Source organism: Rhizobacter sp. P3_C12, assembly GCF_056402735.1.
In genome coordinates, this window is sequence record NZ_JBFUGW010000017.1 from 1 (window position 1) to 43837 (window position 43837).

Here is a 43837-nt window from a genome sequence, read left to right on the forward strand (position 1 = left end):
AAGCCGATCTCCGGGCGCGAACTGCTGGCCCGCGTGCGCGCCAGCCTGCGCCGCTCGACCGAACTGTCGCAGCCGGCCGCCCGCCCCGACGACCCGGTGCACGAGCGCTACCGCTTCGGCGACTGGGTGCTCGACCGCACCGCCCGCACGCTGGCGCGCAGCAGCGGCGAGCCTTGCGAGGTGACGCGCGGCGAGTTCGCGCTGCTCGCCGCGATGGTCACGCAGGCCGGCCGCGTGTGGGCGCGCGACGAGCTGCTGTCGCAGTTCCGTGGCACCGAGACCGAGGCCTACGACCGCAGCGTCGACGTGCTGGTGCTGCGCCTGCGCCGCAAGATCGAGCCGAACCCGCGCCAGCCGGCCTACATCCGCACCGAGCGCGGCCAGGGCTACGTGTTCGGCGTGCCGGTGACGCGCGGCTGACCCGTGAACGACGCCGTCGCGAGGGCCGTGCCGCCGGCACCCGGCGAGATCCCCGCCCGCTTCGCGATCCGCACCCGCCTGCTCGCCACCTTCCTCGCGCTGCTGCTGCTCACCATCGTGCTGGCCGTCACCGGCATCGCCGGCATGCGCCACAACCAGCGCGCGCTCGACGACTTCGAGGCCGGCGTGATGCCCGAGATCGCGCGCGTGCTGGAGCTGGCCGAGAAGGTGTCGCAGCTCGCCGCCGTCGCGCCCAGCATCGCCGACAGCGACCTGCAATCGCCCAGCCGCAACGACAGCCAGCTGGTGCGCGTGCTGCTCGGCGAGATCCGCCGCCTGTCGGGCGACCTGCCGACGCAGGCCGATTCGCGGCTGGAGGCCACCGCGATGCTCGACGGCATCGACCGCGACCTGACCAGCCTGCTCGCGCTGTCGAGCGAACGCCGCCGCCAGCAGGCCCAGCTGCGCAGCCAGCGCGACACGCTCGACGCGCTGGGCGACCAGCTGTTCCGCAATCGCGTGCGCGTGCAGCGCGATGGCCCGAGCCTGCAGTCGATCTGGAGCACGCTGGTCGCCGCCGAGCTGGCCGACGAGTACACGACCCTCGGCCGCAGCGAGGCCGATGTCGAGGCGCTGTGGGTGTTCGCGCAGCAGGCCGGCGAGGACCGCCGGCTGCCGGCGCTCGCCGCCGCGCTGCAGGCGCTGTGCTTCGGCGACGACGGCGCGTTCCAGCTGCGCCGCCGGCAGCTGCGCACCGAGCGCCAGCTCAGCACCGTGGTGCAGCTGATGCGCAGCCATTCGACGCAGCTCGGCGCGCGCGCCAGCGCCTACGTGGCCGAGCTGCGCAAGGTGTCGACCGAGCGGCGCGACACGGTGCGCCGCACGGTGGCCTCGGGCGCGTCGGCGCTGGTGCTGGTGAGCGCGCTGTCGGTGCTGACGGCGCTGGCCGGCGCGCTGTACGTGCAACGCGTGCTGCGCGACCTGCAGGCGATGACGCGCACGATGACGCGGCTGGCCGGCGGCGACGTGGCGCAGCCGAGCGCGGCGATCTCGCGCCCGGACGAGATCGGCGAGCTGGCGCGCGCCTTCCAGGTGTTCCGCGACCACCTGCTCGAGAAACAGCGGCTCACGCAGGGCCTGCATGCGCAGGGCCGGCTGCTGGAGAGCGTGTTCCACGGCATGAACGACGGCCTGTCGGTGTACGACGCGGGCGGCGCACTGGTGGTGTGGAACCAGAAGTTCGAGAGCCTGCTGCCGTTCGCGCCCGGCGTGCTGCGCCGCGGCGTGCCGATCGGCGAACTGAACGCGGCGCTGCCGGCCGGTGCCACCTGGCGCGCGGTCGCGGCCGAGACTGCGGCGCGCCTCGGCCGGCACCGCATCGCGGCATCGGCCGAGCTGCACCTGCCGGGCAGTCGCGTGCTGGAGATGCTGAGCCACCCGATGCCCGACGGCGGCTGGGTCGCCGTCTGCCGCGACCTGAGCGCCCGCCGCGCGATGGAGGCGCAGCTGCGGCAGGCCCAGCGCATGGAGGTGCTGGGGCAGCTGACCGGCGGCATCGCGCACGACTTCAACAACTTCCTGAGCGCGATCCTCGGCAACCTGGAGCTGCTGCGCCATCGGCTGCTTGGTGACGAACGGGTCGCCGCGCTGGCCACGCGCGCACACAAGGCGGCCGAGTCGGCGGCCGGCCTGTCGCGGCGGCTGCTGGTGTTCGCGCGGCGCCAGCCGCTGGAGGTGGAGTCGGTGCGCGTGGACGACATGCTGGCCGAGATGCAGGACCTGGTCGAGTATTCGGTCGGGCCGGCGATCGAGGTGCGGATCGACGCAAGCAGCGCCGACACCGCGCTGTCGGTGCTGGCCGACCGCGGCCAGCTGGAGAACGCGCTGCTGAACCTCGCGCTGAACAGCGCCGCCGCGATGCCGGGCGGCGGCACGCTGACGCTGTCGGTCGCGCACGTCGCGCACAGTGCCTGCGTGGCCCCGGCCGGCGAGGCGGTCGTGGTCCGCGTGCACGACACCGGCCACGGCATGCCGGCCGAGGTGCAGGCACGCGTGGCCGAACCGTTCTTCACGACCAAGGCACCGGGCCAGGGCAGCGGGCTGGGCCTCGCGATCGTCGACGGCTTCATGCGCCAGTGCGGTGGCAGCCTGGTGCTGCACAGCGCCGAGGGCCGCGGCACGACGGCGGAGCTGTGGCTGCCGGCTTCGCGTGCTGGCGTGCCGGCCCCGCTGCCGCGCGCGGCGGTGCATGCGCGCGGTGCGGCGGCCCGCGTGCTGCTGGTGGAAGACGACGACAGCGTGCGAGCCACTGCTGCCGCGCTGCTCGACGACCTGGGCGCCACCGTCACCGCGGTGGCATCGGAGCACGACGCGCTCGCCTGCATGGTGGCGCACGGCCCGTTCGACCTGCTGCTGTCGGACGTGATGCTCGGCCCGGGCGGCGACGGCATCGCGCTGTGGCACCGCATTGCGCACGACTGGCCGCAGCAGCGCATCGTGCTGAGCTCCGGCCTGCCGCCGGAGGTGCATGCGCAGCGTGCCGACTGGCCGGCCGCGGCCGCCTTCCTGCCGAAGCCGTTCACGCGCAAGAGCCTGGAGGCGCTGATCGCATGAACCTGCACCGCCTCGACCTCGTCTCGCTGCAGCTGTCCAGCCTGGTCGCGCGCAGCGCGACTAGCGTGGCGCCGGCCCGCACACGTGGCGGTCCAGCAGCGCGGTGATGAAATCGAAACTCTGCGGGTGCATGCCGCGCTGGTCGTAGTGGGTGCGTGTCACCACGGCGACCGCGTCGAGCGTGGGCAGCACCAGCACGTGGTTGCCGCCGTTGCCCGACATCATCCAGGCGCTCACGCGACCGCAGCGCAGGTCGTAGTCACGCCGCCAGAAAAGCTCGCCGTACGCCATCCCGAAGGGCGTCGACCGCCGCACGCTCAGCAGTGCGGCCACCTGGTCGGACGCCAGCAGTGCGCCGTCCGGCCCGGCGCCTTGCCGAAGCAGCAGCTGCGCCAGCGCGGCCCAGTCGCGCGTGCGCAGCCGCAGACCGCCGCCGGTCATCGTCTCGCCGCTGGGCGAGTGCGACCATTGCCATGCGGTGATGCCCAGCGGCGCGAAAAGCCGCCGTTGCGCGCGCCAAGAACGAAGCAGAAGCGGTGAGGCAGGTTCATGCCGCGCATGTCCGCAGGCCTCGCCGAGCGGCGTCCAGAACGTCTTGAACCCGGCCCGCTATCCGGGCTGCGGCCTCATGTCGATCGGAGCCCGGCTGATTCGTCGTGAAGATGAATGCATCGAGAATCCGGTGCCGTTCACCTCAACCCACCTCCAGGAGAATTCCCCATGCGCCTTGCCCTTGTCGCCGCCGCCGGCCTGCTGATCGCCGCCACCGCCCACGCCGCCCCGGTCACCTACAAGATCGACCCCGACCACACCTTCCCGAGCTTCGAAGCCGACCACATGGGCATCTCGGTGTGGCGCGGCAAGTTCAACAAGAGCAGCGGCACGGTGCACTACGACAAGGCCACCGGCACCGGCGACCTGGAGATCACCGTGCTGCCCGGCAGTGCCGATTTCGGCCAGGACGCGCTGAACAAGGTGGCCCAGGGCAAGGAGCTGTTCGACGTCAAGAAATTCCCCAAGGCCACCTACAAGGGCCGATTCGACAAGGTGGTCGACGGCGTGCCGACCGAAGTGGCCGGCGAGCTGACGCTGCACGGCGTGACCAAGCCGGTCACGCTGAAGCTGAACTGGCTCAAGTGCGTCCCGCACCCGATGCTCAAGCGCGACATGTGCGGCGCCGACGCGATCACGACGATCCAGCGCGACCAGTTCGGCATCGACGCCGGCAAGGACTGGCACTTCAACATGGACGTGACGCTGCGCATCCAGGTCGAAGCGGTCGCCGCTCAATAGTCCGGTCAGGGCTTCGCGGGCTGCAGTGCTCGCGCCATCTCCAGGTGGTGCTGAAGCCCCGGCAAGGTCTTCTGCGCGAAGGCCTTCACGTCGGCGTCCTTGGCTTCCTTCGCGGCCTGCTCGAACAGCTTGACAGCATCCTCGTGCGCCTTCACGCCGAAGGCCTTCACGTAGCGCTCGTCGAACTTCGCATCGGCGCCGGCGTCGATCAGCTTCAGCTCGCCCTTCTGCGTGATCGACGGGCCGGTCGGCAGGTCGACCTTCTTGCTCGCGGCGAGCGCCTTCAGTTCGTCGGCCACCTTCGTGTGGTCGTCGATCATCGTCTGCGCGAAGGTCTTCACGTCGGTGCGCTGCGCCTTGGTCTGCGCCAGCTTGCTGGCCTCGATCTCGGCGCTGCCGGCCTGTGCGGCTTCCTTCATGAACGACTCGTCGGAGCGGGCATGGGCAGCGGTGGCGACCAGGCCGCAGGCGGCAGCGGCGATCAGCAGGGTGGTCCGTACAGGCAGTCTCATCGTGGATTCCTCATCAAGGTCAAGTGAGGCACCCAGTCTGGAAGCCGCCTCTCGCCCTGGCTGTCGGTCACGTCCGAGTTCGCCGTAGGAGAATGTCGATCATGGTCGACACCCCTGCCTTCGGCATCCACGTCATCGACACCGGCTTCCACCGCCCGGCCTTCGATGCCTGCTACCTGGTGGTCGAGAACGGCCGCGGCGCGTTCATCGACACCGGCACCACGCACTCGCTGCCGCGGCTGCTGGCAGCGGTCGACGCGGCCGGGCTGCAGCGCAGCGATGTCGACTGGGTGATCGTCACCCACGTGCACCTCGACCATGCCGGCGGCGCCGGCGCGCTGATGCAGGCGCTGCCCGGCGCGAAGCTGCTGGCCCACCCGCGCGGCGCGCGCCACATGATCGAGCCGCTCGCGCTGCTGAACGGCGCCCGCGCGGTGTACGGCGCGCAGGAGGTGACGCGGGCCTACGGCGAGGTGGTGCCGGTGCCGGCCGCGCGCGTCGTCGAAAGCCATGACGGCATGGTCGTCGCCCTCGCCGGCCGGCCGCTGGTGCTGATCGACACGCCGGGGCATGCCCGCCACCACCACTGCATCTGGGACGAGCGCAGCCGCGGCTTCTTCACCGGTGACACCTTCGGCCTGAGCTACCGCGAGTTCGACACCGCGCAAGGCCCGTGGCTGCTGCCGACCACGACGCCGGTGCAGTTCGAGCCCGAGGCGCTGAAGCAGTCGGTGCAGCGCATGCTCGGCTTCCACCCCGAGCGGCTGTACCTCACGCACTATGGCTGTGTCGAGGGGGTGCCGCGGCTCGGCGAGATGATGCTGGCGCAGGTCGACGAGATCGTCGCGCTCGGCGAGCGGCTGCGCCCGCTGCCGGCGCCAGAACGCCACGCCGCGCTGATGGCCGGCCTCGCGGCGCTCTACACGGCGCGGCTGCAGCGCCTGGGCAGCAGCGTGCCGCGCGACGACGCGCTGGCGCTGCTCGCGATGGACCTGGAGCTGAACGCGCAGGGCATCGGCATCTGGCTCGACCGCGCGCGCTGATATCCTCGGCGCCTCTCGGATTCGCGCGGCCGAGCCGCGCCGCGCACCATGATCGTCGGCATCGACCTCGGCACGACCAACAGCCTGATCGGCATCTTCCAGGGCGGGCGGCCGCAGCTGGTACGCAACGTGCACGGCGACTTCTCCACGCCCTCGGCGGTCAGCCTCGATGACGAAGGCCGCACGCTGGTCGGCCTGGCCGCCCGCGAGCGCGCCAGCACCCACCCCGACCGCACCGCGCAGGGCTTCAAGCGCTGGATGGGCAGCGACCGCAAGCTGCGCCTGGGCACGCGCGACTTCCGCCCCGAGGAGCTGTCGGCGCTGGTGCTGCAATCGCTGAAGGCCGATGCCGAGGCGCTGCTCGGCGAGCCGGTGACCGAGGCGGTGATCACCGTGCCGGCGTACTTCAACGAGGCGCAGCGCCGCGCCACCCGCACCGCCGGCGAACTGGCCGGGCTGACGGTGGAGCGGCTGCTCAACGAGCCGACCGCCGCCGGGCTGGCCTACGGCCTGCAGGAGCGCATCGACCACAGCAGCTTCCTGATCTTCGACCTGGGCGGCGGCACCTTCGATGTCTCGGTGCTCGAGTACTTCGACGGCGTCGTCGAGGTGCGGGCGAGCGCCGGCGACACGCGGCTCGGCGGCGAGGATTTCGTGCAGGCGCTGGGCCGGTTGTTCGTCGAGCGCTGCGACGGCCTGAAGCCCGCCGAGCGCGAGGCGCTGATGCAGGGCGGCGCCTGGTGGCGTGCCGCCGAGCAGGCCAAGCGCAACCTGAGCGATGCCGACAGCGCCGTGATGTCGCTGGTGCACCAGGGCCGGCGCCTCGAGTGCGCGATCACGCGGGCCGATTTCGAATCCGCGAGCGCCGAGCTGCTGCAGCGCCTGCGCCGCCCGATCGAGCGCGCGCTGTACGACGCGAAGATCGATGCCGCCGCGCTCGACGAGGTGGTGCTGGTCGGCGGCGCGACGCGCATGCCGATGATCCGCCAGCTGACGACGCGGCTGTTCCAGCGCCTGCCGTTGCGCACCATCGATCCCGACCTCGCGATCGCGCAGGGCGCCGCGGTGCAGGCCGGGCTGAAGGCGCGCGACGCCGCGCTCGCCGAGGTGGTGCTGACCGACGTGATGCCGTACTCGCTGGGCATCGTCGCGTCGCAGCAGGTCGGCGACACGATGGTGGCCGACCGCTTCTCGCCGATCATCGAGCGCAACACGCCGGTGCCGGTGTCGCGCGTCGGCGTCTACTCGACGGTGGTCGACCACCAGAAGAGCATCCGCGTCGACATCCGCCAGGGCGAATCGCCGGTCGGCTCCGAGAACCTGGCGCTGGGCGTGCTCGATGTCGACGTGCCGCCYCGCCCGGCCGGCGCGGCGACGCTGGAGGTGCGCTTCACCTACGACGCGAACGGCCTGCTCGACGTCGACGCCCGCGAGACCGCCAGCGGCCGCATCACCAACACGCTGATCCACAACACCTCGACGCAGATGGACGCCGCGGCGGTCGCGGCGGCACTCGAACGGCTGAAGCTGCTGAAGCGCCACCCGCGCGACGAGGACGAGAACCGCTACCTGCTGGAGCGCGCGAAGCGCCTGTACGAAGACCGGCTGGGCGAGGAGCGCAACGCGCTGCAGGCCTGGATGGCGCAGTTCGAAGCGGCACTCGACACGCAGGACGCGCGCACGGTGCGCAACGCGCGCCAGCAGTTCCGGCAGGCGCTGGACAGCATCGACGGCGGCTTCCGCTTCTGACCGGCGGGGCCACGATGCACGATTGGCAGGTGCTGGGGCTGGCGGAGCCCACCGACGACCTCGCGCTGATCAAGCGCAGCTATGCCGCGAAGCTGAAGGTGACGCGGCCCGACGACGACGCGCTCGCCTACCAGGCGCTGCGCGAGGCCTATGACCGGATGGTCGCGTGGGCACGGCATCGGCAGGCGCTGCGGGCCGAAGCGCTGGTGACCGCGACCGCCCCCGACCCGGCACCCGTTGTGTCCGTGATACCCGTTGAACCGTCGACCGAGCCGGCCGTCATTTCGGTACCGGCCGAGATGCCGACCGCGCAATCCCTGTCCCCCGAAGCCCTGTGCGAGCTCGTCACCCGCACCGTGCCGCAAGGCCCGGCCGCGCTCGAGGCGCTGGTGCCGGTGTTGCGCCGGCAGCTGAACGACCTGCCGCTGGGCCAGGAGGCCGAGGCCTCGGCACGCTTCGCCGACCTGGTGCTGCGCACCCCGCTGCTGCCGTCCGCGCTGCTGCTGATGCTGCAGGCCCACTTCGACTGGCTGGACGATTTCCGCACCGTGCGCCTGATCGGTGCGTGGCGGGCACAGGCGCTGCACGACGCGCTGGCCGGGCTGAAGCGGCCGCTGACCGATGAGCAGCTGTTGCGCAAGCATGCGGACCTGGTCGCGATGCAGGCCTTGCTGGAGCGCGGCCGCTCGATGCGCTCGCTGCTGCTGGCCACGCTGATGGGCCTGTCGCTGCCACGGCAGATCGCGGCGGCGGGACCGACCCTGATGACGCGCATCGGCTTCGATGCCGGGCTGCTGGCAGACCTCGTCCGCACGCTGAAGATCGGCGAGTGGATGCGCACGCTGGCCGTGGCGCTCGCCATCTTCACGCTGGGCGCGATCATCACGCTCGATCCGGGCGAGGCGGCGACCGGCACCTGGCGCGCGCTGGGGGTCACCGTCGGCGCCGTCATCCCGCTGCTGCTGGCGTTCGGGCTGCTCTACGGCATGCGGCGCCGCGGCAACGTGCTGCCGGCCGCGTGGATAGCGCACTGGCGGCGCAGGGCACCCTGGTACGGCGTGGCGATGATTCTCGGCGCCGCGCTGGTCTGGCAGTACGGGCCGGACGGCTACGCGCCGGCGGTGCCGCTGGCGGCCATCATCCTGCTGCTGGCGGGCCTGATGCTGAGCGCACCGCAGGAGCCGGGAGACCTGCTGCTGGCCGCCACGCTGGGCGGCTACCTCATCTTCTCGCTGCAACTGCAGGGTTTCCCGGCTGGCGCCCTCGCGATCGCCTGGGTGCTGGCCGGTGTGCATGTCCATCTGCAGCGCCGATGGACTCCGGGCGAGCGCCTGTACGCCGACACCCGGGGACGGGTCGCCATGCTGCTGCTGGCCACGGTGCTGCTGCCGACCTTCTTCGCGTGGATGGGCGGCCGCTGGGGCACGCGGCTGATGCTGGCGGCGCTGCTGCTGGCATTGACGCCGGCGCTGGTCCTGCACCCGGTGGAGCCGGTCTTCGCACTGCCGGCGGCCCTGGCCGCGGTGCTCGGCATGAGCGCGGCCCAGCGGCAATCGCAGCGCTTCGCGCGCTGGCTGGCGGCCCGGTCATAAACTCGCTCCCTTTGGGGAGCCTCCATGAAACCGGTCCAGTTCAACCTGCACGGGCAGGTCATCGTGATCACCGGCGCCTCGCAAGGCATCGGCGCCGCCTGCGCGCAGCGGCTCTCGCGCGACGGCGCGGCGGTGGCGCTGTGGGATGTCGACGACACGCGCGGCGCGGCGCTCGCGGCCAGCCTGGCGGCCGAGGGCCAGCGCGCTCACTACCTGCATTGCGACGTGTCGAAGAAGACCGAGGTCGATGCCGCAGTCGCCGGCACGCTGGCCGCCTTCGGCCGCATCGACGGGCTGGTCAACAACGCCGGCATCTTCAAGGCCGCCGATTTCCTCGAGATCACCGAAGCCGACTGGGATGCGGTGATCGACATCAACCTGAAGGGCTCGTTCCTGGTCGGCCAGGCGGTGGCGCGCGAGATGGTGAAGACCGGCGGCGGCGCGATCGTCAACATGAGCTCGGTCAACAGCGTGATGGCGATCCCGAGCATCGCGAGCTACAACGCGAGCAAGGGCGGCATCAACCAGCTGACGCGCGTGATGGCGCTCTCGCTGGCCGACCGCGGCATCCGCGTGAATGCGGTGGCGCCGGGCACGATCGCGACCGAGCTCGCGAAGAACGCGGTACTGGGCAGCGAGGAAGCACGCGCCCGCATCATGAGCCGCACGCCGATGAAGCGGCTCGGCGAGCCGGGCGAGATCGCCGACGTCGCCGCCTTCCTGCTGAGCAGCGCGGCGAGCTACATGACCGGCGAGATCGTCTACGTGGACGGCGGGCGGCTCACGCTGAACTACACGGTGGCGACATGAGCGCGGCGGCAGGCACGGCCAACGCGGCGCTCGAAGGCGGCTGCCTGTGCGGCCGCATCCGCTACCGCGCATCGCCCGAGCAGCGCGAGGGCTACTACTGCCACTGCCGCATGTGCCAGCTGGCCTTCGGCAACACGCGCGTGCCGTTCCTGAACCTGCGGCGCGACCAGGTCGAGTGGCTGACCGAGCCGCCGAAGACCTACGCGTCGTCGAAGTTCGCGCTGCGCGGCTTCTGCGGGAACTGCGGCACGCCGCTGAGCTTCGCGTACGAGGGCTCGCAGCACATGGACCTCTCGGTCGGCAGCCTGGACGACCCGTCGGCGATCACGCCGGTGTCTCATTTCGCGATCGAATCGAAGGTGGCGAACTGGGAGGTCGACGACGGGCTGCCGGGGACGCGGCTGGATGAGCACCTGAAGCTGACCGAGCGCTGGAAGGCGGCCTACGGCGATGACGTGCAGCCGGGCGCGGAGGTCGCACGCCAGGCGCGCTGAGCCCGCGCGAGCCCGGACCCGTCAGGACGCCGAGCCAGCCTCGGTCTCGTTCATCACCGCGAGGCATTCCTCGATCAGCGCGTGCAGCCGGATCACGCGCTCGTCGCCGAGCCGCTCGTTGAACGCCACCTGCGCCCGCTTCCACTCGCGTCGCGCCTCATCGCGCTTGACGCGGCCGGCCGCGGTGGCCTCGACGACGCGGCTGCGCCCGTCTTCGCCCGGCCCCACCGTGACCCAGCCCTGTGCCACCAGCGGCTGCAGGTTGCGCGTCAGCGTGGACGCATCCATCTCCATGTGAGACGCCAGCACGCCGGGCTTCACCGGCCCGAGCGACACCACCTGGGACAGCAGCGAGTACTGCGTCGTCTTCAGGTCGGCATCGGCGACGATGCGGTCGAAGTGCTGGCTGACGCGGCGTGACAGCTGGCGCACCTTCAGGCTGGTGCAGCCGTGGGGGCTGATCACTTTCGAATCGTTCTTCGTCGGAGCGCTTGGCATGATCAAACAATTGTAGCTACAATCGTTGCAATTGCAACTTTAAGCCCGCCGGGCGACCGCTATGGACACACCCGTCGTCGATGCCGCCGCCGTGCAGGCCCAGTGGGAAGCCGAGGCCGCCGCCCACCGCGCCCGCCTGCTGCCGCCGGGCGTGGCCCGCCCCGAACAGGTCGCGGGCCTGAGCGGACTGCAGTTCTTCCAGGCCATCTTCGACGGCGAGCTGCCCCCGCCGCCGATCGGCGAGACGATGGACTTCCTGCCGATCGAGATGGCACCTGGCCGCGCGGTGTTCCAGGGCACGCCGCTGCTGCGCCACTACAACCCGCTCGGCACGGTGCACGGCGGCTGGATCGCGACGCTGCTCGACTCATGCGTCGGCTGCGCGGTGCACACCACGCTCGCCGCCGGCAAGGCCTACACCACGGCCGAACTCAAGATCAACTACGTGCGCGCCGTCACTCACCGCGTGCCCGTGTTGCGCGCCATCGGCAGCGTGATCCACGTCGGCGGCCGCATGGCCACCGCCGAAGGGCGCCTGCTCGGCCCCGACGGCAAGTTGTACGCCCACGCCTCCACCACCTGCTTCATCTTCGACGCTTCCTGAACGGACCCAACGGAACATCCACCATGCGACTCCTCCACACCATGCTGCGCGTCGGCGACCTGCAGCGCTCGATCGACTTCTACACCCACATCATGGGCATGACGCTGTTGCGCCAGTCCGAGAACCCGTCGCAGCACTACTCGCTCGCCTTCCTCGGCTACGGCCCGAACCCGGAGCATGCCGAGCTGGAACTCACCTACAACCACGGCGTCAGCTCGTACGAGCTCGGCACCGCCTACGGCCACATCGCGATCGCGGTGCCCGACGCGGCCGCGGCCTGCGAGCGCATTCGCGCCGGCGGCGGCAACGTCACGCGCGAGGCCGGCCCGGTCAAGGGCGGCAACACCGTGATCGCCTTCATCACCGATCCGGACGGCTACAAGGTCGAACTGATCGAGCGCCGCTTCGACTGAGCCCGCGCCGAGGAAACCCGCCATGCTGTCCGAACGCATTTCCGTCTCGCTCGGCCGCCGCGGCATCCACTACGCGTGGGTGATCGCCGCGGTCACCTTCTTCGCGATGCTGACCACCTCGGCCGCGCTCGGCCTGCCGGGCGCGATGCTGCAGCCGCTGTCGAAGGAGTTCGGCTGGACCACCGACCAGCTGTCGTCCGTCTTCGCGGTGCGCTTCGCGCTGTTCGGCCTGCTCGGGCCGTTCGCCGCGATCTTCATCGCGCGCTTCGGGCTGCCGCGCATCATGGTGGCCGCCGCCAGCTTCATCGCGGTCGCGATGGTGCTGGCAACCGGCATCACGCAGCTGTGGCAGCTGTTCCTGCTGTGGGGGCTGGTGCTGGGCTGCGGCACCGGGCTCACCGCGCTGGTGCTGGGCGCGATGGTCGCGAGCCGCTGGTTCACCGCGCACCGCGGGCTGGTGGTCGGCCTGTTCGCCGCGAGCACCGCCACCGGGCAGCTGATCTTCCTGCCGCTCGCGGCCTGGATCATCGAGCACCACGGCTGGCGCTATGCGGTGATCCCGATCTTCATCGCCTGCGTGATCGTGGTGGCGCTCGTCACCTTCTTCATGCGCAACCACCCGAGCGAGCTGAAGCTGCTGTCGCTCGGCGAGCCCGCGGGCACGCCGCTGCCGCCGGTGCCGGCCGCGGCGCCGCTGAACTTCCTCGGCCCGTTCAAGGTGCTGCGCGAGGCGATGCACAACCGCACGTTCTGGATCCTCGCACTGAGCTTCTTCATCTGCGGGCTCAGCACCAACGGCCTGCTGCAGACGCACTTCATCTCGCTGTGCAGCGACAACGGCCTGTCGGCGGTGCCGGCGGCCTCGGTGCTGTCGATGATGGGCGCGTTCGACCTGGTGGGCACCACGCTGTCGGGCTACCTGTCCGACCGCTACGACAACCGCAAGCTGCTGTTCTGGTACTACGGGCTGCGCGGGCTGTCGCTGTTCTGGCTGCCGTATTCCACGTTCACGCTGTACGGCCTCGCGACCTTCGCGATGTTCTACGGCCTCGACTGGATCGCGACCGTGCCGCCCACCGTGAAGCTGGCCGCGCAGGAGTTCGGCAAGGAGCGCGCCGGGATGATCTTCGGCTGGGTGTTCGCCTCGCACCAGCTGGGCGCCGCGGTCGCGGCCTACGGCGCGGGGCTCACGCGCACGCTGCTGCTGACTTACAACCCGGCGCTGTTCGCGGCCGGCGCGGCCTGCCTGGTGGCGGCGGTGTCGGTGCTGCTGATCCGCCGGCAGGCGAGCGCAGCAGCTGCCTTGAAGACCGCGTAGAAGCTTCGTGCCCTTGATCAGGCGCGCAGCGCGCTGGCCTCCTTGGCCAGCGCGGTGATGCGCCCCCAGTCCTTCGCCTTCACCGCATCGGCCGGCGTCAGCCACGAGCCGCCGCACACCTTGACGTTCGGCAGCGCGAGGAACTGCGGCGCGGTTTCCAGCGTGATGCCACCGGTCGGGCAGAACACCACGTCGGTGAACGGCCCGGCCAGCGCCTTCAGCATCGGGATGCCGCCGGCCTGCATCGCCGGGAAGAACTTCAGGAAGAAATAGCCGTCGGCATTGGCCTGCATCACCTCGCTGCCGGTCGCGGTGCCGGGCAGAAGCGGCAGGCCCATCTCGCGGCAGGCGCGGCCGATCTCGTTGGTGTAGCCCGGGCTCACCGCGAACTTGCAGCCGGCGTCCAGCGCGGCCTTCGCATCGGCCACGCTGCGCACCGTGCCGGCGCCGAGGATCGCCTCGGGCACCTCTCTCGCGATCGCCTCCATGCACTGCAGCGCCACCGGCGTGCGCAGCGTCACTTCGAGCACCTTGACGCCGCCCTCGACCAGCGCGCGCGCCATCGGCACCGCGTCTTCCAGCTGGTTGATGACGATCACCGGGATCACCGGGCCATGGCCGGCCAGTTCGAGCGTGTTCATGCGGGGTTCTCTGTGGGAATGTGAAAGGTTCAAAGCCAGGTGACGGCGCCCTGCTCGGCGCTCAGCACGTTGCGGCGCATGCCGCCGAACAGCTCGCGGCCCAGGTCGTGGCCGTTGTTCTCCTGCTGCTGCGCGTCGATCTGCGCGACCTCGCGGGCCGCCCATTCTGCCTCCGGCACCAGCGCCTGCAGCGTGCCGGCCACCGCGTCGAGCCGGATGATGTCGCCGTTGCGCACCTTGCCGAGCGGCCCGTTCGCGAGCACCTCGGGGCTCACGTGGATCGCCGCCGGCACCTTGCCCGACGCACCGCTCATGCGCCCGTCGGTGACCAGCGCCACCTTGAAGCCCTTGCCCTGTGCCACCGCGAGCGGCGGCGTCAGCTTGTGCAGTTCGGGCATGCCGTTCGCACGCGGCCCCTGGAAGCGCACGACGGCGATGAAATCGCGCTCCAGCTCGCCGGCCTTGAAGGCGGCCAGCAGTTCTTCCTGCGCGTTGAAGACCAGCGCCGGCGCCTCGACGATGTGCCGGTCTTCCGGCACCGCCGAGATCTTGATCACCGCGCGGCCGAGGTTGCCGGTCAACAGCTTCAGGCCGCCCGACGGGCTGAACGGCGCGGCCGCGGTGCGCACCACGCTGTCGTCGTTGCTCTGCGCCGGCAGCGCCGACCAGGTCAGGCGCTCGCCATCGCCCTGCGGCTGCGTGCCATAGGCCGCGATGCCGCCTTCGGCCACCGCGGCCACGTCGGCATGCATGTAACCCGCATCGAGCAGCTCGCGGATCACGAAGCCCGGCCCGCCGGCCGACTGGAACTGGTTCACGTCGGCGCTGCCGTTCGGGTACACGCGCGCCAGCAGCGGCGTCGCATGCGAGAGGTCCGAGAAATCGGTCCAGTCGATCAGGATGCCGGCCGCGCGCGCCACCGCCACCCAGTGGATCAGGTGGTTGGTCGAGCCGCCGGTGGCCAGCAGCGCGACCATCGCGTTGACGATCACCCGCTCGTCGACCAACCGGCCGATCGGCGTGTAGCGGCCGCCGCCGTGCGTGATCGCGAGCGCGGCGCGCACCGCCTCGCGCGTCAGCGCCTCGCGCAGCTGCGCATGCGGGTGCACGAAGGCGGCGCCCGGCACGTGCAGGCCCATCGCCTCGAGCAGCATCTGGTTGCTGTTGGCGGTGCCATAGAAGGTGCAGGTGCCGGCGCCGTGGTACGCGGCCGATTCGGCCGCGAGCAGCTGGTCGCGGCCGACCAGGCCTTGCGCGTATTTCTCGCGCACCTTCGATTTCTCGGTGTTCGACAGCCCGGTGCCCATCGGCCCGGCCGGCACGAACACGCACGGCAGGTGGCCGAAGTGCAGCGCGCCGATCAGCAGGCCCGGCACGATCTTGTCGCACACGCCGAGCAGCAGCGCGGCATCGAACACATCGTGCGTCAGCGCCACCGCGGTGCCCATCGCGATGGTGTCGCGCGAGAACAGGCTCAGCTCCATGCCGGGCAGGCCCTGCGTCACGCCGTCGCACATCGCCGGCACGCCGCCGGCCACCTGCACCGTCGCGCCGTGGCGGTGCGCCTCATTGCGGATGATGTCGGGGAAGCGCTCGTAGGGCTGGTGCGCCGACAGCATGTCGTTGTACGAGGTGACGATGCCCAGGTGCGGCGAGCGCTGTGCCACCACCTTGAACTTGTCGTTGGCCGGCAGCGCGGCAAAGGCGTGCGCGACATTGGCGCAGCCCATGCGGTCGGAGCCGCGCTGGCGCATCGCCAGCTTGTCGATGCGCGCCAGGTAGGCGGTGCGCGTCGGCGTGCTGCGCTCGCGGATGCGGTGGGTGACTTCCTGCAGGGCTTGTTTCATGGGCGGCACCTCGCGGCCGGGGTCGTAACCAGGCTTTCGAGTATCGCGTAACCAAGTTACAGCGTCAATTCAAGATGAACTCGCGATCGGCTCAGCCGCCGCCCGGCGCCGCGTGTTGCCGGGCGCGTTCCAGCAAGGCGTTGCACCCCTCGCCCGACGGCTGCCGCTCGCCCACGTCGACCAGCGGGATCAGCGCCGCCAGCGGATTCAACAGCCCGAGCAGCACGCTGGTGCCCACCTTGCGCGCGAGCGGCGCCTTCTCGAGCGAGATCTTCGGGTCGCTGAAGCTGCCCTGCACGCGCAGCGGCGTGCGCAGCGCGAGCGGGCTGAAGTCCTTCGGCGTGACGACGGCGCGCAGGTCCATGTTCTCTTCGGCGAGCGACAAGGTGCCGTCGGCCCAGATCGTCGAGTCCCGGGTGTCGACCACCATCGCGCGCGGCCGCAGCACGCCCTGCTTCGCCTGCAGGTCGACGAGCGCGCAGTCGATCGTCAGCAGCTCGTCGCCCTTGACCATCACGCCCAGCGCCTGCGCCAGGTCCAGCCCGGCCCCTTCGACGGCCAGGTGCGACACCTTGCCCTCGACGATGCGCGTGACCACGGTGCCGTCGAGGCTGCCGAGGATCTCGGCGGTCGAGCGGCCCTGTCCCTTCAACTTGGCCTGGCCGATCAGCCGCCCGGTGACGTACGGCGGCTTGTCGGCGGGCCGGCCCTGGTTCAGCCAGCGCTCCAGCCGCACGCCGCTCCAGCGCAGGTCGCTGTCCCACAGCGCGAGCTTCGGCTTGCCGTCGAGCGACACCGCGCCCGCCAGGCTGCCATCGGCGGTGCGCGCCACCAGGTCGGTGATCGCGAGCTTGCCGTCGGCCAGCGTCAGGTGCGCGCGCAGCGGCTCCAGCGGCAGCGCGAAGATGCGGCCCAGCTCGGCGCGCTCGAAGGCCAGCACCACGTCCGCGTCCATCGCGCTCAGCGACGGCAGGTCGAACGCGCGGTTCGGCAGCACGCGATCGCCGGGGCGCTTCGGCGGCTTCTGCTCGGGCGCGACCGCCGGTGCCGGCGCGGGCCCGACGCCGATGCTGGGCAGCAGGTCGGCCAGCAACAGGCGCGGCCCGGCGACCCGGCCCGACAGCCGTGGCACCTTGGGTCGCAAGTCGTAGGTCAACGCCGCATTCAACCGGCTGTTGCCGACGGTCGCGTCGTCGACCAGCACGTTCCACACCTCGCCGCGCTTCGCGACACGGCCGTCGATCTCGAACGGCCCGGTGGTCGGCAGCGTGACGCCCAGCGGATCGCCGACCGCCGACAGCGACGGGCCGTTGACGCGCACGCGGCCGGTCATGCCCTCGAGCTTCAGCACGTCGGTCACCGTGCCCTGGAAACGGAATCCAGCCCGGCCGGTATCGATGCGCAATGCCACCGGCACCGGCGGCGCGTCGTCGTCGCTGACCAGCAGCGGCATCACGCCGATCGAGCGCAGGCGGCCTTCGACCGGGAAGCCGCCGTAGGTGCCCTTCGCACGCACGACGAGGCCGGTGAGCGAGCGAGGGGCCGAGGCCGCATCGGCCGGCAACGGGGCTGCGGTGTCCTGGTCGGCCAAGCGCACTTCGGCATGGATGTCGGCCTTCAACGGGGCGTCGACGACGGTCAGCTGGCCGTCAGCCACCGACAGCGAGCGCACGCGCGGCAGCCGCGTGCCTTTCTCCTGCTGAGCCTTCGGCTCGCCGAACTGCCATGACGCCATGCCGTCGGCGCGGCGCTCGGCGTGCACGACCAGGCGGTCGGCATGCAGGCGCTTGATGTCCAGCGCATCGCCACGGTGGGCGCGCCACAGCGCCGAGTACGAGACGCGCAGCTGCGCGTTCTCGGCATGCAGGAAGTACGGATCCTTGCTCCACGCGGCGCTGCCGATCTCCAGCATCGGGATGTCGATGCGCAAGCCGCCGAGCAGGCGGATGCGGCCGTGGTCGGGCGCGTCGGCGAGGCGGACATCGCGCTTCAGCGTGTCGGCCAGCAGCCGCTGCGCCGGGCCGACGAGGAACGGCCAGCCCAGGGCTTCGCAGGCGACGAACGCCACCAGCACGGCGGCAGCGAGGCCGAGCAGGCTCCACGACCACGCACGACGCCGCGACACGGGATCAATCGCCGATGAGCGAGCGCTGGTGCGAGACCGGCGGGCGCGACGGGTTGCTGACGACCTCGTGCTCGCCCAGGCCGATCGGCCGGCCGGCGACGGCCGAGGCGGCCATCGCGAGCAGGCGGATCATCCGGCTGCTGTTCGCGTCCCAGTACTCGGCGATGTCGGTGTCGACGCGCAGCAGCACCAGGTCCGGGTCGTCCTTGCCCTGCGGGAACCACGGCTTCGCGGCGGCGGTCCAGAGTTCGTCGATGCGGGCGCGGTCGTTGACGATCGCGGCATGGCCGCTGATCGACACGTAGGTCGCGTCGTCTTCATCGGTGAACGCGAGGTTCACACGGTCGAGCTGGTGCACCTTGGCCGAGCGCTCGCTGGTGAAGAACCAGAAGCTGCCGTCGCGGTCGACCTCGAGCGCGGCCATCGGGCGGCCGAGCAGCCGGCCATCGGCCGACTGGGTGGTCAGCATCGCGATGTCGATGCCCTCCACCAGGTCGACGATCTTCTTCAGGTTCTCGTGACGTTGCGGATGGATCTTCATGCTGCAGCCCCTGCTTGAACGGATTCGTTCGAGCTTAGGCTGCCGCAGTGGCAGCCCCTATCGGCGAGGGCCGCCACGGCATGTGCGCGATGTCCTACCCGGGCATCGCGAGGGCTGCTATTGCAGGCGCAGTTCGACGCGCCGCGCCGCCTTCGGGTCGCCGTCGCCGGTGGTCACGGCCGGCTTGCTGAGCTGCAGGTGGTCGGCGGTGACGCCGTTCGCCTCCAGCGCATGCTGCACGCGTTGCGCGCGGCGTTTCGCCAGATCGGCGTTCGCGGCGGCGTCGCCGCTCGCATCGTGGAAGCCGGAGATCAGCACGGTGCCACCGCTCGAGCGGGCCGCCTCGGCGACGCGGTTCAGCACGTCGATGGCATCGGCCGGCAGGCTGTCCTGGCCGACCTCGAAGTAGATGCGCTCGGCCGCGGAGGTCTCGGCCCCCGCTGGGGCCGTGGCCGTGGCGGAGGGGCCGGCAGCCTTCGGCGCATGCAGCACGCGCGACGCGGCCAGCCCGATGACCCCGGCCACCACCAGCGCCACCACGAAGGCCACTGCGCCCAGCGCGTACTTCTGCACGTCATCGTCTTGGTCACTCATCGCAAGCTCCCGGCTGAAGAAAATTCATTCTAGAGTGTCGTCCATGCTCGATTCAGTGATCGATACCGGCCTGGCGCCCGTGCGCGACCCCGCGAAACTGCTGGCCGACGTGCATTCCCGCTGGGGCGGCCGCGACGACCTGTGGATCTTCGGCTACGCGTCGCTGATCTGGCGCCCCGAGTTCGAAGCCGCCGAGCAGCGGCCGGCCCAGGTGCACGGCTGGCACCGCGCGCTCGAGATGCGCTCGCGCATCAACCGCGGCACGCCCGAATGCCCGGGCCTGGTGTTCGCGCTGGTGGCCGGCGGCTCGTGCCGCGGCATGGTCTACCGCATCGAGCGCGAGCGCGTCGACGACGAGCTGCCGAGGCTGTGGGCGCGCGAGATGCCGACCGGCGTCTACGATGCCCGCTGGCTGCCGTGCCGCACGCCGCAAGGGCCGGTGAGCGCGCTCGGCTTCACGCTCAGCCGCAGCAGCCCGAACTACACCGGCACGCTGAGCGACGAGCACCTGCTCGGCGTGCTGCGCAGCGCCTGCGGGCGCTACGGCACGACGCTCGACTACCTGATGGAAACGGCGCGCTCGCTGCGCCAGTGCGGCATCCGGGACCGCGGCATCGAGCGGCTGGTGGCGCTGGTCGAGCGGCACGCGTTGACGACAACCGGCTAGCGGGAGTCGCCGAACAAGGCTGGGCTGTAGGCGGCCCGCACGCGATCGAGATCGCCCTCGTTGTCGACATCCATCAGCACGCCGGAATCGTCGACATCGACCGCCTGCGCCGGATAGCGCGCCACCAGCCGGCGCGCGCCTTCGTCGCCGGTCAGCATCACCAGCTCGGTGTAGAGTTCGGCCGCAAAACCCACCGGATGTCCGCGCCGGCCCCGGTACTGCGCATAGCTCACGGCATGGTGGTCGAGCTGCTGCGCCACCGCGAGCAGCGTCGCCGGCTGCACCATCGGCATGTCGCCCGGCAGCACCAGCCAGCCGGAGGCATCGGAGCAGGCCGCGACGCCCGACGCGATCGAGAAACCCATGCCCAGGCGCTGCGCGCTGACCGGCGAGCCCGATCCGACCGACGGCAGCATCACGATGTCGCGCGTCGCGACATGCGAGGCCGCTTCCTCGGCCAGCACCTCGGTGGCGACGACGATCACCGCCAGGTGCGTCGCGAGCGCATGCCGAAGCGTCGTCCCGAGAACGCTCGATGCACCGAGGCTCTGCGTGAGCTTGTGTTGCGTGCCGCCGAAACGGGAACCCAGTCCCGCGGCGAGCACGACGATCGCCGGCCGCGCCTTCATGAGGCCATCCCTTTCATTGTTGTTCGTCATGGCAGCCGGCGCATCACCGCACGCAAGCCCTTGGTTGCAAGAATGGAATCGTTTGCTTTCGGCGCCTAGTGGGGCGTTCACTTAAGGCATTCCCCGCAGGTATTTTGTTCCCTGCGGGATACTTCGGACATGACCGACATCGCCGACCTCCGCAAAAGCTACGAACGCGCCGAACTCGACGAGAACGCCTCGCGCAGCGACCCGCTGGAGCAGTTCGGCCTGTGGTTCCAGCAGGCCCTCGATGCGAAGCTGCCCGAGCCGAACGCGATGACCCTCGCGACGGTCGGTGCCGACCAGCGCCCGTCGACGCGCATCGTGCTGATCAAGGGCTTCGATGCGCGCGGCCTCGTCTGGTACACCAACTACGACAGCCGCAAGGGCCGCGAACTGGCGGGCCATGCGTGGGCCGCGCTGCAGTTCCACTGGGTCGAGCTGGAGCGCGTGGTGCGCATCGAAGGCCGCGTCGAACGCACCAGCGAGGCCGAGTCGGATGCGTACTTCCAGTCGCGCCCGCTCGATTCGCGGCTGGGCGCCTGGGCGTCGCCGCAGAGCGAGGTGATCGGCTCGCGCGCGGTGCTGGTGGCCAATGCCGCGAAGGCCGCCGCGCGCTACGCGTTGAACCCGCCGCGCCCGCCGCACTGGGGCGGCTTCCGCCTCGTGCCGGACAGCTGGGAGTTCTGGCAGGGCCGCAAGTCGCGCTTGCACGATCGCCTGCGCTACCGGCTGGCCGAAGGCAACTGGCTGCGCGAGCGCCTTGCGCCCTGATCGGCACCCGGCCGGCGCGCCTGCGCCAGCCGGTGCAGCGCGGCGAGGAAGGCCTTGAAGTCGATCGGCTTGGTCCAGTAGTCGTCGAAGCCCGCCTCGCGCGCCCGCGAGACGTCTTCCGGCATCGCATTGGCCGACAGCGCGACGATCGTCAGGCCGGCCAGCTCGGGATCGGCCCGCAGGCGGCGCAGCACCTCGGTGCCGTCGATGTCGGGCAGCTGCATGTCGACCAGCACCACGTCGGGCCGCGCATGTTGCGCGAGCCGCACGCCCGACACGCCGTCCACCGCCACGGCGAGCTCCACGTGCGCATGGTTCGCGAGCAGCTCCTGCACCAGCAGCACGTTGACCGGGTTGTCCTCGATGTAGAGCAGGCGCAGCGGCGCGGCCGCTGTCGCTGTCGTGGAGACCGGGGCGGCCTCAGCCGACGCGGGAACGGCCTGCTGCGCAGGCTCCGCCGCGGTACCGGCGGCCGCCCGCAGCACGATGCGGAACACGCTGCCGCGGCCGGGCTCGCTCTCGACACCGATCTCGCCGCGCATCAGCTTGACCAGGTGGTGCACGATGGCCAGCCCGATGCCGGTGCCCTGGATCGCCTCGCGCTCCGCGCCCAGGCGGTTGAACGGCTCGAACAGGTGGCGCCGCTGCGCGGCCGACATGCCCCGGCCGTCGTCGCGCACCGTGATCGCCCAGGCCGGACCACCCTGCCAGGCCCCGCGCTCGACCGCCAGCCACACATGGCCGCCGGCACGGTTGTACTTGATGGCATTGCTCATCAGGTTGGCGATCACCTGGCGCACCCGCCGCGGGTCGCCCAGCACCTGGGCCGTCGTCGCCTCGGCCTGCACGCTGACGCCGGCCGCGTCGGCCTGCAGCCGGGTCCATTGCAGCACGTCGTGCAGCGCGGCCTGCAGCGGCACGGCCTCGTGGGCGAGCGGCATGCCGCTCGACTCGATCGACGCGAGGTCGAGCACGTCGTCGATCAGCGCCAGCAGGTGCTGGCCGGCCGAGCGGATGCGCTCCACCCGCTCGGCCTGCGGCGGGCTCAGCGGATCGCCGGCGTCGGCCGACAGCAGTTGCGCGAAGCCGAGCACCGCGTTGAGCGGCGTGCGCAGCTCATGGCTCATGCGGGCCAGGAACTCGCTCTTGGCGCGGCTGGCCTGCTCGGCGGCGGCCTTGTCGCGCAGCGCCTGCTCGGCGCGCTTGCGCTCGGTGATGTCCCAGTTCACGCCGAGGAAGCGTTCGGGCCGGCCCTGCGCGTCGTGCTGCACATGGCCGCGCGTGGCCAGCCAGCGCACCGAGCCGTCGGGCCAGACCACGCGGAACTCGTGCTCGAGCTCGCCGCCCTCGCGCACCGCCTCGTCCATCTTGCGCTGCAGCTCGGCCACGTCGTCGGGGTGGCGCGAGCCGTCGCGCAGCTCGTTCGCGCCGAGCGGTCCGTCGGGGCGGTGGCCGCGCAGCCGGAACATCTGCGCATCCCATTGCGAGGCTTGCGAGCGCAGGTCGCGCTCCCAGGTGCCGATGCCGGCCGATTCGGCGGCGAGCATCGTGCGCTCCTGCACGCGCCGCAGCTGCGCCCGGGTGCTGTGCAGCTCGGTGATGTCGATGTTGACGCCGAAGGCCATCAGCCGGCCGTTGACGCGCTCGCGCCGCGACCAGGCGGACACCCAGCGCACCTCGCCGTCGTCGGCCCGGCGGATGCGGAACTCCGACTGCAACCCCTGCTGCGAGCCGCGCTCGGCGATCTCGTCGTGCGACTGCATCGCCGCGCGGTCGTCCGGGTGCACCAGCTCCTGCATCCAGCGCTCCTCGCTGGGCACGCCGTCCTGCGGGCGCACGCCATAGATGCGGAACATCTGTTCGTTCCACTCGCCCTGCCCCGCCTCGATGTCGACCGTCCAGATACCGACCCCCGCGGCGTTGGTGACCATGTCGATGCGGCGCGCGAAGGCCTGCGCCTGCTCGCGCTCGGCGATCTGCGCACTGCGGTCGAGCGAGACGCCGGACAGCGCGATCGCACGCCCCTGCTCGTCGCGCTCGGCGACGCGGCGCGTCAGCAGGTGGCGATAGCTGCCATCGCCGTTCAGGTAGCGCGCCTCGACATCGACGACGCGGTGCGTCGCGATCGCCTCGTCGGCAGCGCGCAGCACGGCGGCGCGGTCGTCGGGGTGGATGGTCGAGCGCATGTACTCCAGCGTCAGGCCGTCGGGCGGGCGCGGGATGCCCATCACCTGGTAGCCCCAGTCGTTGAAGTAGATGCGCTGCGTCGCCAGGTCGATGCGCCACACCGACACCGAGGCCAGCGTGACCGCGCGGTTCAGCTTGGCGCTGAGCGCCTCGATCTCGCGCAGGCGCGTCGTGCCCTCGGTGTCGTCGAGCAGGATGCCGGTCATGCGCACCGGCCGGCCCTGCGGGCCGGGATGCACTTCGCAGAGCGAGTGGAACTCCTTGACCTGGCCGTCCGGCAGCACGAGGCGGAACCAGGTCTCGTAGCGGCCCGGCGCTTCGCCGAAGCGCCGGTGCTCGCGGCGGAAGCGGTCGCGGTCGTCCGGGTGGACGCGCTCGCTCGCCTGGTCGAAGTTCGGCACGCCGCCGGCCGGGTCGAAGCCGCACAGGCGGAACATGTGGGTGTCCCAGCGGCCCTCGCCGGTGCGCAGGTCGCGCTCCCAGGCGCCGGTGCGTCCGAACTGCTCGATCAGCGCGAGCCGCGCCGCATCGGCCGACGGCAGCACCAGCCAGGCGAGCCAGCCGCTGTCGAGCCAGACGGAGTTCCAGTCGATCTCGAGCGACGAGCCCGGGAACGCAACCCGCCCGCGCCCGCTGGGCTCGGGGTGGCGCAGCGTGGCCACCAGTTCGCGGGCCAGCGCCTGCCAGCCTGCGTCGGCGATGCCGTGGTCGGACGCCCACCGCGCCGCGGCGGCATTGACCTTCCACCGCCCGTCGGCCCACAGCCGCAAGGCCGGGGCCGGCGAAGAAAGCCACAGGGTGTCCATGGGGGGGCAAGTGTACTGACTGCCCCCTCGCTCGACCCGCTACTCGGGCCGCACCTTGCTGGCGAAGGTCTTGCGGAACTTCTCGACCTTCGGCGCGACGACGAACGCGCAGTAGCCCTGCCCCGGGTGCTGCGCGAAGTAATGCTGGTGGTAGTCCTCCGCGCGCGAGTAGTCGGCCAGCGGCAGCACCTCGGTGACGATCGGGCTCTTGCAGGTGCCGCTCGCCACCATCTCGGCGATCACCTCGCGGGCCACGCGCTCATGCTCCGGCGACTCGACATAGATGCCCGAGCGGTACTGCGTGCCGACGTCGTTGCCCTGGCGGTTCAGCGTCGTCGGGTCGTGCACGACGAAGAAGATCTCCAGCACCTCGCGCAGCGTGATCTGCGCCGGGTCGAAGCTGACCCGCACCACCTCCACCGCACCGGTGTCGCCGCTGCACACCTGCTCGTAGCTCGGATTGCGCACCCGGCCGTTGCTGTAGCCGGACTCGACGCCGGTGACGCCCAGCACCCGCTCGTACACCGCCTCGACGCACCAGAAGCAGCCGCCGCCCAGCGTGATGGTTTGGATGGAAGTCGTGTTCATGAGATCTCCTTGGACAGCCCAGATGACTGCGAGCGCGCAGTTTGCAAGGCAGGCGGACTCGGTCGTGCCGCAGCGTGCATCCTGACAACGGCGACTGGCAACGGTGCCAGGGCGGGCCGGGGAGTGTGAACGATTCACGCCTGTGAGCGCTGACTCGCCGGCACAATCCAGCCGCCATGCCGGCGCTGCCTGCCCGGCCTTCGTCCACCTTTCCCCCCGGAACCAGCGCATGAACAGCCTGCTGACCCTGCTCGGCATCGAATCCTGGAAGCCCATCCTGAGCGCACTCGTGCTGCCGCCGGTGCCGCTGCTGCTGCTGGTGCTGATCGGCGCCCGGCTGATCCTGCCGCGCCGCGGCCTCGGCTGGCTGGTGATCCTGCTGGCCACGCTGGGGCTGTGGTTCAGCGCCTGCAGCGGCACCGCGCAGTTCCTCACCCAGGTCGCGCTGAAGGTACCGCCGGCGCTGACCCGCGAACAGATCGCCGAGCTGAAGGCGGCGGCGCAGGCGAAGCAGCCGATCGCGATCGTCGTGCTCGGCGGCGGGCAGGAGGCGCTGGCGCCGGAGTACGGCGTGGCCAACCTCAATTCCTTTTCGCTGGAGCGCCTGCGCTACGGCCTGTGGCTCGGCCGCGAAACCGGCCTGCCGGTCGCCTTCAGCGGCGGGCTCGGCTGGTCGCAGCCCGATGGCCAGCCGGAGGCGCAGACGGCGGCGCGCATCGCGGCCCAGGATTTCAACCACCCGCTGAAATGGGTCGAGGACCAGTCGAAGGACACCCGCGAGAACGCCGCCCGCAGCGTCGCGTTGCTGAAGCCGGCCGGCATCACGCAGATCGTGCTGGTGACGCACGGCTGGCACATGCCGCGCTCGGTGGCGATGTTCGAGGACGCAGCACGCGGCAGCATGAAGATCCAGCCGGCGCCGATGGGCCTGGCGGCCCGGGTCGACACCAAGTCGCTCGAATGGGTGCCGACGGCGCGCGGCTTCATGAACGTGCGCAACGCGCTGCACGAGTGGCTGGGCAGCCTGGTGCGCGCTTGAGCCACTCTCGTTGAACGCGCGGGCCGAGCGCCGGGCCGCTCCCAAGCCGGCCCGCTGCCCCCTCGGGGGGCGATTCCCGTACCCGGGATCGGGGGCCTCATAACGCGAAACCCCTCCCGACCTTGCGGTGGGAGGGGCGGGCAACTGACGTTGCCAAATCGGGGCTCCGGAGGAAGTGGGTCCAGGGCTCCTGGTGCGCAGGGACTGCGCCGGTGAGGTTGCCTGCATGCAGGCCCACCAAACTTAGACGACGCTCGGCGGTGATTCAAGGCCGCATTCGAGGAATCGGCGTCGAATTGGTAACTGTCAGCGCGCCGCCATCACGCCGGCGACGATCTGCGCCACCTTCTGCTCCACCTCGGCGTCCATGCGGATGCTGCGCCCCCATTCACGCACCGTCTCGCCCGGCCACTTGTTGGTGGCATCCAGCCCCATCTTGCCGCCCAGCCCGCTGACCGGCGACGCGAAATCGAGGTAGTCGATCGGCGTGTTCTCGACCAGCGTCGTGTCGCGCACCGGGTCCATGCGGGTCGTGATCGCCCAGATCACCTCCTGCCAGTTGCGGATGTCGACATCGTCGTCGGTCACGACGATGAACTTCGTGTACATGAAYTGGCGCAGGAAGCTCCAGATGCCGAACATCAGCCGCTTCGCATGGCCGGGATAGCTCTTGCGGATGCTGACGATGGCCATCCGGTAGCTGCAGCCTTCGGGCGGCAGGTAGAAGTCGACGATCTCCGGAAACTGCTTCTGCAGGATCGGCACGAACACCTCGTTCAGCGCCACGCCCAGCACCGCCGGCTCGTCGGGCGGCTTGCCGGTGTAGGTGGAGTGGTAGATCGGATCGCGCCGGCGCGTCAGCCGGTCGATGCGGAACACCGGGAACCAGTCCTGCTCGTTGTAATAGCCGGTGTGGTCGCCGAACGGCCCTTCGAGCGCATGCAGGTAGCCGCCGACCTCCTTCAGCGGCACGCCGTGCTCGCTGGTGCCGGTGAAGCCGGCCGGCACGACCGGGATGTGGCCTTCCAGCACGATCTCGGCGCCGGCCGGCGCCTGCAGCATCCAGCCCGGCTCGCCGACCGCGGTGTCGACCACCTCGGTGCGGCTGCCGCGCAACAGCCCGGCGAACTGGTATTCGGACAGGCTGTCCGGCACCGGCGTCACGGCGCCGAGGATGGTCGCCGGATCGGCGCCGAGCGCCACCGCGATCGGGAACGGCCGGCCCGGGTTGGCGAGCGCGAAATCGCGGAAGTCCAGCGCCCCGCCGCGGTGGGCCAGCCAGCGCATGATGACTTCGTTGCGGCCGATCACCTGCTGGCGGTAGATGCCCAGGTTCTGGCGGCGGCGAGCCGTCGGCGAAGCCTGCGGGCCGCGTGTGATCACCAGACCCCACGTGATCAGGGGCCCCGCATCCAGGGGCCAGCAGGTCTGCACCGGCAACTCGCCCAGATCGACCTCGCTGCCTTGCAGGATCTCCTGCTGGCACGGCGCCGAGCGGACCGCAGCCGGCTTCATGTCCCACAGCGCCTTGACCATTTGTAACAAGCGGCCGGTATCCTTCAGGCCCTTCGGCGGCTCGGGCTCCTTCAGGCTGGCCAGCACCCGACCCACGTCGCGCAGCTCGCTCACCTCGGTGGCGCCCATGCCCTGGGCGACCCGCCGAGGCGTTCCGAACAGGTTCGTCAAGGCCGAAATTTTGTAACCGGCGGGGCGTTCGAACCACAGCGCCGGACCGCCGGCACGCAGCACGGAGTCGCTGATCGCTGTCATTTCGAGCCGCGCGGAGACTGGTTCGGCGATGCGTTTGAGCTCGCCGGCCCGCTCCAGGCCCGCCATGAAGTCCCTCAGGTCACGGTATTTCATGCAATTTAGTTATTAAGAACAGCATCCTTATCCTTGACTGGTTATGAATCCAGTTCCTAGAATTCGCGACACCTTGAGAACTGATCAGGGTAAACCCGCAGAGCACACGAGGTGCTCGCGGGGACCACGCTGCCGACGAGCAAGCCGACGGAGCGGTTCCGGAGACTCCCGGAGTCGATCCGCGGTCGATTATCACCGTCACCTCTCGCACCCCCCGGGCCCCGTGCCGCGGCGGGTGGAGGCGCCAGACGGACTGACAAGGAGTGACATGACGACAGCGCTTCAACAATGGATCGCGGGATTTCAGGACGCCCGCCACACCGCCGCTCGGTCGAGCGCGGTCTTTCTGCGTGACGTGGGTCACGGCCTGCTGGAAGTGAGCCACAACGGCCTGGCCCTGCTGGGGCTCGCCATCGTCGCGATCGTGCTGTTCATGGGCAGCCGCGCCGACCTGCGCCATGTCGCCGAGAGCCGCGCGCTCGACTGGCTGCGGGCGCGCCACGATGCCCGCGTCGAGGGCACCGCCCAGGCGCTGACCGACCTGGTCGAGCCCGATGCCGTGAGCCGTGCCACCGCGACCGACCCCCGGGACCTGACCAAGCAGCAGGCCGCCGTCGCGCTGTGGATCTCGCGCCGCTACCGCGTCGCCCCCGAGCCCGTCAGCCGGCTCGTGAAGGAAGCCTGGGCCGTCGGCAGCAAGTCCGGGCTCGACCCGACGCTGATCCTCGCGATCATGGCGATCGAGTCCAGCTTCAACCCCTTCGCCCAGAGCTCGGTCGGCGCGCAGGGCCTGATGCAGGTCATGACCCGCGTGCACGACGACAAGTACGAAGCCTTCGGCGGCAACCATGCGGCCTTCGACCCGGTGACGAACCTGCGGGTCGGCGCGCTGGTGCTGAAGGAATGCATCACGCGCGCCGGCGGTGTCGAGGCCGGGCTGCGCTTCTACGTGGGTGCCGCCAACCTGAACGACGACGGCGGCTACGCCGGCAAGGTGCTGGCCGAGCGCGAGCACCTGCGCATGGTGGCCGACGGCAAATCGGTGCCGGTGTTCGCACCGCTGGTGGTGCCGACGCCGGTCGCGCTGCCGAGCACGCCGCTGCAGGCCGAGCCGGCCGTCGTCGAGCCGACACCGGTCTCGGCGGCTCCCATCGCCTCCCAAGCCCAGACGACGCACCAGGTGGCCTCGCTGCGCTGAGCCGGCAGGGCCCGCGGTACACTCCGCGGGCTGCGCAACTGGCGATGGGGCCCGGGATGTCACGATCAGCGTGACGCCCGCCGGCCTGAGGTGGTGAACCACCGGGAAGCGCAGCCGGTTCCGGGTTTCCGGCACCGGTTCAGCCGTTCGCCTGGGCAGCCCCGTGGCCATGTGAGTCCGCCTCGCATGATCCGCCCCGGGGTCTTCTGTTGAAGAGGACTGCCAGCCATGTTCGACCGCACCCACTCCACCGTCGCCCAGGTGGACCCCGAGCTCTTCGCCGCGATCCAGAGCGAGAACCAGCGCCAGGAAGATCACATCGAGCTGATCGCCTCGGAGAACTACGCCTCGCCGGCCGTGATGGCCGCTCAGGGCAGCCAGCTGACCAACAAGTACGCCGAGGGCTACCCCGGCAAGCGCTATTACGGCGGCTGCGAGTACGTCGACATCGTCGAGCAGCTCGCGATCGACCGCATCAAGCAGATCTACGGCGCGGCCTACGCCAACGTGCAGCCCAACTCCGGCTCGCAGGCCAACCAGGCGGTGTTCTTCGGCCTGCTGCAGCCGGGCGACACCATCATGGGCATGAGCCTCGCCGAAGGCGGCCACCTGACCCATGGCATGGCGCTGAACATGAGCGGCAAGTGGTTCAAGGTCGTCAGCTACGGCCTGAACGCGAAGGAAGAGATCGACTACGACGCGATGGAGCGGCTCGCCCACGAGCACAAGCCCAAGCTGATCATCGCGGGCGCCTCGGCCTACAGCCTTCGCATCGATTTCGAGCGCTTCGCCAAGGTCGCGAAGGCGGTCGGCGCGTACTTCATGGTCGACATGGCGCACTACGCCGGCCTGATCGCCGCGGGCGTCTACCCGAACCCGGTGCCGCACGCCGACGTCGTCACCTCGACCACCCACAAGAGCCTGCGCGGCCCGCGCGGCGGCATCATCGTGATGAACGACGAAGCCATCGCGAAGAAGATCAACAGCGCGATCTTCCCCGGCATCCAGGGCGGCCCGCTGATGCACGTGATCGCCGCCAAGGCGGTGGCCTTCAAGGAAGCGCTGGCGCCCGAATTCAAGGTCTACCAGCAGCAGGTCGCGAAGAACGCGGTGGTGCTGGCCGAGACGCTGATCGAGCGCGGCCTGCGCATCGTCAGCGGCCGCACCGAGAGCCACGTGATGCTGGTCGACCTGCGCCCGAAGAACCTGACCGGCAAGGAAGCCGAGGCGCTGCTGGGCCGTGCCCACATGACCTGCAACAAGAACGGCATCCCGAACGACCCGCAGAAGCCGATGGTCACCAGCGGCATCCGCCTGGGCAGCCCGGCCTTCACGACGCGCGGCTTCAAGGAGGAGCAGGCGCGCGCCACCGCCCACCTGATCGCCGACGTGCTGGACAAGCCGAACGACGAGTCGGTGATCGAAGCGGTGAAGGCCAAGGTGGCCGCGCTGACGCGCGACTTCCCGGTGTACCGCGGATGATCGGCCTGCCGGTCACCGGCCGCTGAGCCGTGCGCTGCCCGTTCTGCAGTCACGAGGAAACGCAGGTCGTCGAGACGCGCGAGTCCGATGAAGGCGACGTCGTGCGCCGGCGCCGCCGCTGCCAGAGCTGCGACAAGCGCTTCACCACCTACGAGCGTGCCGAGATCGCGCTGCCGTCCGTCGTCAAGAAGGACGGCACGCGCGCCGATTTCGATGCCTCGAAGATCCGCGCCTCGATGACGCTGGCGCTGCGCAAGCGGCCGGTCAGCGTCGAGCAGATCGACGCGGCGATGGAGCGCATCCAGGACAAGCTGCTCAACAGCGGCTCCAAGGAAGTGCCCTCGACACGCCTGGGCGAACTGGTGATGCGCGAGCTCAAGCGCATCGACAAGGTCGCCTACGTGCGCTTCGCCTCGGTCTACCGCAGCTTCGAAGACGTCGATGAGTTCCGGCAGCTGATTCGGGACATCTGAACCCGTACATAGCACCCTAAACCTCGCGAAATCCCCCCAGACCCCCTCACGTACCGGTACATCCGAGGGTGGTCTTTGCCGCTTCTCCCCCCCTTGGGGGAGTGGCCGGCAGCGCGGCACTTCCTAAAGTCCGCGTCCGTTCATCAGGGGGAGCCCACATGCTTCAGCTTGCCAGGCCGCGATCGGCCGAGGGTTTCACGCTCGTCGAGTTGATGGTGTGCGTGGCGGTGTGCGCCGTGCTCGCGCTGATCGCAGCACCGAACCTGCAGCGCTGGATGGAACTGCGGCGGCTCGAAGGCGTCGCGAACGACCTCGCGGCCGACCTGCGGCTGGCCCGCAGCGAGGCCATCGACCGCAACCAGACCGTGCGCATCGGCTTTCGCGGCGTGACGACAGCGTCGAACTGTTACGTCGTCTATGTCGGAGCGATCGATGCGTGCCGTTGCACGTCACACGACGAGGCGGCCTGCGACGCCGGCGGTCACGCGATCCGCCACGTCGCGCTRCAGGCCGTGCAGCAGCTCAGCCTGCAGGCCAATGTCCCGACGATGAGCTTCGACGCGCAGCACGGCACCAGCACGCCGGCTGCCACGCTGCGGTTGGCCAGCGCGTCGGGCCTCGCGATCCAGCATGTCGTCAACCTGCTCGGCCGCGTGCGCAGTTGCTCGCCGCAGGGCGCGGTGGCGGGCTACCGTGTCTGCTGAAGGGGTGACGATGGCCTCCACCTCATCCTTGCCGCAGCAGCGCGGCTTCACGCTCGTCGAGTTGATGGCGGGCCTGGCGATCGGCCTGGCGGTCGTCGCGCTGGCGCTGGGCCTGCTGGCGTTCCAGTTGCAGGACACCCGCCGCCAACTGGCCGACCTGCGCCTCACGCACGACCTGCAGACGATCGCCGAGGTGATCTCGCGCGACCTGGCCCGCGCCGGCCATCGGGTGCCGGCCGGTGCCGCAGCCGTGGCCGGCTCGGCCGACCCCGCCATCGCACTCGCCGAGGGTGGTGACGGCCTGAGCATCGACTACGCCGCCACGCCGGCCGCCGGCACCACCCCGAGCCGCTTCGGCTACCGGCTGCGCAGCGGCGTCGTCGAGATGGCGTTCGGTGGCGGGCGCTGGCAGGCCCTCAGCGACGCGACATCGATGCGGGTCACGCGGCTGGAGTTCACGCCCGACATCCGACGCATCGACCTGCGGGATTTCTGCAGCCGCTCCTGCGATGCCGGTACCTGCCCCTACCAGCTGCAACGCCAGGTCCGCATCCGCTTGCAGGCCCTGGCCACCGATCAAGCTCCCGCGGCCGGCGGCGCGATGCGCGAGGCCCTGGTCGAAGCCCGCGTGCGCAATGACGCCGTGGTCGGCGGGTGTCCGGGATGAGCCCGCCGGACCGCTCCAAGGGCGAATACCGGAGTGCGCAGCACGAAGGTACTCCAGTGATCCGCCGATTGCGCGGCCGCGGCGCGGCTTCGGGTCAATCCGGTGCGGTGGCGCTGATCCTGGTGCTGGTGGTCGGCGTGGCCCTCACGCTGGCCGCGACATATGCCCTCCGCGTGGCATGGCAGGAGCTGAAAGCCTCCGGCAACCGCATGCGCGCCGCCCAGGCCGCGGAAGCGGCGGAGTCGGGGCTCGCRTGGGCATTGGCCCGGCTCAACGACGAACGCCCCGTCGACGCCACCTGCCGCCCCGCTGCCGAGGGAACGGCCTTCCGCGAGCGCTACCAGGGGACGCCCGCCATGCCGTCCTGCTCGTCCATCGAGGGGGCCTGGTCATGCCGCTGCCCACCGGCCGACGGCAGCAGCGCCGACATCGAAGCCGATGCCGCCCGCCAGGTCTTCGCGCTGCGGCTGAGCAGCGCCGCCTCGGGTGTCACCACGGTCGAGTCGATCGGCTGCAGTGGCGCCGCCGCCGCCTGCCTGGCACCTGCGGGCGCGGGTGCCCCCCCGGCGGCCCACGTCACGCGGACCTGGGCCGACGTGGCCCGCATCCCGGCCATCGACGTCCGGCCGGTCGCGGCCGTCACGGCGCGAGGCTCCGTGCAGCTGCGTGGCGAGCCGACCGTCGTGCACCACGGGATCGCGAGCGGCGGCCTCACGCTGCACGCCGGCGCCGAAGCCGACCCGGGCGACGCCAGGCTGATCGGCCCACCCGGTGCACCAGCGCTGTCGACCATCGCCGGCGCCGATGCGGTGCTCGCCTCGCTCGACGCGGCGCAGTTCTTCGCCAGCGTCTTCCGGATGAACCGCACGACATGGCAGGCCCAGCCCGTGGCGCGCTTCGTGACCTGCACGACGCCCTGCGACGCCGAGGTCTCCCGACAGCTCGCGCCGCCCGGGTCGGCAACCCTGCTCTGGCTCGACGGCGGCCTGCGGCTGGACGGCGCCACCGAGCTCGGCTCGCCCACGCGACCGGTGCTGCTGATCGTCGACGGCGCCGTGCACCTGCGCGGGCCGGCGCGCATCCACGGCGTGCTGTACCTGCGCAGCGCCGAATGGCGCGACGAAGCCGGGGCCACGCTGCACGGTGCCCTGCTGGCCGAGAACGATCTGCGGCTGTCCGGGCCGACCCGCATCGAGCACGACGGCGCCGTCATCGAACACCTGCAGATGTGCTGCGGCACCTGGGCCCGCGTGCCCGGCAGCTGGCGCGACTTCTGATGCACAGCACCTTCAGGGCGCCACCCGCCGCCCGGGTGGCCGCCGGCGCCGCCCTGCTCGAAGCGCTGCTTGCGTTGCTGCTGGTGTCGCTGCTGTCGGCGGCGTTGCTGCACCAGCAGGACGCACTGCGCCATGCCCGCACCGCGGCCCGGCAGCGGATCGATGCACTTCAGCTCGCACGGCGGGAGTTCGATCGCCTGCGCGGCCCGGCCGCATCGTCACCGGCCGCCACGACGCCGGTGCCGTTCGAGCTCAGCCACAGCGAGCAATCCGCGGCGCCCGAAGCATCCGAGGCGCCCGCCCTGCGCGACCTCAGCGTCGTCGTGAGCTGGCGCCACCCCGCCGGCGGCCTGCATCGCGTGCAGCTGGATGCCCGCGTACCGCGTGCCTCGCCGGTCTACGACGCCGTGCTGGGCCTCGCCCCGCAAGACATCGCGATCGCCCGGCCGCTCGGGCGGGCACCGGACATCCCGTTCGAATCGATCTCGATCACCCCCGACCGAAGCCTCTGGCAACCCGGCGGGCCGGGTGCGGCGGGCTGGGTGTTCGGCGATGCGGACGGGGTGATCGTCGCGCGCTGCAGCGCTGCACCGTCCGGCTGCGAAGCCGCGAGCGGCACCCTGCTGAGCGGCCACCTGCGCTTCTCGGCCAGCGCGCCGCCGGACCCCGCCACGCCGGGCGACCCGCTGCTGCCGCTGGGCGTCGTCCTCGCGCTCGACGGCCCGCCGGCGCGGACCGTCCGCTGCACCATCCAGCCCGTCGCCAGCGCCGGTGCGCGCTTCGTCCGCTACGGCTGCGTGGTGCCCGATCCACCGGCCGCCGGCTGGTCCGGCCGGGTCGAGATCGAACCGCTCGGCTGGAGCGTGGGCACGCGCGCCGGCAGCCAGCGCGTGTGCCGCTACAGCGCCGACCTCGACGGCAGCGGCGCGATCGACCGCAACGACGAGCACCCCGCCCGCTACACCGCGGTGCACGGCGCGCTGCGCCAGCAGAACTACCTGCTGGTGCGCGGCGACCAGCCCTGCCCGGACGGCAGCGCCATCGCGACGCACAATGACGCCCTGCTGGACACCGTGCAGCACCAACCCTGATCCGTCCGATGCCGCCCACCGAGTCCCCGAACGCCGCGGCGTTCACGCCCGCCGACCACGCCGCGATGCGCGAAGCACTTGCGCTGGCCGAGCACGCGATCGGCCTGACCGACCCGAACCCGCGCGTCGGCTGCGTGATCCTCGACGCGCACGGCCAGGTGATCGGGCGCGGGCACACGCAGCAGGCCGGCGGGCCGCATGCCGAGGTGATGGCCTTGCGCGATGCCGCCGCGCGCGGTCATGCGACGCCGGGCGCAACCGCCTATGTCACGCTGGAACCGTGCTCGCACCACGGCCGCACGCCGCCGTGCTGCGATGCGCTGCTGGCCGCCGGCATCGCGCGCGTCGTCTGCGCCATCGCCGATCCGAACCCGCTGGTGGCGGGCCAGGGCCTGGCGCGGCTGCGGGCGCAGGGCGTGCAGGTCGAATCCGGACTGCTGGGCGAAGCGGCGCGCGAGCTCAACATCGGCTTCTTCTCGCGCATGGTGCGCGGGCGGCCATGGGTGCGCCTGAAGGCCGCGACCTCGCTCGACGGCCGCACCGCATTGAACAACGGCGCCAGCCAGTGGATCACCGGCGAGGCCGCGCGCACCGACGGCCACGCCTGGCGCAAGCGCGCCGGCGCGGTGCTGACCGGCGTCGGCACCGTGCTCGACGACAACCCCCGGCTGGATGTGCGGCTGGTCGAGACCGCGCGGCAACCGCTGCGCGTCGTCATCGATTCGCGGCTCGACATGCCCCCCACCGCGCGCATCCTCGACGCGCCCGGCCAGGTGCTGGTCTATGCCGCGGCACCCGAGGCAGCCCGCGTCGACACGCTCGCAGCGACCGGCGCCGAGGTGATCCTGCGCCCCGGCCCGACCGGCAAAGTCGACCTGCCGGCGGTGCTGGCCGACCTGGCACAGCGCGGCATCAACGAGCTGCACGTCGAGGCCGGCCACAAGCTGAACGGCTCGTTCGTGCGCGAGGGGCTGGTCGACGAGTACCTCGTGTACCTCGCGCCGAAGCTGCTCGGGGCCGGCCGCGACCTGGCCGCCTTCGGCCCGCTCGAGCGGCTGGACGACGCGGCCGCGCTGCGCTTCCACGCGGTCGACCGCATCGGCGACGACCTGCGGGTGATCGCCCGCCCGCCAGCACGGGAAATGTTCTGACTGAGAGAATCACGCCCATGTTCACCGGCATCATCTCCGGCCTCGGCCGCATCGAATCCGTCCGCCCGCTCGGCGCCGACGCCTCCCACGGCCTGCAACTGACGCTGCATGCCCCCGACCGCTACCTCGACGACGTGCAGCTCGGCGACAGCATCTCGCTGAACGGCGCCTGCATGACGGTGACCACCTTCGACGCCGCCGCGGCCCGCTTCACGATCGACATCTCGGCCGAGAGCCTGGACAAGACCGCCGGCCTGTCGCAGCCCGGCCCGGTCAACCTCGAGAAGGCGCTGCGGGCGCACGACCGGCTGGGCGGCCACCTGGTCAGCGGCCACGTCGACGGCATCGGCCGCGTGACGCATTTCGCGCCGGTCGGCGAATCGTGGGAGCTGCGCGTGCTGGCTTCGGCGCACATCGGCCGCTTCCTGGCCTACAAGGGTTCGGTCGCGGTGAACGGCGTCAGCCTGACGGTCAACCGCGTCGACGACCGCCCGGACGGCTGCGAGTTCAGCATCAACCTGATCCCGCACACGATCGAGAACACGACGCTGGGCACACTGGCGGCCGGTTCGAGCGTCAACCTCGAGATCGACCTGATCGCCCGCTACGTCGAGCGCATGCTGGGGAAATAGCGCCCCCACGTCGCTTCGCTCCTGCCCCCCGAGGGGGCGCCTCCCCTCGGCCCGGCAAAGCCGGATCCGGGGGAGTTGCTCGATCCCGCCCGCCTACAATCCGCGGATGCCCATTTCCCCCGTACCTGAACTGATCGCCGAGCTCGCCGCCGGCCGCATGGTCATCCTCGTCGACGAGGAAGACCGCGAAAACGAAGGCGACCTGGTGCTCGCGGCCGACCACGTGACGCCCGAGGCGATCAACTTCATGGCGCGCTTCGGCCGCGGCCTGATCTGCCTGACCCTCCCCCGCGAGCGCTGCGAGCGCCTGCAGCTGCCGCCGATGGCCACCCGCAACGGCACCCGCCACGGCACCGCGTTCACCGTCTCGATCGAAGCCGCCACCGGCGTTTCCACCGGCATCTCGGCCGCCGACCGCGCCCGCACCGTGCAGGCCGCCGTCGCGCGCGATGCGCAGGCCGCCGACCTGGTGCAGCCCGGCCACATCTTCCCGCTGCAAGCGCAGGATGGCGGCGTGCTGATGCGCGCCGGCCACACCGAGGCCGGCTGCGACCTCGCGGCGATGGCCGGCCTGAGCCCCACCTCGGTGATCTGCGAGATCATGAAGGACGACGGCACGATGGCGCGCCTGCCGGACCTGGAGGTCTTCGCGCTGGAACACGGCCTGAAGATCGGCACCATCGCCGACCTGATCGGCTACCGCAGCCGCAACGAGAGCCTGATCGAACGCATCGGCCAGCGCACGCTGACCACCGCACAGGGCGATTTCGACTGCACCGCCTTCAGCGACCGCACCGGCGGCCTGCACCTGGCGCTGAGCCACGGCCGCATCGACACGAGCGACGAGGTGCTGGTGCGCGTGCACGAGCCGCTGTCGGTGATGGACCTGCTCGACACCGGTGCCTGCAGCCACTCGTGGCCGCTGCACAAGGCGCTTGCCACGCTGCAGGCCAGCGCGCGCGGCGTCGCGGTGCTGCTGAACTGCGGCGAGGACGTGCTGTCGCTGCTGTCGCACTGGCAGGAAACCCCGGCGGCGCCGGCGCGCGCCCGCGCGCAGATGGACCTGCGCACCTACGGCATCGGCGCCCAGATCCTGCGCGAGCTGGGCGTCACGAAGATGAAGCTGCTGGGCAGCCCGCGCCGCATGCCGAGCATGACCGGCTACGGCCTCGAGGTCACCGGCTTCGTCGCCCCCGAACACTGAACGACCGACTGGATTGACATGCAAGCAGCAGACAAGGGCCAGGCGGCCGACCTGGACGGCACCGACCTGCGCATCGGCATCGTGCAGGCGCGCTTCAACGACAAGCTGACGCAGGCGCTGGCCGACGCCTGCATCGCCGAGCTGAACACGCTGGGCGTCGCCGCCAAGCACATCAAGCACGTGACGGTGCCCGGCGCCCTGGAGGTGCCGCTGGCGCTGAACGCGATGGCCGCGAGCGACCGCTACGACGCGCTGGTCGCGCTCGGCTGCATCGTCCGCGGCGAGACCTACCACTTCGAACTCGTGTCCAACGAGAGCGGCGCCGGCGTCACGCGCGTCGCGCTCGACCACGAGATCCCGATCGCCAACGCCATCCTGACCGTCGAGGACGAGGCCCAGGCCTGGGCCCGCGTCGAAGAAAAAGGCCGTGACGCCGCACGCGTCGCCGTCGAGATGGCCAACCTGCTGGAAGACCTGACGTGAGCGAGACCGAACCGAAGAAGCCGGCGGCCGATGCCGCACCGGCGGCGAAGAAGCCCGCGGGCAAGGGGGGCAAGCCGCAGCCCAAATCGTCGCGCCGCCGCTCGCGCGAAGCCGCGCTGCAAGGCCTGTACGAGTGGCTGCTGTCCGGCGCCGAGGTCGGCGTGGTCGATGCCCACATGCGCGAGCAGGAAGGCTTCGACAAGGTCGATGCGGCGCACTTCGATGCGCTGCTGCACGGCTGCATCGCCGAAGCCGCCGACCTCGACGCGGTGCTCTCGCGCCACGTCGACCGCAAGACCACCGAGCTGTCGCCGATCGAGCACGGCGTGCTGATGATCGGCGCCTACGAGCTGAAGCACTGCATCGACATCCCGTACAAGGTCGCGATCAACGAGGCGGTCGAGCTGGCCAAGAGCTTCGGCGGCACCGACGGCCACAAGTACGTGAACGGCGTGCTCGACAAGGCGGCGCTCGACCTGCGCCCGGTCGAGGTGGCGGCGTTCCGCGCCCAGCGACGCTGACCCGGCGCGATGCCGCCATGAAGCTCGCCGGCCGCCTGGACCACATCGAGCCCTTCTACGTGATGGAGTGCGCGAAGGCGGCGGTCGAGCTGTCGCGCACCGCCGCCTGCGACCCCGCGCAGGGCGGCCGGCCGATGATCTTCCTGAACATCGGCGAGCCCGATTTCACCGCGCCGCCGCTGGTGCAGCAGGCCGCGCGCGAATGCCTGGAGCGCGGCAGCACGCAGTACACGCAGGCCACCGGCCTGCCGGCCTTGCGCGAGCGGCTGAGCCGCTGGTACGCCGAGCGCTTCCAGGTCGACATCGCACCCGAACGCATCGTGATCACCGCCGGCGCGTCGGCCGCGCTGCAGCTCGCCTGCCTGGCGCTCGTCGAGCGCGGCGACGAGGTGCTGATGCCCGACCCCAGCTACCCGTGCAACCGCCACTTCGTGGCCGCCGCCGATGGCGTCGCGCGGCTGTTGCCGGCCTCGCCCGAGCACCGCTTCCAGCCGGATGCCGCCACCGTGCAATCGGCCTGGACGGCCGCGACGCGCGGCGTGCTGCTCGCCTCGCCGTCGAACCCGACCGGCACCTCGATCGCGTTCGACGAGATGGGGCGCATCGTGCAGGCGGTGCGCGAGCGCGGCGGCTTCACGATGGTCGACGAGATCTACCTCGGCCTGAGCTTCGACGATGCGTTCGGCCACACCGCGCTCGCGCATGGCGACGACGTGATCTCGATCAACAGCTTCTCGAAGTACTTCAGCATGACCGGCTGGCGGCTCGGCTGGCTGGTGCTGCCGCCGGAACTGGTGGCACCGATCGAGCGCCTCGCGCAGAACCTCTACATCTGCCCGTCGTCGCTCGCGCAGCAGGCGGCGCTGGCCTGCTTCGAGCCGGCCTCGATCGCCGAGTTCGAGCGCCGCCGCGCCGAGTTCCGCGCGCGCCGCGATTTCCTGGTGCCGGCGCTGCAGGCGATGGGCCTGCGCGTGCCGGTGTTGCCTGACGGCGCGTTCTACGCCTGGGCCGATTGCTCGGCACATGCCGACAGCAGCTGGGACTTCTGCTTCCGCCTGATGCGCGAGGCGCAGGTGGCGATCACGCCGGGCCGCGATTTCGGGCCGCATGCGGCCGATCGCTACATCCGCCTGTCGTATGCGAGCTCGATGGCGCATCTGCAGGATGCGGTGCAGCGCCTGCAGCAATTGCTGTCCCCGTAGTCGTCATCTTTTGCCGTCGTTTTTGCTGTCGGTTTTGGGTTGAACCCCCTGCACCATCTCGTCGACTTTCGCAAGCGCATGTTACGAATGCACAGAACGCGGGGTTTTTTACTGCCAGGGCCTGATGCGCTTGCACTAAGCTGCGTGCGTGGTGGACAACCGTGCCACGAACCCAATCCGCCTCATGCCCGGCCCTGTTCCTGATCCATCCTCCGACCTTGCCAACTCGGCGCCGGGTGCGCCGAAGTGGGGCGACACCGATCTCGGGCTGCCCGCACAACCGGCCGCCACCTTCTCGACCACGGTGCCGCCGATGGGCGGTGCCGACCAGATGCCGACCATCGGCCACATCGGCCGGTACGCGCTCAAGTACCGCATCGGCGAAGGCGGCCTCGGCGTGGTCTATGCCGCGCACGACCCGCTGCTGTCGCGCCTGATCGCGATCAAGACCCTGAACCTCGAGATCTCCGCCGAGCAGCGCGATGCGTTCAATGCGCTGTTCCTGAACGAGGCCCGCGCGGCCGGCGGCCTGAGCCACCCGCACATCGTCACGGTGTTCGATGCCGGCGCGAGCGAGCAAGGCGCCTACATCGCGATGGAGCTGCTGAAGGGCCGCGACCTGCGCCAGCTGCGCCAGGAAGGCTGGCGGCCGTCGCCGCACCAGGCCGCGCTGATCGTGCGCCGCGTCGCCGACGCGCTCGCCTATGCGCACTCGAAGGGCGTGGTGCACCGCGACATCAAGCCGGCCAACATCTTCATGGTCGGGCGCACGCAGCCGCGCGTGCTCGATTTCGGCATCGCCCGCATCGCGCACCAGCACGATGCGAACGGCGAGGACATCGTCGGCGGCTCGCCCTACTACATGTCGCCCGAGCAGGTGCGCCAGCAGCCGGTGGACCGCCGCTGCGACGTGTTCTCGCTCGGCGTCGTGCTCTACGAACTGCTGGCCGACGTGCGGCCGTTCCGCGGCGGCTCGCTGGCCGAGATCACCCGCGCCGTCGCCGAGTACAACCCGCCGACCGCGCACCAGGTCAACAGCAGCGTGCCGAAGGCCTTGTCCGAGATCGCCGCCCGGGCGATGGAGAAGAACCCCGACGACCGCTATCGCTCGGCGCGTGCGTTGTCGCGCGAGCTGCGCCACTGGCTCGAGGAGCATCCGCAGGACGGCGACGGCACCGACGAGTCCGCCGAGCAACCCACCGGGCGCCACCGCCTGGCCTGGGGCCTGGTGGTCGCCGCCGGCATCGGAATCGCTGCCGCCGCGTGGTGGACGCTGATGTCGCCGCGCTCCAGCGAGCTGACGGTCGCCGCGCCACGCGCAGCGTCGGCCGTGGTCGTCGCGGCCGCACCGCCGGTGCCGGCCCCTGCACCAGAACCCGCCGCAGCCTCGCAGCCGGCCGCCGGAGCCGCGAGCGCCGCCGACCCCGCCGGCTCCGCTCCAGCGACCGCCGCCGGTGCCTCGGCCCCAGTGAACATCGCAGCGGCCATGCTGCCGGCGGCCGTGGCCGCCGCACCCGAGCCGGTGCTGGCCGCCGCCTCGGGCAACGACGCCCCCCGCAAGGCACCGGTGCCGCCGAAGGAAACCCTGAAGGAACGCCGTGCCCGCGAGGCCCGCGAGCGTGCTGCCGCGACGGCGCCGGTCGTCGCTGCCACCGGCATCGTGCGGCTGGCCATCAGCCCGTGGGGCCAGGTCGAGGTCGACGGCAGGTCGGTCGGCACCGCACCGCCGCTGAACGAGCTGACGCTGTCCGAGGGCCGCCATGTCGTGACGATTCGCAACGACGACTTTCCGCCGTACAGTTCGACGGTCAACGTCGTGCCGGGCCAACCGGTCAACCTCAAATACCGATTCGGATCATGAGACTGTTTCCCGTTGTCATGGTGGCTGCAACCTTGCTTGCCACCGGCTGCGCGCTGACCCAGCCCCCGCCGGTCGGCCTGCTCGACGTCACCTCGCGGCCGGCCGAACGGGCGCTGCAGGCCGGCATCCGCGCCTATGAAGACGGCCAGTACCCCGAGGCCGAGAAGCAGCTGAACTTGGCGCTGTCGACCGGCCTGGTGTCGCCGCGCGACCGCGCCGCGGCCCACAAGCAGCTCGCGTTCATCTACTGCACCAGCAGCCGCACCAGCGACTGCGAGGCGGCGTTCCGCGCCGCGCGCCACGCCGACCCGGCCTTCGCGCTGAACAAGTCGGAACAAGGTCACCCCGTCTGGGGGCCGGTCTACAAGCGCGTGCAGCCATAATCGGCGCCGCATGGCGCGAACCGCGCCGTGCAGCCCCGCGGCCTGCTGTTCGCGCCCCATGACGTCCACCGAAGCTCCCGCCTTCCTCCATCCGCTGCGCATCTACTGGGAAGACACCGACGCCGGCGGCGTGGTGTTCTATGCCAACTACCTGAAATTCTTCGAGCGTGCACGCACCGAATGGCTGCGCTCGCTCGGCTTCCACCAGGAGCGCATGCGCACCGAAGGCGGCGCGATGTTCGTCGTCGCCGACACCCGCGTGCGCTACCTGAGCCCGGCCCGGCTCGACGACCTGCTGGAAGTCAGCGTGCGTGTGGTCGAATCGGGGCGTGCGAGCATCCGGCTCGCGCAGGCGGCCTGCCGTGGCGGGCAGACGCTGGCCGAGGGCGAGATCCGCATCGGCTGCGTGGACACCGGAACCTTCAAGCCGCGCCGCATTCCCAACGACATCCTCGACGCCATCGCATGAACCAAGACTTCTCCATCATCAGCCTCGTCCTGCATGCCAGCTTCGTGGTTCAGCTCGTGATGGCCGGGCTGCTGCTCGTGTCGCTCGGCAGCTGGACGGTGATCTTCGGCAAGCTGTTCGGCCTGCGCCGCGTGCGCACGATGAACGATGACTTCGAGCGCGAATTCTGGGCCGGCAAGAACCTGAACGACCTGTTCAGCGCCGCCTCGCAGAAGGCACACAGCGCGCCGCTGGAGCGCATCTTCGCGTCGGGCATGCGCGAGTTCATGAAGCTGCGCGAGCGGCGCGTGGTCGACGGCGGCGCGCTGCTCGACGGTTCGCGCCGCGCGATGCGCGCGAGCTTCCAGCGCGAGCTCGACGCGGTCGAATCGAACCTGTCCTTCCTCGCCTCGGTCGGTTCGGTGTCGCCGTACGTCGGGCTGTTCGGCACGGTGTGGGGGATCATGCACGCCTTCGTCGGGCTGTCGAACCTGCAGCAGGTGACGCTCGCGACGGTCGCGCCCGGCATCGCCGAGGCGCTGGTCGCCACCGCGATCGGGCTGTTCGCCGCGATCCCGGCGGTGATCGCCTACAACCGCTTCGCGCGTGACATCGACCGCATCGCGATCCAGCTGGAGACCTTCATCGAGGAGTTCTCCAACATCCTGCAGCGCAACGCGACGCAGCCGCTGCCCGCGACGGGCCCGGCAGGCGTGAGCGGCTCGGCAGGGGTGCGCTGATGCCTGCCGTCGCCGGCCGCGGCACGCGCCGCCGCACGATCGCCGAGATGAACATGGTGCCGTTCATCGACGTGATGCTGGTGCTGCTGATCATCTTCATGGTCAGCGCGCCGCTGATCACCACCGGCGTCGTCGACCTGCCGACCGTCGGCAGGAGCAAGCAGCAGCCGGAGCACGTGATCGAGGTCGTCGTCGGCAAGGACGAGAGCCTGAAGCTGCGCGTCGACGGCAAGGAGCCGTCGCCGCTGAAGCTCACCGCGCTGGCCGCCACCGTCAAGGAGGCGCAGGGCGGCAATGCACAGTCGCCGGTCGTGATCTCGGCCGACCGCCAGGTCAAGTACGAGGCGGTGGTGCGCGTGATGGACACGCTGCAGCGCGCCGGCGTGCTGCGCGTCGGGCTGTCGGTGAAGAACGTCGGAAGCTGATGAGCACCAGCTCCCTCCTGCACTTCCGCGAGCACGACGCGCTGCGGCCCGACAACGTCGACAGCGCCGGGGCCGGCTTCGTGTTCGCGGCCGGCGCGCACGTGCTGCTGATCACCGCGCTGGCCTTCGGCGTCAACTGGCAATCGAGCGAGCCGGTGGCGGCCTCGGCCGAGCTGTGGGCGGCCGTGCCGCAGGTGGCGGCGCCGCGGGCGGT

44 protein-coding genes, 1 pseudogene and 1 riboswitch are annotated in these 43837 nt (G+C 70.9%); of the genes and pseudogenes, 33 read left to right on the plus strand and 12 right to left on the minus strand.

From position 1 onward, the window contains the following. Both AC1DXV_RS05005 and AC1DXV_RS05010 read left to right on the plus strand, forming a co-directional pair. Positions 1-420 (plus strand): winged helix-turn-helix domain-containing protein (locus tag AC1DXV_RS05005; protein ID WP_477932693.1); only part of this gene is annotated, 420 nt, incomplete at its 5' end. A gap of 3 nt (positions 421-423) precedes the next feature. Further along, positions 424-3033, plus strand: coding sequence for an ATP-binding protein (locus tag AC1DXV_RS05010; protein WP_477932695.1), 2610 nt, complete (start codon positions 424-426; stop codon positions 3031-3033). A 60-nt stretch (positions 3034-3093) separates the two neighbouring features. Here AC1DXV_RS05010 and AC1DXV_RS05015 read toward each other — a convergent pair whose 3' ends face one another. Further along, positions 3094-3474, minus strand: a complete 381-nt coding sequence (locus tag AC1DXV_RS05015) for a serine hydrolase domain-containing protein (RefSeq protein WP_477872340.1) — start codon at positions 3472-3474, stop codon at positions 3094-3096. A gap of 279 nt (positions 3475-3753) precedes the next feature. On the opposite strand from AC1DXV_RS05015, the gene AC1DXV_RS05020 reads away from it, so the two are divergent. Beyond that, positions 3754-4326 (plus strand): YceI family protein, encoded by a 573-nt coding sequence (locus tag AC1DXV_RS05020; protein WP_477872342.1) that lies wholly within the window; start codon positions 3754-3756, stop codon positions 4324-4326. 5 nt (positions 4327-4331) lie between these two features. Here the strand turns inward: AC1DXV_RS05020 and AC1DXV_RS05025 are convergent, their stop codons facing one another. After that, positions 4332-4838, minus strand: coding sequence for a DUF4142 domain-containing protein (locus AC1DXV_RS05025; RefSeq protein WP_477872344.1), 507 nt, complete (start codon positions 4836-4838; stop codon positions 4332-4334). A 101-nt stretch (positions 4839-4939) separates the two neighbouring features. On the opposite strand from AC1DXV_RS05025, the gene AC1DXV_RS05030 reads away from it, so the two are divergent. The 5 genes from AC1DXV_RS05030 to AC1DXV_RS05050 are packed head-to-tail and all read left to right on the plus strand — an operon-like array spanning position 4940 to position 10526. Then, positions 4940-5881 (plus strand): MBL fold metallo-hydrolase, encoded by a 942-nt coding sequence (locus AC1DXV_RS05030; protein ID WP_477932697.1) that lies wholly within the window; start codon positions 4940-4942, stop codon positions 5879-5881. 48 nt (positions 5882-5929) lie between these two features. Further along, on the plus strand, positions 5930-7630 hold the full coding sequence (locus AC1DXV_RS05035; protein WP_477932699.1) for an Hsp70 family protein: 1701 nt from the start codon (positions 5930-5932) through the stop codon (positions 7628-7630). A 14-nt stretch (positions 7631-7644) separates the two neighbouring features. After that, on the plus strand, positions 7645-9222 hold the full coding sequence (locus AC1DXV_RS05040; protein ID WP_477932701.1) for a hypothetical protein: 1578 nt from the start codon (positions 7645-7647) through the stop codon (positions 9220-9222). A gap of 24 nt (positions 9223-9246) precedes the next feature. Then, positions 9247-10032, plus strand: coding sequence for an SDR family NAD(P)-dependent oxidoreductase (locus AC1DXV_RS05045; RefSeq protein ID WP_477932703.1), 786 nt, complete (start codon positions 9247-9249; stop codon positions 10030-10032). After that, positions 10029-10526, plus strand: a complete 498-nt coding sequence (locus AC1DXV_RS05050; protein WP_477932705.1) for a GFA family protein — start codon at positions 10029-10031, stop codon at positions 10524-10526. The genes AC1DXV_RS05045 and AC1DXV_RS05050 overlap by 4 nt, the downstream gene beginning before the upstream one ends. 21 nt (positions 10527-10547) lie before the next feature. Here AC1DXV_RS05050 and AC1DXV_RS05055 read toward each other — a convergent pair whose 3' ends face one another. Continuing rightward, the gene (locus tag AC1DXV_RS05055; protein ID WP_477932707.1) at positions 10548-10991 is read right to left on the minus strand and encodes a MarR family winged helix-turn-helix transcriptional regulator; all 444 of its coding nucleotides are present in this window, start codon (positions 10989-10991) and stop codon (positions 10548-10550) included. A gap of 94 nt (positions 10992-11085) precedes the next feature. Between AC1DXV_RS05055 and AC1DXV_RS05060 the strand changes: the two genes are divergently transcribed. From AC1DXV_RS05060 to AC1DXV_RS05070, 3 genes are read left to right on the plus strand one after another with little or no spacing between them, the layout of a single operon-like run. Beyond that, on the plus strand, positions 11086-11628 hold the full coding sequence (locus AC1DXV_RS05060) for a PaaI family thioesterase (protein ID WP_477932709.1): 543 nt from the start codon (positions 11086-11088) through the stop codon (positions 11626-11628). Positions 11629-11651: 23 nt separating this feature from the next. Beyond that, complete coding sequence (gene gloA, locus AC1DXV_RS05065; RefSeq protein ID WP_477870456.1) at positions 11652-12041, plus strand: lactoylglutathione lyase; 390 nt, start codon at positions 11652-11654, stop codon at positions 12039-12041. Between the two features lie 22 nt (positions 12042-12063). Further along, a complete protein-coding gene (locus tag AC1DXV_RS05070) occupies positions 12064-13359 on the plus strand; it encodes an MFS transporter (protein WP_477870454.1) in 1296 nt (431 codons plus the stop codon). Between the two features lie 17 nt (positions 13360-13376). On the opposite strand, the gene eda is transcribed toward AC1DXV_RS05070, so the two are convergent. From eda to AC1DXV_RS05095, 5 genes are all read right to left on the minus strand, one after another. Further along, entirely contained in the window at positions 13377-14000 is a 624-nt protein-coding gene (eda, locus tag AC1DXV_RS05075) for a bifunctional 4-hydroxy-2-oxoglutarate aldolase/2-dehydro-3-deoxy-phosphogluconate aldolase (protein ID WP_477870452.1), read from the minus strand. A gap of 29 nt (positions 14001-14029) precedes the next feature. Further along, positions 14030-15847, minus strand: a complete 1818-nt coding sequence (edd, locus tag AC1DXV_RS05080; RefSeq protein WP_477932713.1) for a phosphogluconate dehydratase — start codon at positions 15845-15847, stop codon at positions 14030-14032. 91 nt (positions 15848-15938) lie between these two features. Further along, on the minus strand, positions 15939-17972 hold the full coding sequence (locus AC1DXV_RS05085) for an AsmA family protein (RefSeq protein WP_477932715.1): 2034 nt from the start codon (positions 17970-17972) through the stop codon (positions 15939-15941). Between the two features lie 4 nt (positions 17973-17976). Beyond that, positions 17977-18513, minus strand: a complete 537-nt coding sequence (locus AC1DXV_RS05090) for a pyridoxamine 5'-phosphate oxidase family protein (protein ID WP_477871225.1) — start codon at positions 18511-18513, stop codon at positions 17977-17979. Between the two features lie 117 nt (positions 18514-18630). Continuing rightward, a complete protein-coding gene (locus AC1DXV_RS05095; RefSeq protein WP_477932717.1) occupies positions 18631-19107 on the minus strand; it encodes an OmpA family protein in 477 nt (158 codons plus the stop codon). Between the two features lie 43 nt (positions 19108-19150). Between AC1DXV_RS05095 and AC1DXV_RS05100 the strand changes: the two genes are divergently transcribed. Next, positions 19151-19774: a gamma-glutamylcyclotransferase gene (locus AC1DXV_RS05100; RefSeq protein WP_477932719.1), complete on the plus strand. Its 624-nt coding sequence runs from the start codon at positions 19151-19153 to the stop codon at positions 19772-19774. Here the strand turns inward: AC1DXV_RS05100 and AC1DXV_RS05105 are convergent. Further along, on the minus strand, positions 19771-20403 hold the full coding sequence (locus tag AC1DXV_RS05105; protein ID WP_477932721.1) for a nucleotidyltransferase family protein: 633 nt from the start codon (positions 20401-20403) through the stop codon (positions 19771-19773). The two genes, AC1DXV_RS05100 and AC1DXV_RS05105, sit on opposite strands and share 4 nt — an antisense overlap. Positions 20404-20562: 159 nt before the next feature. Here AC1DXV_RS05105 and pdxH point away from each other — a divergent pair, with 159 nt between their 5' ends. Then, positions 20563-21198 carry a pyridoxamine 5'-phosphate oxidase gene (pdxH, locus tag AC1DXV_RS05110; protein WP_477871384.1) on the plus strand — a complete coding sequence of 212 codons (636 nt, stop codon included), beginning with the start codon at positions 20563-20565 and terminating at the stop codon, positions 21196-21198. Here pdxH and AC1DXV_RS05115 read toward each other — a convergent pair. Continuing rightward, complete coding sequence (locus tag AC1DXV_RS05115; RefSeq protein ID WP_477932723.1) at positions 21150-24191, minus strand: PAS domain-containing protein; 3042 nt, start codon at positions 24189-24191, stop codon at positions 21150-21152. The two genes, pdxH and AC1DXV_RS05115, sit on opposite strands and share 49 nt — an antisense overlap. 39 nt (positions 24192-24230) lie before the next feature. After that, entirely contained in the window at positions 24231-24779 is a 549-nt protein-coding gene (msrA, locus tag AC1DXV_RS05120) for a peptide-methionine (S)-S-oxide reductase MsrA (RefSeq protein ID WP_477870620.1), read from the minus strand. A gap of 229 nt (positions 24780-25008) precedes the next feature. On the opposite strand from msrA, the gene AC1DXV_RS05125 reads away from it, so the two are divergent. After that, entirely contained in the window at positions 25009-25818 is an 810-nt protein-coding gene (locus AC1DXV_RS05125) for a YdcF family protein (protein WP_477932725.1), read from the plus strand. Between the two features lie 306 nt (positions 25819-26124). Here AC1DXV_RS05125 and AC1DXV_RS05130 read toward each other — a convergent pair whose 3' ends face one another. Continuing rightward, positions 26125-27681, minus strand: coding sequence for a UbiD family decarboxylase (locus AC1DXV_RS05130; RefSeq protein WP_477870624.1), 1557 nt, complete (start codon positions 27679-27681; stop codon positions 26125-26127). Between the two features lie 268 nt (positions 27682-27949). Here AC1DXV_RS05130 and AC1DXV_RS05135 point away from each other — a divergent pair, with 268 nt between their 5' ends. The 19 genes and pseudogenes from AC1DXV_RS05135 to AC1DXV_RS05225 all read left to right on the plus strand — a co-directional run. Then, positions 27950-28879 (plus strand): lytic transglycosylase domain-containing protein, encoded by a 930-nt coding sequence (locus AC1DXV_RS05135; protein WP_477874443.1) that lies wholly within the window; start codon positions 27950-27952, stop codon positions 28877-28879. A gap of 24 nt (positions 28880-28903) precedes the next feature. Next, positions 28904-29043, plus strand: a riboswitch (ZMP/ZTP riboswitch). Positions 29044-29107: 64 nt separating this feature from the next. Further along, entirely contained in the window at positions 29108-30361 is a 1254-nt protein-coding gene (gene glyA, locus AC1DXV_RS05140) for a serine hydroxymethyltransferase (protein ID WP_477873763.1), read from the plus strand. A 29-nt stretch (positions 30362-30390) separates the two neighbouring features. Then, positions 30391-30834: a transcriptional regulator NrdR gene (nrdR, locus tag AC1DXV_RS05145; RefSeq protein WP_047504593.1), complete on the plus strand. Its 444-nt coding sequence runs from the start codon at positions 30391-30393 to the stop codon at positions 30832-30834. A gap of 158 nt (positions 30835-30992) precedes the next feature. After that, positions 30993-31538 (plus strand): GspH/FimT family pseudopilin, encoded by a 546-nt coding sequence (locus AC1DXV_RS05150; RefSeq protein WP_477932727.1) that lies wholly within the window; start codon positions 30993-30995, stop codon positions 31536-31538. A gap of 10 nt (positions 31539-31548) precedes the next feature. Then, positions 31549-32205: a PulJ/GspJ family protein gene (locus AC1DXV_RS05155; RefSeq protein ID WP_477873526.1), complete on the plus strand. Its 657-nt coding sequence runs from the start codon at positions 31549-31551 to the stop codon at positions 32203-32205. Between the two features lie 56 nt (positions 32206-32261). After that, positions 32262-33482, plus strand: coding sequence for a hypothetical protein (locus AC1DXV_RS05160; protein WP_477932729.1), 1221 nt, complete (start codon positions 32262-32264; stop codon positions 33480-33482). After that, on the plus strand, positions 33482-34573 hold the full coding sequence (locus AC1DXV_RS05165) for a hypothetical protein (RefSeq protein WP_477932731.1): 1092 nt from the start codon (positions 33482-33484) through the stop codon (positions 34571-34573). The genes AC1DXV_RS05160 and AC1DXV_RS05165 overlap by 1 nt, the downstream gene beginning before the upstream one ends. A gap of 8 nt (positions 34574-34581) precedes the next feature. After that, a complete protein-coding gene (gene ribD / locus AC1DXV_RS05170; RefSeq protein WP_477867705.1) occupies positions 34582-35724 on the plus strand; it encodes a bifunctional diaminohydroxyphosphoribosylaminopyrimidine deaminase/5-amino-6-(5-phosphoribosylamino)uracil reductase RibD in 1143 nt (380 codons plus the stop codon). A gap of 17 nt (positions 35725-35741) precedes the next feature. Further along, positions 35742-36356, plus strand: coding sequence for a riboflavin synthase (locus tag AC1DXV_RS05175; protein WP_477867703.1), 615 nt, complete (start codon positions 35742-35744; stop codon positions 36354-36356). 106 nt (positions 36357-36462) lie between these two features. Beyond that, the gene (gene ribBA / locus AC1DXV_RS05180) at positions 36463-37560 is read left to right on the plus strand and encodes a bifunctional 3,4-dihydroxy-2-butanone-4-phosphate synthase/GTP cyclohydrolase II (protein WP_477867701.1); all 1098 of its coding nucleotides are present in this window, start codon (positions 36463-36465) and stop codon (positions 37558-37560) included. An 18-nt stretch (positions 37561-37578) separates the two neighbouring features. Beyond that, positions 37579-38043, plus strand: a complete 465-nt coding sequence (gene ribH / locus AC1DXV_RS05185; RefSeq protein ID WP_477867699.1) for a 6,7-dimethyl-8-ribityllumazine synthase — start codon at positions 37579-37581, stop codon at positions 38041-38043. Further along, positions 38040-38564: a transcription antitermination factor NusB gene (gene nusB / locus AC1DXV_RS05190; RefSeq protein ID WP_477867697.1), complete on the plus strand. Its 525-nt coding sequence runs from the start codon at positions 38040-38042 to the stop codon at positions 38562-38564. The genes ribH and nusB overlap by 4 nt, the downstream gene beginning before the upstream one ends. Positions 38565-38581: 17 nt before the next feature. Next, a complete protein-coding gene (locus AC1DXV_RS05195) occupies positions 38582-39766 on the plus strand; it encodes a pyridoxal phosphate-dependent aminotransferase (protein ID WP_477867695.1) in 1185 nt (394 codons plus the stop codon). A gap of 184 nt (positions 39767-39950) precedes the next feature. Next, positions 39951-41627 (plus strand): serine/threonine-protein kinase, encoded by a 1677-nt coding sequence (locus AC1DXV_RS05200; RefSeq protein ID WP_477932733.1) that lies wholly within the window; start codon positions 39951-39953, stop codon positions 41625-41627. Further along, positions 41624-42010: a TssQ family T6SS-associated lipoprotein gene (locus AC1DXV_RS05205; protein ID WP_477873547.1), complete on the plus strand. Its 387-nt coding sequence runs from the start codon at positions 41624-41626 to the stop codon at positions 42008-42010. Before AC1DXV_RS05200 ends, AC1DXV_RS05205 begins: the two co-directional genes overlap by 4 nt. A 58-nt stretch (positions 42011-42068) precedes the next feature. Further along, entirely contained in the window at positions 42069-42479 is a 411-nt protein-coding gene (ybgC, locus tag AC1DXV_RS05210; RefSeq protein ID WP_047504625.1) for a tol-pal system-associated acyl-CoA thioesterase, read from the plus strand. After that, positions 42476-43198 carry a protein TolQ gene (gene tolQ / locus AC1DXV_RS05215; RefSeq protein ID WP_477873548.1) on the plus strand — a complete coding sequence of 241 codons (723 nt, stop codon included), beginning with the start codon at positions 42476-42478 and terminating at the stop codon, positions 43196-43198. Before ybgC ends, tolQ begins: the two co-directional genes overlap by 4 nt. After that, positions 43198-43623 carry an ExbD/TolR family protein gene (locus AC1DXV_RS05220; protein ID WP_477932735.1) on the plus strand — a complete coding sequence of 142 codons (426 nt, stop codon included), beginning with the start codon at positions 43198-43200 and terminating at the stop codon, positions 43621-43623. The genes tolQ and AC1DXV_RS05220 overlap by 1 nt, the downstream gene beginning before the upstream one ends. Next, positions 43623-43837 (plus strand): annotated as a pseudogene (locus tag AC1DXV_RS05225) (hypothetical protein); the annotation flags it as partial. The gene AC1DXV_RS05220 and the pseudogene AC1DXV_RS05225, both read left to right, overlap by 1 nt.

Bases quoted from the DNA above. Each gene is read 5' to 3' on its own strand.
- AC1DXV_RS05205 (WP_477873547.1), top strand. From the start codon at position 41,624: ATGAGACTGTTTCCCGTTGTCATGGTGGCTGCAACCTTGCTTGCCACC.
- AC1DXV_RS05195 (WP_477867695.1), top strand. From the start codon at position 38,582: ATGAAGCTCGCCGGCCGCCTGGACCACATCGAGCCCTTCTACGTGATG.
- AC1DXV_RS05045 (WP_477932703.1), top strand. From the start codon at position 9,247: ATGAAACCGGTCCAGTTCAACCTGCACGGGCAGGTCATCGTGATCACC.
- pdxH (WP_477871384.1), top strand. From the start codon at position 20,563: ATGACCGACATCGCCGACCTCCGCAAAAGCTACGAACGCGCCGAACTC.
- AC1DXV_RS05165 (WP_477932731.1), top strand. From the start codon at position 33,482: ATGCACAGCACCTTCAGGGCGCCACCCGCCGCCCGGGTGGCCGCCGGC.
- AC1DXV_RS05220 (WP_477932735.1), top strand. From the start codon at position 43,198: ATGCCTGCCGTCGCCGGCCGCGGCACGCGCCGCCGCACGATCGCCGAG.
- tolQ (WP_477873548.1), top strand. From the start codon at position 42,476: ATGAACCAAGACTTCTCCATCATCAGCCTCGTCCTGCATGCCAGCTTC.
- AC1DXV_RS05155 (WP_477873526.1), top strand. From the start codon at position 31,549: ATGGCCTCCACCTCATCCTTGCCGCAGCAGCGCGGCTTCACGCTCGTC.
- AC1DXV_RS05070 (WP_477870454.1), top strand. From the start codon at position 12,064: ATGCTGTCCGAACGCATTTCCGTCTCGCTCGGCCGCCGCGGCATCCAC.
- AC1DXV_RS05090 (WP_477871225.1), bottom strand. From the start codon at position 18,513: ATGAAGATCCATCCGCAACGTCACGAGAACCTGAAGAAGATCGTCGAC.
- AC1DXV_RS05115 (WP_477932723.1), bottom strand. From the start codon at position 24,191: ATGGACACCCTGTGGCTTTCTTCGCCGGCCCCGGCCTTGCGGCTGTGG.
- msrA (WP_477870620.1), bottom strand. From the start codon at position 24,779: ATGAACACGACTTCCATCCAAACCATCACGCTGGGCGGCGGCTGCTTC.
- AC1DXV_RS05020 (WP_477872342.1), top strand. From the start codon at position 3,754: ATGCGCCTTGCCCTTGTCGCCGCCGCCGGCCTGCTGATCGCCGCCACC.
- AC1DXV_RS05175 (WP_477867703.1), top strand. From the start codon at position 35,742: ATGTTCACCGGCATCATCTCCGGCCTCGGCCGCATCGAATCCGTCCGC.
- glyA (WP_477873763.1), top strand. From the start codon at position 29,108: ATGTTCGACCGCACCCACTCCACCGTCGCCCAGGTGGACCCCGAGCTC.
- AC1DXV_RS05040 (WP_477932701.1), top strand. From the start codon at position 7,645: ATGCACGATTGGCAGGTGCTGGGGCTGGCGGAGCCCACCGACGACCTC.
- AC1DXV_RS05135 (WP_477874443.1), top strand. From the start codon at position 27,950: ATGACGACAGCGCTTCAACAATGGATCGCGGGATTTCAGGACGCCCGC.
- AC1DXV_RS05100 (WP_477932719.1), top strand. From the start codon at position 19,151: ATGCTCGATTCAGTGATCGATACCGGCCTGGCGCCCGTGCGCGACCCC.
- edd (WP_477932713.1), bottom strand. From the start codon at position 15,847: ATGAAACAAGCCCTGCAGGAAGTCACCCACCGCATCCGCGAGCGCAGC.
- eda (WP_477870452.1), bottom strand. From the start codon at position 14,000: ATGAACACGCTCGAACTGGCCGGCCATGGCCCGGTGATCCCGGTGATC.
- AC1DXV_RS05200 (WP_477932733.1), top strand. From the start codon at position 39,951: ATGCCCGGCCCTGTTCCTGATCCATCCTCCGACCTTGCCAACTCGGCG.
- gloA (WP_477870456.1), top strand. From the start codon at position 11,652: ATGCGACTCCTCCACACCATGCTGCGCGTCGGCGACCTGCAGCGCTCG.
- AC1DXV_RS05025 (WP_477872344.1), bottom strand. From the start codon at position 4,838: ATGAGACTGCCTGTACGGACCACCCTGCTGATCGCCGCTGCCGCCTGC.
- ybgC (WP_047504625.1), top strand. From the start codon at position 42,069: ATGACGTCCACCGAAGCTCCCGCCTTCCTCCATCCGCTGCGCATCTAC.
- AC1DXV_RS05030 (WP_477932697.1), top strand. From the start codon at position 4,940: ATGGTCGACACCCCTGCCTTCGGCATCCACGTCATCGACACCGGCTTC.
- ribH (WP_477867699.1), top strand. From the start codon at position 37,579: ATGCAAGCAGCAGACAAGGGCCAGGCGGCCGACCTGGACGGCACCGAC.
- AC1DXV_RS05095 (WP_477932717.1), bottom strand. From the start codon at position 19,107: ATGAGTGACCAAGACGATGACGTGCAGAAGTACGCGCTGGGCGCAGTG.
- AC1DXV_RS05015 (WP_477872340.1), bottom strand. From the start codon at position 3,474: ATGACCGGCGGCGGTCTGCGGCTGCGCACGCGCGACTGGGCCGCGCTG.
- ribBA (WP_477867701.1), top strand. From the start codon at position 36,463: ATGCCCATTTCCCCCGTACCTGAACTGATCGCCGAGCTCGCCGCCGGC.
- ribD (WP_477867705.1), top strand. From the start codon at position 34,582: ATGCCGCCCACCGAGTCCCCGAACGCCGCGGCGTTCACGCCCGCCGAC.
- AC1DXV_RS05105 (WP_477932721.1), bottom strand. From the start codon at position 20,403: ATGAAGGCGCGGCCGGCGATCGTCGTGCTCGCCGCGGGACTGGGTTCC.
- AC1DXV_RS05050 (WP_477932705.1), top strand. From the start codon at position 10,029: ATGAGCGCGGCGGCAGGCACGGCCAACGCGGCGCTCGAAGGCGGCTGC.
- AC1DXV_RS05060 (WP_477932709.1), top strand. From the start codon at position 11,086: ATGGACACACCCGTCGTCGATGCCGCCGCCGTGCAGGCCCAGTGGGAA.
- AC1DXV_RS05125 (WP_477932725.1), top strand. From the start codon at position 25,009: ATGAACAGCCTGCTGACCCTGCTCGGCATCGAATCCTGGAAGCCCATC.